General features: G+C 68.4%; 53 protein-coding genes and 1 riboswitch. Of the genes, 36 read left to right on the plus strand and 17 right to left on the minus strand.

Annotated features, from left to right (window positions below; all coding sequences use genetic code 11):
- Positions 1-356 precede the first annotated feature (356 nt).
- Positions 357-1616, plus strand: a complete 1260-nt coding sequence (wecC, locus tag Q9R02_RS00005; RefSeq protein ID WP_305994595.1) for a UDP-N-acetyl-D-mannosamine dehydrogenase — start codon at positions 357-359, stop codon at positions 1614-1616.
- Positions 1609-2553 carry a hypothetical protein gene (locus tag Q9R02_RS00010; RefSeq protein WP_305994596.1) on the plus strand — a complete coding sequence of 315 codons (945 nt, stop codon included), beginning with the start codon at positions 1609-1611 and terminating at the stop codon, positions 2551-2553. Before wecC ends, Q9R02_RS00010 begins: the two co-directional genes overlap by 8 nt.
- 141 nt (positions 2554-2694) lie before the next feature.
- Here Q9R02_RS00010 and wecB read toward each other — a convergent pair whose 3' ends face one another.
- The 3 genes from wecB to Q9R02_RS00025 all read right to left on the minus strand — a co-directional run bounded on the left by wecB (position 2695) and on the right by Q9R02_RS00025 (position 4776).
- Positions 2695-3834: a non-hydrolyzing UDP-N-acetylglucosamine 2-epimerase gene (gene wecB / locus Q9R02_RS00015; protein WP_305994597.1), complete on the minus strand. Its 1140-nt coding sequence runs from the start codon at positions 3832-3834 to the stop codon at positions 2695-2697.
- Positions 3835-3936: 102 nt separating this feature from the next.
- A complete protein-coding gene (locus tag Q9R02_RS00020; protein ID WP_305994598.1) occupies positions 3937-4173 on the minus strand; it encodes a hypothetical protein in 237 nt (78 codons plus the stop codon).
- Positions 4174-4239: 66 nt separating this feature from the next.
- Complete coding sequence (locus Q9R02_RS00025) at positions 4240-4776, minus strand: YdcF family protein (protein WP_305994599.1); 537 nt, start codon at positions 4774-4776, stop codon at positions 4240-4242.
- A 90-nt stretch (positions 4777-4866) separates the two neighbouring features.
- Between Q9R02_RS00025 and thiL the strand changes: the two genes are divergently transcribed.
- From thiL to rsmD, 4 genes are read left to right on the plus strand one after another with little or no spacing between them, the layout of a single operon-like run.
- Positions 4867-5946 (plus strand): thiamine-phosphate kinase, encoded by a 1080-nt coding sequence (gene thiL / locus Q9R02_RS00030; RefSeq protein WP_305994600.1) that lies wholly within the window; start codon positions 4867-4869, stop codon positions 5944-5946.
- A gap of 22 nt (positions 5947-5968) precedes the next feature.
- Positions 5969-6943, plus strand: a complete 975-nt coding sequence (locus tag Q9R02_RS00035; RefSeq protein ID WP_305994601.1) for a DAK2 domain-containing protein — start codon at positions 5969-5971, stop codon at positions 6941-6943.
- Between the two features lie 54 nt (positions 6944-6997).
- Positions 6998-9226 (plus strand): ATP-dependent DNA helicase RecG, encoded by a 2229-nt coding sequence (locus Q9R02_RS00040; protein WP_305994602.1) that lies wholly within the window; start codon positions 6998-7000, stop codon positions 9224-9226.
- 21 nt (positions 9227-9247) lie between these two features.
- Positions 9248-9811: a 16S rRNA (guanine(966)-N(2))-methyltransferase RsmD gene (gene rsmD / locus Q9R02_RS00045; RefSeq protein ID WP_305994603.1), complete on the plus strand. Its 564-nt coding sequence runs from the start codon at positions 9248-9250 to the stop codon at positions 9809-9811.
- A gap of 10 nt (positions 9812-9821) precedes the next feature.
- Here rsmD and mcrC read toward each other — a convergent pair whose 3' ends face one another.
- From mcrC to Q9R02_RS00065, 4 genes are all read right to left on the minus strand, one after another.
- Entirely contained in the window at positions 9822-10889 is a 1068-nt protein-coding gene (gene mcrC / locus Q9R02_RS00050) for a 5-methylcytosine-specific restriction endonuclease system specificity protein McrC (protein ID WP_305994604.1), read from the minus strand.
- A complete protein-coding gene (locus Q9R02_RS00055) occupies positions 10886-13117 on the minus strand; it encodes an AAA family ATPase (RefSeq protein ID WP_305994605.1) in 2232 nt (743 codons plus the stop codon). The genes mcrC and Q9R02_RS00055 overlap by 4 nt, the downstream gene beginning before the upstream one ends.
- 339 nt (positions 13118-13456) lie before the next feature.
- Positions 13457-14239, minus strand: coding sequence for a spermidine synthase (locus tag Q9R02_RS00060; RefSeq protein ID WP_305994606.1), 783 nt, complete (start codon positions 14237-14239; stop codon positions 13457-13459).
- Complete coding sequence (locus Q9R02_RS00065) at positions 14236-15474, minus strand: aminotransferase class I/II-fold pyridoxal phosphate-dependent enzyme (protein ID WP_305994607.1); 1239 nt, start codon at positions 15472-15474, stop codon at positions 14236-14238. Before Q9R02_RS00065 ends, Q9R02_RS00060 begins: the two co-directional genes overlap by 4 nt.
- Before the next feature lie 128 nt (positions 15475-15602).
- Here Q9R02_RS00065 and coaD point away from each other — a divergent pair, with 128 nt between their 5' ends.
- The 5 genes from coaD (at position 15603) to mutM (ending at position 18703) form a co-directional block, all read left to right on the plus strand.
- The gene (gene coaD / locus Q9R02_RS00070; protein ID WP_305994608.1) at positions 15603-16085 is read left to right on the plus strand and encodes a pantetheine-phosphate adenylyltransferase; all 483 of its coding nucleotides are present in this window, start codon (positions 15603-15605) and stop codon (positions 16083-16085) included.
- A gap of 144 nt (positions 16086-16229) precedes the next feature.
- On the plus strand, positions 16230-16757 hold the full coding sequence (locus Q9R02_RS00075) for a YceD family protein (protein WP_305994609.1): 528 nt from the start codon (positions 16230-16232) through the stop codon (positions 16755-16757).
- A 54-nt stretch (positions 16758-16811) separates the two neighbouring features.
- Positions 16812-17015, plus strand: a complete 204-nt coding sequence (gene rpmF, locus Q9R02_RS00080) for a 50S ribosomal protein L32 (RefSeq protein ID WP_305994610.1) — start codon at positions 16812-16814, stop codon at positions 17013-17015.
- 37 nt (positions 17016-17052) lie between these two features.
- Positions 17053-17742: a ribonuclease III gene (gene rnc, locus Q9R02_RS00085; protein WP_305994611.1), complete on the plus strand. Its 690-nt coding sequence runs from the start codon at positions 17053-17055 to the stop codon at positions 17740-17742.
- A 16-nt stretch (positions 17743-17758) separates the two neighbouring features.
- The gene (gene mutM, locus Q9R02_RS00090; protein ID WP_305994612.1) at positions 17759-18703 is read left to right on the plus strand and encodes a bifunctional DNA-formamidopyrimidine glycosylase/DNA-(apurinic or apyrimidinic site) lyase; all 945 of its coding nucleotides are present in this window, start codon (positions 17759-17761) and stop codon (positions 18701-18703) included.
- Between the two features lie 15 nt (positions 18704-18718).
- On the opposite strand, the gene Q9R02_RS00095 is transcribed toward mutM, so the two are convergent.
- The gene (locus Q9R02_RS00095) at positions 18719-19117 is read right to left on the minus strand and encodes a DUF6508 domain-containing protein (RefSeq protein WP_305994613.1); all 399 of its coding nucleotides are present in this window, start codon (positions 19115-19117) and stop codon (positions 18719-18721) included.
- A gap of 115 nt (positions 19118-19232) precedes the next feature.
- Here Q9R02_RS00095 and Q9R02_RS00100 point away from each other — a divergent pair, with 115 nt between their 5' ends.
- Genes Q9R02_RS00100 through ftsY form a run of 3 tightly spaced genes read left to right on the plus strand, consistent with a single transcriptional unit; the run spans position 19233 to position 25403 of the window.
- Positions 19233-20546, plus strand: a complete 1314-nt coding sequence (locus tag Q9R02_RS00100) for an MFS transporter (protein ID WP_305994614.1) — start codon at positions 19233-19235, stop codon at positions 20544-20546.
- Between the two features lie 56 nt (positions 20547-20602).
- Positions 20603-24181: a chromosome segregation protein SMC gene (smc, locus tag Q9R02_RS00105; RefSeq protein WP_305994615.1), complete on the plus strand. Its 3579-nt coding sequence runs from the start codon at positions 20603-20605 to the stop codon at positions 24179-24181.
- Between the two features lie 22 nt (positions 24182-24203).
- The gene (ftsY, locus tag Q9R02_RS00110) at positions 24204-25403 is read left to right on the plus strand and encodes a signal recognition particle-docking protein FtsY (RefSeq protein ID WP_305994616.1); all 1200 of its coding nucleotides are present in this window, start codon (positions 24204-24206) and stop codon (positions 25401-25403) included.
- Between the two features lie 86 nt (positions 25404-25489).
- On the opposite strand, the gene Q9R02_RS00115 is transcribed toward ftsY, so the two are convergent.
- Entirely contained in the window at positions 25490-27085 is a 1596-nt protein-coding gene (locus Q9R02_RS00115; protein ID WP_305994617.1) for a hypothetical protein, read from the minus strand.
- Between the two features lie 379 nt (positions 27086-27464).
- Between Q9R02_RS00115 and Q9R02_RS00120 the strand changes: the two genes are divergently transcribed.
- Both Q9R02_RS00120 and Q9R02_RS00125 read left to right on the plus strand, forming a co-directional pair.
- Positions 27465-28829: an ammonium transporter gene (locus tag Q9R02_RS00120; protein WP_305994618.1), complete on the plus strand. Its 1365-nt coding sequence runs from the start codon at positions 27465-27467 to the stop codon at positions 28827-28829.
- The gene (locus Q9R02_RS00125) at positions 28826-29164 is read left to right on the plus strand and encodes a P-II family nitrogen regulator (RefSeq protein ID WP_305994619.1); all 339 of its coding nucleotides are present in this window, start codon (positions 28826-28828) and stop codon (positions 29162-29164) included. The genes Q9R02_RS00120 and Q9R02_RS00125 overlap by 4 nt, the downstream gene beginning before the upstream one ends.
- Before the next feature lie 74 nt (positions 29165-29238).
- Here the strand turns inward: Q9R02_RS00125 and Q9R02_RS00130 are convergent, their stop codons facing one another.
- Positions 29239-30642, minus strand: a complete 1404-nt coding sequence (locus Q9R02_RS00130) for a glucose-6-phosphate dehydrogenase (RefSeq protein WP_305994620.1) — start codon at positions 30640-30642, stop codon at positions 29239-29241.
- A 142-nt stretch (positions 30643-30784) separates the two neighbouring features.
- Here Q9R02_RS00130 and ffh point away from each other — a divergent pair, with 142 nt between their 5' ends.
- The 3 genes from ffh to Q9R02_RS00145 all read left to right on the plus strand — a co-directional run bounded on the left by ffh (position 30785) and on the right by Q9R02_RS00145 (position 33437).
- Positions 30785-32350 (plus strand): signal recognition particle protein, encoded by a 1566-nt coding sequence (gene ffh / locus Q9R02_RS00135; protein ID WP_305994621.1) that lies wholly within the window; start codon positions 30785-30787, stop codon positions 32348-32350.
- A gap of 6 nt (positions 32351-32356) precedes the next feature.
- On the plus strand, positions 32357-32866 hold the full coding sequence (locus Q9R02_RS00140) for an alpha/beta fold hydrolase (protein ID WP_342006864.1): 510 nt from the start codon (positions 32357-32359) through the stop codon (positions 32864-32866).
- A gap of 112 nt (positions 32867-32978) precedes the next feature.
- Positions 32979-33437, plus strand: coding sequence for a GNAT family N-acetyltransferase (locus Q9R02_RS00145; protein ID WP_305994622.1), 459 nt, complete (start codon positions 32979-32981; stop codon positions 33435-33437).
- A gap of 81 nt (positions 33438-33518) precedes the next feature.
- Here the strand turns inward: Q9R02_RS00145 and thiC are convergent, their stop codons facing one another.
- A complete protein-coding gene (gene thiC / locus Q9R02_RS00150) occupies positions 33519-35264 on the minus strand; it encodes a phosphomethylpyrimidine synthase ThiC (protein WP_425279184.1) in 1746 nt (581 codons plus the stop codon).
- A riboswitch (TPP riboswitch) is annotated at positions 35255-35362 on the minus strand. (Overlaps the previous gene by 10 nt.)
- A gap of 33 nt (positions 35363-35395) precedes the next feature.
- On the opposite strand from thiC, the gene Q9R02_RS00155 reads away from it, so the two are divergent.
- From Q9R02_RS00155 to Q9R02_RS00235, 17 genes are all read left to right on the plus strand, one after another.
- Positions 35396-36511 carry an amidohydrolase family protein gene (locus Q9R02_RS00155; RefSeq protein ID WP_305994623.1) on the plus strand — a complete coding sequence of 372 codons (1116 nt, stop codon included), beginning with the start codon at positions 35396-35398 and terminating at the stop codon, positions 36509-36511.
- A 100-nt stretch (positions 36512-36611) separates the two neighbouring features.
- Positions 36612-37490 (plus strand): VOC family protein, encoded by an 879-nt coding sequence (locus tag Q9R02_RS00160; protein WP_305994624.1) that lies wholly within the window; start codon positions 36612-36614, stop codon positions 37488-37490.
- 110 nt (positions 37491-37600) lie between these two features.
- Entirely contained in the window at positions 37601-38047 is a 447-nt protein-coding gene (locus Q9R02_RS00165) for a hypothetical protein (RefSeq protein ID WP_305994625.1), read from the plus strand.
- A gap of 205 nt (positions 38048-38252) precedes the next feature.
- Positions 38253-38666: a 30S ribosomal protein S16 gene (rpsP, locus tag Q9R02_RS00170; protein WP_305994626.1), complete on the plus strand. Its 414-nt coding sequence runs from the start codon at positions 38253-38255 to the stop codon at positions 38664-38666.
- The gene (locus tag Q9R02_RS00175) at positions 38667-38909 is read left to right on the plus strand and encodes an RNA-binding protein (protein ID WP_305994627.1); all 243 of its coding nucleotides are present in this window, start codon (positions 38667-38669) and stop codon (positions 38907-38909) included.
- A 113-nt stretch (positions 38910-39022) separates the two neighbouring features.
- Entirely contained in the window at positions 39023-39577 is a 555-nt protein-coding gene (gene rimM / locus Q9R02_RS00180; RefSeq protein WP_305994628.1) for a ribosome maturation factor RimM, read from the plus strand.
- Between the two features lie 4 nt (positions 39578-39581).
- Positions 39582-40394 carry a tRNA (guanosine(37)-N1)-methyltransferase TrmD gene (gene trmD, locus Q9R02_RS00185; protein ID WP_305994629.1) on the plus strand — a complete coding sequence of 271 codons (813 nt, stop codon included), beginning with the start codon at positions 39582-39584 and terminating at the stop codon, positions 40392-40394.
- Between the two features lie 225 nt (positions 40395-40619).
- The gene (gene rplS / locus Q9R02_RS00190; protein WP_305994630.1) at positions 40620-40979 is read left to right on the plus strand and encodes a 50S ribosomal protein L19; all 360 of its coding nucleotides are present in this window, start codon (positions 40620-40622) and stop codon (positions 40977-40979) included.
- Between the two features lie 57 nt (positions 40980-41036).
- On the plus strand, positions 41037-41729 hold the full coding sequence (gene lepB, locus Q9R02_RS00195; protein WP_305994631.1) for a signal peptidase I: 693 nt from the start codon (positions 41037-41039) through the stop codon (positions 41727-41729).
- 19 nt (positions 41730-41748) lie between these two features.
- Positions 41749-42579 carry a signal peptidase I gene (gene lepB / locus Q9R02_RS00200; protein WP_305994632.1) on the plus strand — a complete coding sequence of 277 codons (831 nt, stop codon included), beginning with the start codon at positions 41749-41751 and terminating at the stop codon, positions 42577-42579.
- A gap of 2 nt (positions 42580-42581) precedes the next feature.
- Positions 42582-43262: a ribonuclease HII gene (gene rnhB / locus Q9R02_RS00205; RefSeq protein ID WP_305994633.1), complete on the plus strand. Its 681-nt coding sequence runs from the start codon at positions 42582-42584 to the stop codon at positions 43260-43262.
- A gap of 66 nt (positions 43263-43328) precedes the next feature.
- Entirely contained in the window at positions 43329-43655 is a 327-nt protein-coding gene (locus Q9R02_RS00210; protein ID WP_305994634.1) for a DUF2469 domain-containing protein, read from the plus strand.
- 127 nt (positions 43656-43782) lie between these two features.
- Entirely contained in the window at positions 43783-44139 is a 357-nt protein-coding gene (locus Q9R02_RS00215) for a YraN family protein (protein WP_305994635.1), read from the plus strand.
- 11 nt (positions 44140-44150) lie between these two features.
- The gene (locus Q9R02_RS00220) at positions 44151-45692 is read left to right on the plus strand and encodes a YifB family Mg chelatase-like AAA ATPase (protein WP_305995296.1); all 1542 of its coding nucleotides are present in this window, start codon (positions 44151-44153) and stop codon (positions 45690-45692) included.
- 14 nt (positions 45693-45706) lie between these two features.
- Entirely contained in the window at positions 45707-46939 is a 1233-nt protein-coding gene (dprA, locus tag Q9R02_RS00225) for a DNA-processing protein DprA (protein ID WP_305995297.1), read from the plus strand.
- 54 nt (positions 46940-46993) lie between these two features.
- The gene (locus Q9R02_RS00230) at positions 46994-47917 is read left to right on the plus strand and encodes a tyrosine recombinase XerC (RefSeq protein ID WP_305994636.1); all 924 of its coding nucleotides are present in this window, start codon (positions 46994-46996) and stop codon (positions 47915-47917) included.
- A gap of 281 nt (positions 47918-48198) precedes the next feature.
- Entirely contained in the window at positions 48199-48702 is a 504-nt protein-coding gene (locus Q9R02_RS00235) for a DUF3145 domain-containing protein (protein WP_305994637.1), read from the plus strand.
- A gap of 75 nt (positions 48703-48777) precedes the next feature.
- Here the strand turns inward: Q9R02_RS00235 and Q9R02_RS00240 are convergent, their stop codons facing one another.
- From Q9R02_RS00240 to aceE, 6 genes are all read right to left on the minus strand, one after another.
- Complete coding sequence (locus Q9R02_RS00240; RefSeq protein WP_305994638.1) at positions 48778-50013, minus strand: beta-ketoacyl-[acyl-carrier-protein] synthase family protein; 1236 nt, start codon at positions 50011-50013, stop codon at positions 48778-48780.
- Positions 50014-50210: 197 nt separating this feature from the next.
- The gene (locus Q9R02_RS00245; protein WP_305994639.1) at positions 50211-50456 is read right to left on the minus strand and encodes an acyl carrier protein; all 246 of its coding nucleotides are present in this window, start codon (positions 50454-50456) and stop codon (positions 50211-50213) included.
- Positions 50457-50558: 102 nt separating this feature from the next.
- A complete protein-coding gene (locus Q9R02_RS00250; protein ID WP_425279185.1) occupies positions 50559-51617 on the minus strand; it encodes a beta-ketoacyl-ACP synthase III in 1059 nt (352 codons plus the stop codon).
- Positions 51617-52606 carry an ACP S-malonyltransferase gene (locus tag Q9R02_RS00255; RefSeq protein WP_305994640.1) on the minus strand — a complete coding sequence of 330 codons (990 nt, stop codon included), beginning with the start codon at positions 52604-52606 and terminating at the stop codon, positions 51617-51619. Before Q9R02_RS00255 ends, Q9R02_RS00250 begins: the two co-directional genes overlap by 1 nt.
- Before the next feature lie 91 nt (positions 52607-52697).
- Positions 52698-53927 (minus strand): PucR family transcriptional regulator, encoded by a 1230-nt coding sequence (locus Q9R02_RS00260; protein ID WP_305994641.1) that lies wholly within the window; start codon positions 53925-53927, stop codon positions 52698-52700.
- A 186-nt stretch (positions 53928-54113) separates the two neighbouring features.
- Positions 54114-56852, minus strand: coding sequence for a pyruvate dehydrogenase (acetyl-transferring), homodimeric type (aceE, locus tag Q9R02_RS00265; protein WP_305994642.1), 2739 nt, complete (start codon positions 56850-56852; stop codon positions 54114-54116).
- Positions 56853-57037 lie beyond the last annotated feature (185 nt).

The following is a 57037-nucleotide window of genomic DNA, read 5'->3' on the forward strand; positions in this document are numbered from 1 at the left end:
GACAGATCACCACGAACTGGAAACAAGCCCTCGCCCAACTCGCCCTGGCCTACCCCGACCGAATCCAGCCCTACCTCTAGAAACCCGGCAACGCCCCGCTTACACAAACAACTTGACAGGCTCGAGGTATTCCGCGAGAACCCGTTCGGAGATCTGGGAAAAGGGGAGGACACCCGATTTCTCGAGGAAGTCAGGACGGGTGGCGGCACCATCTATTCCGCAGACCGGTTCAACTTCTGCCAGATCAGAACAGGTGGAGGCCACACCTGGCAGGTCGATGACGACGCCCTGATGGCTAGTGCCCCAGTCAAGATTTTCGGTAGTCCTTTCAACCATCTCGTTTCGTAGGGGGAACCATGAACACACTCGCACCCACCGTTGCCGTCATCGGGCTTGGCTACATCGGACTTCCAACTGCGGCAATCCTCGCCAGGAGCGGCTGCCAGGTAATCGGAGTCGATGTCAGCGATCGAACGGTCACCGCCGTCAACCAGGGCGAAGTGCCGTTCGTCGAGCCGGATCTGGGCACCCATGTTGCCGGCGCAGTGGCGCAGGGCACTCTCCGTGCCACGAAGGAAACTCCGCAGGCGGACGCTTTCATCGTGGCCGTGCCCACTCCTTTCACGGAGGACCGCACAGCCGATCTGAGCTACATCGAAGCGGCTGCCCGGGGGATTGCGCCTCAGCTGCGCGGGGACGAGCTGATCATCCTGGAGTCGACGTCGCCTCCCAAGGCCACCCGGCACATGGCCGAAGTCATTCTTGGCCTCCGGCCTGATCTGTCCCTGGATGACAGCGATGGCCGCCCGGTGATTCATGTGGCGCACTGCCCGGAGCGTGTACTGCCCGGTCGCGTGATGATCGAATTGGTCACCAATGACCGGATTATCGGCGGAGTGACCTGCCAAGCAGCTGAGCGCGCTCAGGAGCTGTACGCGCGCTTCTGCCAGGGCGAGATCCTGCTGACGGATGATGTCACCGCGGAGATGGCCAAGCTGGTGGAGAACTCTTTCCGGGATGTCAACATCGCCTTCGCCAATGAACTCTCCGTGATCTCGGATCGTCTGGGAATCGACGTATGGGAACTGATCCGTCTGGCTAACCACCACCCACGAGTGAACATTCTGCAGCCGGGCCCCGGCGTGGGCGGTCATTGCATCGCCGTGGACCCGTGGTTCATCGTGGACGCCGCGCCCGAGGAGGCAAAACTGATCCGCACGGCCCGTGAGGTCAATGACGCCAAGCCTGAATGGGTGCTCGAGAAGATCGAGAAGGCCCTGGCGGATGCCGAGGGTGGTGCTGAGATTGCTGTGCTCGGCCTGGCCTTCAAGGCCAACATCGATGACCTTCGTGAATCCCCTGCACTGGGCATCGCAAAGCGGCTGACTCAGCTCGGGGCGATTCAGCGAATCAACATCGTGGAGCCCCACATCGAGCAGCTTCCGGCAACTCTCGCCGGAGATGACCGCACCGCTCTGGTGGGGCTGGACGAAGCGGTGGAGCGATCGTCGGTGGTGGTGCTGCTGGTGGATCATGCTGAGTTCAGCAAGATCTCACCGGACGATTTGACAGACAAGGCTCTTATTGACACTCGCGGTGCTCTTGCGCATGCGTGACGGGAATCTGCTCTCGGAGGGTCCGGGTGCAGACTCTGCCTCGAAAGTGGAAGATTCCGGAGTCGCAGATGGGCCTCGTATTCTCAATCCTCAGGTTGCGGCCTACTTTCATCGGGACGTAGACGCGTTTGCGAATTGTCTGGAGGTCAAGAACGGCATCCATGTTGTGAACTACAACGGAGAAAAGATCGATGTTCTCGTCGCCGACCATGGCGCTCCTGTGACCGTTGTGTTCTTTCACGGCTCGATGCCGAGGGAGAGCAAGAAGCCGATCTTTGTGGGGACGAATTTTTCGGGAGATGGAATATTCAATCGTGTTTCAGTTTCTGACCCCACTCTTGTTGCAGTCCCTGGACTCAAGCTGTCCTGGTATGCCGGCTCGGACCGTCAACCCCGCTTGCAGGAAGTGCTCCGCAAGATTCTGGCGCGCGTGTTCGCCTCCCTCGGCACCCCACCGGAGCGATGCGTATTCTTCGGATCTTCCGGTGGTGGGTTCGCGGCGTTACAGATTGGCCGATATTTTGATGGCTCCTGTTCTCTCGCGATGAATCCGCAGACCTCTATCGGACGGTTCCACAAAGGTCCGGTCGAACAGTATTTGAAGTCGAGTTGGGATGTTGATGAACCCAAGGATCTTCCTGAGCATGTGGAACATGATGTTATTCCCGCGTATTCTCGAAAATTCCGCAACACCGTCCTGTACATTCAGAATGAGAATGACTGGATGCATGTCGCGTATCACCAGCGCCCATTTTTTGATTCGGCAGACTCGGCCTCGGCCATCTGGTCATTGATCAGGCCTTGGAACGATCCAAAGGAGATGATGGGGCACACCATACCTCCGAAGCCTGTGGTGAAGGAGATCCTCGACAAGACAGTTGCGTCCGTTGGGGACTGGGACGCTGCTGCCTCCTCGCTCGGCTTCGTCAGGCGCTGACCGATCGGTTGTTCCGTTCGTCACCTTAGTGAGCCGAGACCTGTACGGTCGTGAGAATCGTCTAATACTGCTGAAGGCCTTGCTCCCACTCGAATGTGGACGCAAGGCCTTCGGCATTCGCGCTATGAATTGCGGGCTGAGTCAGCCGAAGTCGGCGATCCGGCTGCCGGTCCCCAGCATCTGGCCAATCGCCGCCACCGTGCGGGCGGCAGCCTTGCCGTCCCCATAAGGGTTTACGGCGTGCGCCATGGCGTCGTAGGCGGCGGCGTCCGTCAGCAGGGTGTTCACCTCAGCCACGATCCGCTCTTCGTCGGTGCCGATCAGCTTGACAGTGCCGGCCACCACGGCCTCCGGGCGCTCCGTGTTCTCCCGCATCACGAGCACCGGCTTGCCCAGGCTCGGGGCCTCCTCCTGCACCCCGCCCGAGTCGGTCAGGACCACGGTGGCGCAGGACAGCAGCCGAGTGAACTCGCCGTAAGCCAGCGGCTCGGTGATGATCACGTTCTCCAGGTGTTCGATGGCGGGCAGTACGGCCTCCCGGACCACCGGGTTCCGGTGTGCGGGCAGAACCAGCGTCAGGTCCGGGTGCTCCCGGGCGATGCGGGCGAGAGCACGTCCCATGCCGCGCATGGCGTCGCCCTGGTTCTCGCGTCGGTGCGTTGTCACCAGCAGCACGCGGCGCCCGCCGGCCACCAGTTCCTCCAGGACCGGGTCGGTGAACGGGACCTTCTTCTCCACGGTGGTCAGCAGTGCGTCGATCACCGTGTTGCCTGTGACCACCACATCGGCCTCCTTGATGCCCTCGGCCAGGAGATTCTCCTTGCTGGTGGAGGTGGGCGCCAGGTGCAGCCTGGTGATCTGGGTGGTCAGCTTGCGGTTGGCCTCCTCGGGGAAGGGGGAGAGAAGGTTCCCACTGCGGAGGCCGGCCTCGGCGTGCACCACCGGGATGCCGTGGTAGAACGCGGCCAGCGCGCCGGCCGTGCTGGTGGTGGTATCGCCCTGGACGATCACGGCGTCCGGCTTCTCCTGGGCGAACAGCTTGTCCAAGCCGCTGACGGTGCGGGTCAGGATGTCGCACAGGGTCTGTCCTGGCTGGAGGATGTTCAGATCGTGGTCCGGCTGGATGCCGAACAGCTCATTGACCTGGTCCAGCATCTCGCGGTGCTGACCGGTGACGGTCACCACGCAGTCGAAGTCCGCTGACTCCTGCAGTGCCTTGACGATCGGCGCCATTTTGACGGCTTCCGGGCGCGTTCCGAAAATGGGCATGACCTTATGCACGATTCCCCCCAAGGAATGAGTTGATGATATTCAGCCTGCTACCCCGCACATCAATTTACTGGAAAAACCAATGAACCGCGAAAGCACCGAGGGCAGACCTGGCTAGCCCCAGAGCATCAGGCAGCTGCCCAGCCCTACCGGGATCACGGCGGAGATCCCGAACGCCACCAATGCCACCAGCCGCTGCTTCGTGCGGCTCCACTGACGGGCGGGAGAGCTTCCGGCGACGGCCACCGAAGAGGCCATGGCCGCCCGTCCGGGCAGGCCTCCGCCCCTCAAGTGGCGCGCCGGCGGTTCGCCCGCGGCAAGCCTGAGCTCACTGGTTTCAGATTCACCCACGACTGCCTCCCGGACCCGACTGTTTCACCAGCATCGTAACCACACCTCGTTCGGAAAGGGAGCCGCTCAGCGACATTCAGGGCGCAGCGCCACGTCCAGCAGCCCACCGCTTTCGATGACGAACCGCCGGAGCCACTGGAACGTGTTCAGCCGGGGCTCTGTGCCCACCATGCGCACCCTGGCGGGAAGGCACTGGCCGAGCAGCTCCCCGGCACGCGGCACGTGATAGGAGGACGTCACCACGATCACCGATCTCCAGCCGTGAAGCTCGGTGAGCCGGCGCAGGGCGTCCGCCTCGCCCCGTGTGTTGCGGGGATCCGGGTGAAAGCACACCAGCTTCAGGCCCGGCTCAGGCTCGCGGCACATCGCATCCGCTGCGGCGTTGGCGGCCGTGTCCGTGGTGGACAGCACCAGCGTGGGGTCCCCGGGCAACTCCCGGAACAGGGCGAGCGCCGTGGGCAGCCTCTCGGCCGAAGCCCCGCCGAGCAGGACCACGGCATCCGCGGACCCCGGCCGTGCCGGAGGAGGGAAGCAGAACAGGTTCACGGCCACGAACAGCCAGATGAGCAGTCCGGCGACGGCCGCAGCCGCCACCCGCGTCATGACGCGCCGCCCCTTGAACCTCACCGTCACAACCCTATCCTCGGGCCCCTCCGCACCGGAATGTCAGAGACACCGGATACCGTTTTCCCTATGCCGGAGAAGCAGCAGACGGAGAACCCCGCCACGGAGCAGCAGCTCACGGTCGCCTCGGCGGGGGAGTCGGGGCTGCTCGCCAGGATCTTCCCGCTGCTGCCGGAGGGTACGGCCACCCTCCTCGGCCCCGGGGACGACGCCGCCGTGGTCGCCGCCCCTGACGGGCGCGTCGTAGTCTCCATCGACACCCAGACCCAGGACCAGGACTTCCGCCTGCACTGGAACAACGGCTACGCGAGCACCGGGCACGACGTCGGCTGGAAGTCGGCGGCCCAGAACCTCAGCGACATGAACGCCATGGGCGCCGTGCCGCACTCCCTGCTCATCAGCCTGACCCTCCCGCCGTCCACCCCGGTCGCCTGGGTGGAGGGCTTCGCCAGGGGAGTGCACGACGCCGTCCGCACGCTGGGCGCCGACGTCGCCGTCGTCGGCGGTGACCTGGGCCGCGGCCGGGAGATCTCGGTGACGGCCACCGCCATGGGGAATTTGGCGGGCGCCGCGCCCGCCCTCCGCTCCGGTGCCAGGCCGGGGGACGTGGTGGCCGTCGCGGGCACACTGGGGCGCGCCGCCGCGGGGTTTGCGCTCCTGGAGAGCGACGTCCCGTTCGGATCTCTCGACGCCCCCCAGCGCGCCCTCATGGATGCCCAGTGCCGTCCCACTCCGCCTCTCGGCTCCGGCCCGCGCGCGCTCGCCGCCGGGGTCACGGCCATGATGGACGTCTCCGACGGGCTGCTGAAGGACGCCTCGCGTCTGGCCCGGGCGAGCGGCTGCACCCTGGTGCTCGACGCCGTCGTGCTGGCCTCCTTCGCCGCCGCGCTCCTGCCTGCCGCCACCCTCCTGGCGGGCGCCGGGCACGCCGCCGAGGCCCTCGCTCTCGGCTGGGCCGTGGGCGGCGGCGAGGACTTCGCGCTCCTCAGCACTTTCCCAGGGAGCGATCCCGTGCCGGACGGTTTCACTGTTATAGGCTCGGTGGTGCCCACCGCGCCGGGCAGGGATCACGACGCCGTCCTGGCCGGCGGGAGCGGGGACGACGCACCGGATACGACGCGAGGATGGGATCACTTTGGGGCAGCATAAGATTGCCGCCAACGCTCAGGCGATGAGGCGCTGGCTGTGCGCCGCCGAGAGGGTCGTGGGCAATCACAGCGACCGTCTGAACGCCATCAACATCTTCCCGGTCGCCGATGGTGACACCGGCACCAATCTGTACCTGACCCTGCGTGCGGCCGCGCGGGCCATCGACACGCCCGAGTACGAGGCGGGCACCGACGTCGGGACCATTCTGGCCGACGCGGCAGGCGCCGCGATGGAGAACGCCCGCGGCAACTCCGGAACCCTTCTGGCCGTCTTCCTGGCCGCACTCGGGGAGGCTCTGCAAGGGCAGAACCGTCTGAGCGCCCCGCTGTTCGCCACCGGTCTGCGCCGCGCCCGCATGCGGTGCTGGTCCGCCCTCAGCGAGCCCGTGGAAGGCACCATGCTCTCCGCGCTGGCTGCCGCCGCCGAGGCCGCTGACGACATCGACTCCGCACTCAACGGCGACGACAGCAACCAGGCCCTCGCCCAGTCCCTGAACCACGTCGTGGAGACCGTGCGCGCCGCCGTCGTGCACACGGAGGAGCAGCTGAGCCCGCTCACCCAGGCAAAAGTGGTCGACGCCGGCGCGGTGGGCCTGCTGCTGGTCCTGGACTGCCTCCGGGAGACCATCCTGGGGGACCCGGCGAGCGAATCGTCCTGGGACGAACTGCACGGCTACCGGAGCGAGTACCCGCACATCCACGGCGACATGCCGTCCGATGACGGCTACGAGGTCATGTGCACCATCGAACTGTCCCCGCTGGACGCGGCCACGCTGCGGCAGCGGCTGGATGAGATCGGCGAGTCCGTCATCATCTCGCCGGTCAAGGCCGTCACCGGCCCGCAGAGTGGGGACGACGTCCAGGAAGGCGAGCTGAGCTACCGCTGGCGCGTCCACGTGCACATCGCCGACCCCGCCCCTGCATTGGAGCTCCTCAACGCTCTCGGGGCCCCGGCCAACGTCACCCTCTCCGAGCTCGCCGCACCGCGAGAGACCTGAATGGGCAGCCGTTCCGGTGCCCCGGACCGGATCCAGGCCGGGCGGGGCTGAACCGTGGACCAGCACACCCGCCTGGACGTGATCCTGGGCAAGCGCATCGCCGGCAGCCTGGAGAAGAACCTCGGCCTTCTCACCATCGCGGACCTGCTGGAGAACTTCCCGCGCCGGTACCTGCAGCGGGGCGAGTTCAGCGAGATCAGCAGCCTGCCGTTCGACGAGGACGTCACCATCCTGGCCCGCGTGATCTCCAGCAGCACCCGCACCATGCGTGCGCGCCGCGGGACCATCACTGACGTGGTCATCAGCGACTCGGACGAGGGCGGCCCGGTGCTCTCCAGCGTCAAGATCAGCTTCTTCAACGGCTTCAACGCCCGGCAGAAGCTCCAGCCCGGTGTCCTGGCCCTCTTCTCCGGGCGCGTGGGCTCCTACGGCGGGCACCTCACCCTGACCAATCCGGACTTCATCCTCCTGGACGAGGCCGTGACCACGGCCGCCGATGCCGCAGCCATGGCCAAGCTGCCCATCCCGGTGTATTCGGCCACCGCCAAGCTGACCTCCTGGACCGTGCAGCGGGCCGTGGCCATGGTCCTGGACCAGGCGGACACCGACCACTGGTTCGATCCCATTCCCGAGTGGCTCCGGACCCGGGAACGCCTCCCCGGGCTTTCCCAGGCATACCGGATGATCCACCAGCCCACGAGTGTGGAGCAGTGCTACTGGGCGCGGAAGCGCTTCCGGTACCAGGAGGCGCTGGTGCTGCAGACGGCGCTGGCCCGCCGGCGGGCGGAGACCGCGCAGGAGGTCGCCACGTCCCGCCCGGGTGTGCTCGACGGCGCCCTGACCGCCTTCGACGCGCAGCTGCCCTTCACGCTGACCGCCGGTCAGCGCCGCGTGGGGGAGGAGCTCTCCCGGGAGCTGGCCACCTCGCACCCCATGAACCGGCTCCTGCAGGGCGATGTGGGCTCGGGCAAGACCCTCGTGGCCCTGCGCGCCATGCTCCAGGTCATCGACTCCGGCGGGCAGGCCGCGCTCCTGGCGCCCACCGAGGTCCTGGCCGCGCAGCACGCAGAGTCGATCCGCCGGACCCTCGGCACGCTGACACGGGACGGGCTGCTCGGCCCCGGGGACGGGCCCTCGGTGAGCGTCACGCTCCTCACCGGCTCCCTGCCGACGGCCGCCCGCCGGCAGGCGCTGCTGGACGCCGCCTCCGGGGACGCGGACATCGTGGTGGGCACGCACGCCCTGCTCTCGGACAACGTCACCTTCTTCGACCTGGGCCTGGTGGTGGTGGACGAACAGCACCGCTTCGGCGTGGAGCAGCGGGACGTCCTGCGGTCCAAGGCCGACGCCCCGCCGCACCTGCTGGTCATGACCGCCACCCCCATCCCGCGGACCGTGGCCATGACGGTGTTCGGGGACCTGGAGACCTCCGTCCTGGACGAGCTCCCGGACGGCCGCTCGCCCATCACCACGCACGTGGTGGGGCTGGTGGAGAACCCCCGCTGGGAGGCCCGGCTCTGGCAGCGCGCGCGGGAGGAGGCCGACGCCGGCCGTCAGGTCTACATCGTCTGCCCGAAGATCGGCGAAGGGGACAGCCTGGCGGACGACGACGGAGGCGAAGCCCTCGCGCTCTTCGGCGCCCCCGCGGGTGGTGACGGAGGCGCGCAGGAGTTGACCGGCGTCGTCGGCATGCTGGAGGCACTGCGCGCGGAGGCTGCACTGCAGGGCGTCCGGGTGGAGGCTCTGCACGGACGCATGCCCCCGGAGGACAAGAGCCGCACCATGGCGGCCTTCGCGGCCGGCGAGGTGGACGTCCTGGTCTCCACCACGGTGATCGAGGTGGGCGTGGACGTGCCGAACGCCACCCTCATGGTGATCCTGGACGCGGACCGCTTCGGAATCTCCCAGCTCCACCAGCTGCGCGGCCGCGTGGGCCGTGGCAGACTGCCGGGGACATGCCTGCTGGTCACGCGCCTTGAGCCCGATCATCCCAGCCGGGAGCGGCTCGCCGCGGTGGCCGCCACGACGGACGGCTTCGAGCTGTCGCAGGAGGATCTGAAGCTGCGCCGCGAAGGCGATATCCTGGGCGCCCGGCAATCCGGTGGCCGGTCAACCCTCAAGCTCCTGCGTGTCATCCAGGACGAGGACGTGATCGCCCTGGCCCGGGAGGACGCGCAGGAACTCGTGGCCGAGGACCCTGGCCTGGAGGGGCATCCCGCCCTGCGCATGGCGATCGAGAACTATCTGAATCCGGAGAAGGAGGCGTTCCTTGAACGTGGCTGAGAACAGCGGGGGAGCCGCCGCATGAGCCGGATCATCGCGGGCGTGGCCGGAGGCCTGCCGCTGAACTCCGTTCCCGGCAACGGGACCCGTCCCACCACGGACCGCGTCAAGGAGGCCCTGTTCTCCCGGCTGGAGTCCTACGGGGTCCTGGAGGGCGCCGAAGTCCTGGACCTGTTCGCGGGCTCCGGGGCTCTGGGGCTGGAGGCCGGAAGCCGCGGCGCGGCCGCCGTGACGCTCGTGGATCTGGAGACCAAGGCCGTGCTCGCCTGCCAGAAGAACGCTGCACTCCTCAAGGAATCGGCGCCTCGGGTGCGCGTCTCCGTGCAGCGCTCCAAGGTCAACGCGTTCCTGGAGCGATCCGCCGGCGCCGCCTGGGACCTGGTTTTCCTGGACCCGCCTTACCCGCTGACCGAGGACGAACTGGCCCATGTGCTGACGCTCCTGTCCGCGCAGTTGGCGGAGGGCGCCGTCGTCGTGGTGGAACGCAGTTCCCGCTCGCCCGAGCCCGCCTGGCCGGCCGCCCTGGAGCGTTTCGCCGAGAAGAAGTACGGCGAGACGGTCCTCTGGTTCGCCGAGCCGGCCTAGGTGTAGCCCTCTACGGTGCGGTGACGGGCGCTGGCCAGAACTCGGTGACGATGTTCTCGAGCTGAGCCCTGAGCTTTTCCCAGGGTAGGTTCAGGTCCAGGGTATTGGCCAGAATCCTGTTGCCGTGGATGGTGACGTCCAGATCCGGTTGGCTGGGTGCGCCAGTGCGTGCATTGAGGAGCCAGCCACCGACGGTGCTTCCGGAGCGGGTCTCCTCATTCCGCACGTAGCTGAGGATCTGGTACAGGTTCTCGCTGATGACGGTCTCTTTGCCGAAGCGGTTGACCTGCAAGTTGTTCCCGTAGTACTTGGCATCGACGATGAGGGTCCGCCCTGCAGCGCGAAGCACAAGGTCCGTGTTCATCGCGGGAAGGTGCTTGTCCTTGGGCGAGCGGGCCTCATCCTTGTCCCAGGGGATCTTGCTGGCAGCGGGTTTGAGCTCCGGGTGGTGCACCTTGAAGTAGTTAAGCAGGAACCTCTCGTACAGCTTGTGCATCTTCTCATCGGTGAGCCACGCAGAGAGCATCGCGTCCCCGCTGGCTTGGCCTTGCAGCAGACCACGGGCCACCAGCTCGCAGACGCCCAACAGCAGCCGGTATCCGGAGATGCCGCGGTGGTAGGTCAAGGTGTTCCACTGAATGGCGGCCGGGTCGATGAGGCGCACCTCGGTGAAGTAGGGCAGGAAGTTTCGCAGCTCCACCCGCCGGCTGCGGGAGACGGCCCCGTGTCGGATGAGCAGGGTCATGACCGCTTTGAGAGCCCGGTTGTGGACGGTGTCGGGCTCGTACTCATCGTGCTCGCAGACCAGGCGGCCGCGGGTGAGGGTGCGCTGGGTGGCGGTCCGGGTGACATCGATGCGGCCGCGGACGGTAGCCAGCTCCTCGTTGCGATTGACATAGCCGTGTTGGAGACCGCGTTTGACCTGCTGGGAGACGCCGTCGATGAGGATGGCGGCAAAGAGCTCGTGCAGGTGCTCGAACTTCTCGGCCTCGAAGTGGTCCTGTCCGGAGCTCTGGATGGTGGAGAAGGCGTATGCCAGCATGACGTACACGTTCCGAATGGGAATGGGCCCGCTCACGCGATGGCTGCCCTTAGCTGGTCCGCCCAGTCCTCGACCTTCCCCGCCTCATCGAACCAGTACTCCTGGAGCAAGGGGATCAGCTCGTCTTCGACGACGGAGGACAGCCAGGAGTCTTGGACGGCTCCCTCTGCAGTTCCGGCTAGGTAGCTGTGGCCGATGGCGAAGCCGGCGCCCAATCCCGGGTCCGCAGCGATCTCCGTGTTCAAGGCGAGGATGGTGTCGACCAGCTTGCCCAGCTTGGGGTTATCGATTTTGGCCATCCACCGGGTGAAGCCTTCGGACTCGAAGCCGGCCCGCATCTGGATGAAACCGAAACGGCGCCGCAGGGCGTAGTCCAAGACGGCCAGGCTGCGGTCGGCGGTGTTCATCATGCCGATGATGTGGACGTTGGTGGGGACGGAGAAGGCTTCGTTCTTGTACAACAAGCGCAGCTGGTGACCGCGTTTGTCCGCTTCGATGAGCATCAGCAGCTCGCCGAAGATCTTGGAGATGTTGCCGCGGTTGATCTCGTCGATGATGAAGAAGTACGGGCGGTCGCTGTCATCCCGGGCTTGCTCACAGAATTGGTAGAAGGGGCCCTCCGCGAGACTGAACCCGCCGGCCTCCGTGGGGCGGTAGCCCATCATGAAGTCTTCGTAGGAGTAGGACTGATGGAACTGGACCGTTTGGACTCGGTCCGGGTCTTTCACGCCCATGATCGAGTAGGCCAGGCGCTTAGCAGTGAAGGTCTTGCCGACGCCGGGAGGACCGGCCAGGATGAGATTCTTCTTCCGGGCCAGCACGGATTGGAGGCGGTCGTAATGAGCCTCATCGACGTAGACGTCGTTCAGGAAGGCTTCGCGGTCATAGGGCGGCAGTTCGACAGGGGCCTCGGTCACGGTGGGCTCATCGGTGTCCTCGTCGGTGAAGAGCGCTTCGAGCTTCGCCACGTAGTCCAGTTTCGCAGTGATGTCGGTCAAGGTTTTGACGGCGGCGGCACCCGGGTGCTGCCAGGATCCGTCGTGAGTCCAGCGCACGGCGCGGATGTTCCGGTACGAGGCCCGCTCGGGGTCGTAGATGGCCTCGGAGATGACTTCGCCCCGGCCTACCAGTTCCCGGCGGCCGCGCTTGGCGTACACGATGTCGCCCTCAGCGATCACGTTCTGGAATTCCCAGACTGCCAGGGAGTCGTTGCTGTTGCTGGTTCCACCGGCGCCGTCCGCGTCTAGGGCGGACCGGACGGATTCACGGTCGGGGTAGTCGGCGGCATCTCCGAGGCTGTCCCAGCCGATAGCCATGATGCCCTCGCCCAAGAACTCGTCCCACTTGGAGGCCTGAGCGCCGGGAGAGTAGATCCAGTAGTGCCGGCGCCGCGGCTCGTCCAGGTCATCGGTCCCGACAGAGGCGGATGGGTTCCAGAGCTCGTGCACACCGTCATCCCAGTAATGGAATGGTTCCGCGCGGGTTTGGGCGAGGGCCGTGCGAATCGAGAGCAGGTCTTGATCCAGGAATGCCGGGCCTGACCCGGATGAGCCACCGATGAGGGACCCAAGCCCTGCTCGGATCTTCTGCTTCATGGAGGTCGCGGAGATCGGTTCGAAGACGTCAGGCCGGGCGAGGAACTGGATGGTATTACGGATTTCTCCACGGTCTGTTCCTGAGGCAAGCATGACCCTCTGAAGTTCCCAGGGGTCACGACGGGCGGCGTCCTTCTGCGTGTCGTCGAGAGAGGCCCAGTGCTGGACGAAGTGGCAGAGCCAGGGCAAGTGCACCCAGAGGCGCTGGTTATACCAGGAGCCAGGATTGAAGCCAGCAGTGTTCGCCGGCCGGGCCAGCCAGGTCGCCATCGGCTCAGGGATGTTGAACGGTTCGGCCAGGTAGGACAGAACACGCTCCACGTTGGCGCTGCGGGTCTCGGGCAGTGCCGTCCTGAGCGCGTGCCCACGCAGGAACACCATCTCGGCTGCCAACAAGAGTGCTTCACGTGAAGCCCCGGCCAATTGCTGGTCGAGCTTTTCCCACTGGTTCTCCTCGCCGCCCTCGATGGGATTGTCCTCGACCCGTGCCCGGATCTCCTCGGCTGCCTCTGGTGTCCAGATCCGGGTGGCCGGGTCCAAGAGGGAGAAGCCGTCGCCGAGCATCTGATCGATCAGTGGTTTGATCTGCGTTGCGATATCCATGTCCGCGGCGGGGCGAGACCACAGGAGCGAGATGATGGTGTTCTGATCTGGGGCGGCGGAGTCCATGAGCGAATTCTGCCAGCCGCATACCGGGGCGTCCACGCAGGCTCACCAGTGCAAACCCCGACCCAGGAGGTGCGCGTACCACAGGCCGTGTGCGCCGTGAAGAAGGCGATCAGGGTTCGGTTCGCGGCGCTGTACATTGCCCTGGCCGATGGCCTGTGCACCACAGCCTTCCACGCGTTGAGCCCAGGCGGCGATACGACTGATCAGTGGACGGTTGCCAACGCCTTGGGGCCTTCTTGTTGGCGGTGGCCGGGATCGCCGGCTGGCCCTCACAGCAGATCCGCGGAGTGCAAGGAAGAAGGGCACGGCGGGCAAGGCGGAACTCAAGAGCGCTGTCGGTCAGCCGAGCCAGTCCTCCAGCTCCATGCCGCTCAGCACGGACGCCGGGTGCGGGCCGGCGGCCAGGAGCGCGTCCGTCCAGCCGGCGGGCCAACCCTCGGCGCGCGCCGCGAAGACGATGTTGCCCGGGTACCGGCCACTCAGCATGCCGCTCTCGCAGAGGGCCGCGACGCCGTCGAACACCTCCAGGAGCGCCTTGCCCTGGCTGCGGATCAGGGTCAATGGCGGGTCGTCGCCCACATTGACCAGGAACACCCCGCCAGGTTCCAGCCGCTCTGCGACCTCCCGGTAGAAGTCCGCCGAAGCGAGGTGCGCCGGCGCCTCCGGCCCGGAGAACACATCCAGGACCACGACGTCGAAGCGCCTCGGCTCACCGTCGGACTCCGGTTCCAGCGCGGCGAACTCCGCCCGGGCGTCTCCCAGCGCCATCTCGAGCCGGGCGCCCGCAGGCAGGGGCAGCTCCGCCAGGACGAAGTCCGGCAGCTCGCGTTCCAGCTCCACCGCCCACTGCCGGGACCCGGGACGGACGTGCTGGAGGTAGCGGGGGAGGGTGAGGGCTCCCGCGCCGAGGTGCGCGGCCGTTACGGGCTCACCGGCCGGCGCCACCAGGTCCGTTACATGCGCCATCCGGGCCAGGTACTCGTAGAAGATCTGCGACGGATCAGCCAGGTTCACATGGGACTGCTCGGCGCCCCCGAGGGCGAGGATGGCGGAGCCGGGGACCAGCGTGTCCGGCTCGATCGTGGCGTGGACGCCGCTGGCCCGGAGGTATCGCGAGCTCACGCCGTGCGCCCCAGGTTCTCACCCAGCTGTGCCAGGCGGGCCGCAGCCTCCTGCAGCACGCCCTCCTTCTTGCAGAACGCGAAGCGGAGCAGACTCGCCGTGCGGCGCGCGCCCTCCTCGTGGCAGAAGACGGACAGGGGGATCGCGGCCACCCCGAGCCGCTCGGGCATGAGGCGCGCCAAGGTGGCCGCGTCGCTGAAGCCGAGCGGCGCGGCGTCGACCGTGACGAAATAGGTGCCCTGTGGCTGGAAGACAGTGAAGCCCGCAGCGGCCAGGCCGGCGGAGAGGAGGTCGCGCTTGCCCTGCAGCTCCGAGGCGAAGCCGTGATACAGGGCGTCGTCCAGGCGGAGCGCCTGAGCCACGGCCCCCTGGAACGGCGTCCCGGAGGAGTACGTGAGGAACTGCTTCACCGTCCGGGCCGCGGCCACCAGCTGCGCCGGTCCGGACATCCAGCCGACCTTCCAACCGGTGAAGGAGAACGTCTTGCCGGAGGAGGAGATGGTCAGGGTGCGTTCGGACGCGCCGGGGCGCGTGGCGATGGGGATGTGCGGGACACCGAAGGTCAGGTGCTCGTACACTTCGTCGCTGACCACGACGGCGTCGTGCCGGGTGGCGAGCTCGACGATGCGGTCCAGGACGTCCACGCCGAAGACGCTGCCGCAGGGATTGTGCGGATTGTTCAGCAGGACCATGCGGGTCTTCGGGCCGAAGGCGGCTTCCAGCCGGTCCAGATCCGGCTGGAAGTCCGGCGCCTCGAGGGGCACGGTCCGGTGCACGCCGCCGGCCAGCGCGATCATGGCGCCGTAGGAGTCGTAGAACGGCTCGAAGGTCAGGACCTCGTCGCCAGGGCGCACGAACGCCAGGATGGCGGCCGCGATGGCCTCGGTGGCGCCGGTGGTCACCGTGACTTCGGTCTCCGGGTCCAGGGTGATGCCGTAGAAGCGTTCCTGGTGGTGCGCCACGGCCTCCCGCAGCGCAAGGATCCCCTTGCCCGGCGCGTACTGATTCTCGCCGTGCGCAATGGCCTCCCGGGCCAGTTCTCGGATGGCGGAGGGGCCGTCCTCGTCGGGGAAGCCCTGGCCCAAGTTGATGGCGCCGTGCCGGACGGCCAGGCCGGTCATCTCCTCGAAGATGGTGGTCCCCAGGGAACCGTCGGGCCCCACCAGATTGGCGCCCTGGGCGGCGGCGAGCCAGGGGGAGTCCTGAAGCCAGGGGAGAGGGGAGGGTGCGGTCACGGGTGATCCTGCCTTGGGTCCTGGACGGGGCCGGAGGGAACGGCCGCCCGGGCGGCCCCGACCCGTGGAGCGCGTCACACGCCCCTGCCGGTCATGCTATCCCGGCGGTGCTGGGGTAGCGTCATGGCATGCGCCGCGCCGTCTGCCCCGGATCCTTCGACCCCATCCACAACGGACACCTGGAGGTGATCGCCCGTGCCGCGAACATCTTCGATGAGGTGGTGGTGGCGGTGTCGACCAATCCGGCCAAGCGGTACCGGTTCTCACTGGAGGAGCGCCTCCAGATGGCGGGGGAGACGCTGGAGTACCTGAGCGGCATCGTGGTGGAGCCCATGGGCGAGGGCCTGCTGGCCGAGTACTGCCATCGCCGCGGGGCCAGCGCCATCGTCAAGGGCCTGCGTTCCTCGAGTGACTTCGACTACGAACTTCCCATGGCCACCATGAACCGGCAGCTCTCCGGCGTGGAGACCGTGTTCCTCGCGGCGGAAGGCCGTTTCACCCACATCTCCTCCTCCCTCATCAAGGAGGTGCACGCCCTGAACGGTGACATCTCCGACTTCGTGCCCCGTGCCGTGCTGAAGCGCCTGGCCGGCGGCGCGGCGGGGGCCTGATCCGCCGTCGTCGAGGGTAGAATCGACGGTGAACGGACCCGGGCGCGCCCCGCGGTTTGAGTCCTGCACGTGACTCACGCTAAGATGGTTCGTCGGTCCCTTGTTCTTTCAGGAGTTCTCATCAAACGCGATCACCGCACCCCTTTGACGATTGACGTCAAGGACCTCGGGCGCAGCCCGGGCAGCATGCGGACCCTGGAAGAAGAGGTGCCTGCACCGAGTGACCTTGGTGTGCCGCTCATTGGCGTCAAGGAAGGTTCCCTCGTGGAACTGGAATTGCGGCTGGAGTCCGTACACGAAGGAATCCTGGTATCCGGAACCGCTGACGTCCTCATCGAGGGCCAATGCGGTCGATGCCTGGATCCCCTTGCGTATGACCAGCGCGTCAGTGTGCAAGAGCTTTTCCTCTACCCGGGCCATGGGTCCGAGCCGGAGGAAGACGATGAAGAGCAACGTCGAGTCGAGCACGATGAGATCGATCTTGAGCCGGTGTTGCGGGATGCGGTGGTGACTTCACTGCCGTTCCAGCCGGTGTGCCGGGAGGACTGCCAGGGTCTGTGTTCCGAATGCGGAATTCGCCTGGAGGACGAGCCGGGGCACCACCACGAGGTCCTCGATCCTCGCTGGGCTGCCCTCGCTCAGATGCAAGGCCAAACCGGCAAAACCGATTGATTCAGTGTTGGACCCGCGTCCCCGTGAGGGACGCTAGAGAGAAATGAGTTAGCCGTGGCTGTTCCCAAGCGGAAGATGTCTCGCTCGAATACCCGCTCCCGCCGCTCCCAGTGGAAGGCTGCCGTCCCCAACCTGGTGAAGACCGTTGAGAACGGCCGCGTCACCTACAGCCTGCCGCACCAGGCCAAGGTCGTCACCGACTCCGCCGGCACCGAGCTCTTCCTGGAGTACAAGGGCCGCAAGGTCGCTGACGTCTGATCCAGACCCTGCGTCTGAATCGGCTCAGGGCTGCGCATTGGCATCATCTGAAGACCTGTTGAAGCGTCTCGGCGTCACCATTGACGCCGAGACGCTTCGTCTTGCACTCACACACCGTTCCTACGCCTATGAGAACGGTGGTATCCCCACGAACGAACGCCTGGAATTCCTGGGCGATTCGATCCTGGGGTACTCCGTCACGGAGGCCCTCTACCGTGACTACCCGGACCTGCCCGAAGGGGAGCTGGCCAAGCGCCGCTCCGCCGTCGTCAGCACCCGGGCTCTCGCCGGGATCGCCCGGCACCTCGAGGTGGGCGGGCACATCTACCTCGGCCAGGGGGAGAAGCGCACCAACGGGATGGACAAGTCCTCCATCCTGGCGGACACCATGGAGGCCCTCATCGGCGCCTGCTACCTGTGCAACGGCATCGAAGTGGCACGGGACATGGTCATGCGCCTGGTGAGCCCTCTGCTGACCGACGCCGAGGCTCTCGGCGCGGCCACCGACTGGAAGACCTACATCCAGGAGTACGCGGCCAGCCACCAGCTCGGCCCCGTGATCTACGATGTGACCGGCTCCGGCCCGGACCACGCACGGGTCTTCGAGGCGCGGCTGATCATGGGCGGCGAGTCCTACGGCACCGGCCACGGCAACTCCAAGAAGGAAGCCGAACAGGAAGCTGCCGGCGACGCCTGGCGGACGCTCCAGTCGGTTCCCAAGGCCTGAACGGTCCGGACAGTCCGTGCCTGAACTGCCTGAAGTCGAAGTGGTCCGCTCCGGCCTGGAGCGCTGGGCCGTCGGCCGGCGCATCACGGACGCCCGGGTGCTGGACACCCGGAGCGTCCGCCGGCACGACGGCGGTGCGGGCCACTTCGAACAGGCGCTCGACGGCGCGCTGATCAGCGGCGCGGTCCGGCGCGGCAAATACCTCTGGCTGCTGCTGGACACCCCCGGGAGCGACGCACCGGGACCCTTTCCGGGCACGGCGCTGCTCGCACACCTCGGCATGAGCGGGCAGCTCCTCATGGAGGACCCGTCCGCCACGGATGAGAAGCACCTCAAGGTACGGCTCTCCCTCAGCCCCAGCCCGGGCAAGCCGGACGAGCTTCGCTTCGTGGACCAGCGCATCTTCGGCGGACTGTCCGTCACCTCCATGGTGCCCACCCTGGACGGCCTGCCCGGAGGTCTCGGCTCGGAGGCACCACTTCTTCCCCAGGAAGTCAGCGGCATCGCCCGCGATCTCCTGGACCCCCACTTCGACCCGGATGCGGTGCACGATGTCCTGCACCGCCGCAAGAGCACCGTCAAGAGGTCGCTCCTGGACCAGAACCTGCTCTCCGGTGTGGGGAACATCTACGCCGATGAGGCCCTGTGGGCCGCCCGCTTGCACGGCGAACGCCCCACGAACACCCTCCGCAGGCCGGAGACGCTCCGTCTCCTGGAAGCAGCCCGGGACGTCATGGAACGGGCCCTGGCAGCCGGCGGCACCAGCTTCGACTCCCTCTACGTCAACGTCAATGGCGCGTCCGGCTACTTCTCCCGTTCCCTGAACGCCTACGGCCGCGAGGGGGAGCCCTGCCTGCGCTGTGCCGCTGAGGGCCGGCAGACCCTGATCCGCCGCGCGTCGTTCATGAACCGATCCTCGTACTTCTGCCCCAAGTGCCAGCCGGTGCCGCGGAAGCGGTGACCACCGGCTCTGCGTTCAGATCCCGTCCGGGACGAGTTCCAGCAGCCTTTCGAAGAGGAGCTGCAGCTCACCGCTCTTGACGTACGTGTCGATGTGGCCGTCGAAGAACCGTTCGCCGCGGATGATGTACGTGAACCTTGTCCCCAGTTCCTCGAGCGACGCACTGGACGGAGAGACGTCCTTGACCGCCGGGAAATTCGCCAGGTAATCGGGGTCGCCCCTGGTGAGTTCCACTGCGGCGTCCATGCCGGACATCAAAGCCGGATCGTACGAGTACCAGCGCATCTGACGTGCCCCGTCCGGTCTCAGCTCACCGCCGCGCGGGGCAGACACCTCCCGCTCGCTCCTCAGAAGGAGCAGGGCGGTGCGGACCAGCTGGACGCGTGCCGCGTGCAGTGAGGGTGAAGCGGTCATTTTCGGGACCTCCGAGTGCCGGTGGGGCGTTGGAATACCAAGAATAGACACGGTCCGCAGCCCGTGCCGTCAGCCTGTGGGAGGACCTGAAGCAATTCCTGCATATGATCGATGAATGCCCACCGCCACGGAACGTCCCGCCCGCAGCACGCCCCGGAGCCGGCTCTCCCGGACCTTCTCCGATCCGGTGCTTCGCGGCCTCACGACGGCCGTGGGCTTCTCCTCGCTCGGCCGGGGCGCCTTCTTCAGCCTCACTGTCATCTACTTCACCACCAAGGTGGGGCTCAGCGCGGCCGAGGTCGCCCTGGTCCTGACCGCTGCCAACGCCCTTGGCCTGGTGGCGTCAGTCGCCGCCGGTCACCTGGCCGACCATGTCAGCGCCCGGCGGATGCAGGTGGCCTTCACACTCTGCCAGGGCGCCGCGTTGGCGGCCTACGCCCTGGCCTCGGACTTCACCTCTGTCCTGATCATGGCCTCGCTGGTCAGTATCAGCGAACGCTCCGCCAACAGTGCCCGCAGCGCGATCATCGCCCGGGCCTTCACCGGCCAGGCCCGGGTCTCCTCACGGGCCATCCTGCGGACCATGACCAACGTCGGCATCGCCCTTGGCTCCAGCGCGGCAGCGGTCCCGCTGCTCCTGAACACCTCGGACGCCTTCCGGGTCGCCATCGTCACCGCCGGTGTCTTCGTCCTGCTCAGCGCCACGCAGGTGGCGCGGCTGCCGCGGCGCGTCGACGCCGTCCCGGCCCAGACGAACACAGCTCAGCCGGGCGCGACGCCGGCGGGAGACGAAGCGGAGGCGGCCGCGCCGTCGTCGTCCGCCCGCTCGCCGTACCGGGACGTGCGCTACTTGGCCGTCACCGCGCTGACCGGGATCTTCGCCATGCAGTTCGTGGTGGCCGAGGTGGGCATCCCGCAGTGGATCACCCAGCACACGCACCTGCCCACCGTCCTCGTGTCCGTCCTGCTGGTTACCAACACCCTCCTGGTCATCGGCCTGCAGATCCCGCTCTCCCGTGGCAGCGACGACGTCGGCAAGGCCGGCCGCCTGAGCCTGTTCTCCGGCGTCCTTATGGCGGCGGCGTGCGGGGCCTATGCTCTCGGCGCCACCGGGCCGCTGTGGTTCGGCGTGGTGGCCATGCTGATCGGACTGGTGGCCCACACCTTCGCCGAGATCCTCTCCTCCGCGGCGGGCTGGGGCCTCAGCTTCGAACTCGCCGACCAGCGCCGCGCCGGTGCCTATCAGGGTGTGTTCTCCACCGGTATCTCCCTGGCCACCATGCTGGCCCCGGCCGTGGTGACGTTCACCGCGCTCAGCCATGGCGCCGCCGGCTGGGGTGTTCTCGCGGCGATCTTCCTGGCCTGCGCCGCGGCCTTGTGGCTGATCGCCCGCCGCGCCGCCCGGGAGACGCCCGTCGTCGCGGGATAGGGTTAAGCGACCGTGTCCGCCCTGCGGCCATCCCAGGCCAGAGAGTCCCCACCACCGTGCACCTGAAGAACCTCACCATCCGCGGTTTCAAGTCCTTCGCCTCGGCCACGAGCTTCACCTTCGAACCGGGTGTCACCGCGATCGTGGGACCGAACGGCAGTGGCAAGTCCAATGTGGTGGACGCCCTGTCCTGGGTCATGGGGGAGCAGGGCGCCAAGACCCTGCGCGGCGGCAAGATGGAGGACGTCATCTTCGCGGGCACCGCCGGCCGCCCGCCCCTGGGCCGCGCGCACGTCTCCCTCACCATCGACAACGCCGACGGCGCCCTGCCGATCGACTACAGCGAAGTCACCATCTCCCGTACCCTGTTCCGCACCGGCGGCAGTGAGTACGCCATCAACGGCAGCAGCTGCCGCCTGCTGGACATCCAGGAACTCCTCTCCGACTCTGGCCTGGGCCGGGAGATGCACGTGATCGTGGGGCAGGGCCAGCTGGACCGGATCCTGCACGCCACCCCGGAGGACCGCCGCGGCTTCATCGAGGAGGCCGCCGGCATCCTCAAACACCGCCGCCGCAAGGAACGCACCCTCCGCAAGCTCGACGCTATGCAGGGCAATCTGCAACGCCTGAGCGATCTCTCGGCCGAACTCCGGCGCCAGCTCGGCCCGCTGGGGCGGCAGGCCGCCGTCGCGCGCCGCGCCCAGACCGTGCAGAGCGAGCTCCGGGACGCCAAGGCCCGTCTGCTCGCTGATGACCTGGTCCGCCTCACGGCCGAGCTCGAATCCGACGCGGCCCGGGAGAAGGCTCTCCTGGAGAGGATCGCCGTGGTGGAGCGGGACCTCGGTCACGGTCGCGAGCAGCAGGCCTTGGCCGAGCAGTCGGCCGCGGAGATGGCCCCGAAGATCATCCGGGCCCGCGGCACCTGGCATCAGCTCACCACCTCCCGCGAGCGCCTGCGGGGCCTCGGCCAGCTCGCCACCGAACGGCACCGGCTGCTCGGCTCCAGCGATCCGGTGACCCGGTCGAACGACGCCGACCAGATGGACCAGCAGGCTGAACGCGCCCGTGCCGAGGCGGCCCGCGCGGCGGACGAGGTGGGGCAGCTCAAGGAGACGCTCGACGTCGTCGTGCAGCAGCGTGGTGAAGCCGAGGCCGAGGCCCGGGCCGAGGACGCCCGGGTCACCGCCGCCCTGCGTGCGGCCGCCGACCGCCGGGAGTCCCTGGCCACGCTCAGCGGCAAGGCCGGCGCCACACGCTCCCGCGTCCAGGCCGTGGAAGAGGAACTCGGCAGGATCCACGAGTCGCTCTTGGACTGTGAGAAGCGCCACTCCGCGATCGAGAGCGAGTTCGCCGCCCGCGAGGCGGAGCTCGCGCACAGCGAATCGGGTGAGGAGAATCTCGACAGCGAATACGAGGAGGCCGCGGCCGCGCTCGAAGCGCTGGAATCCCAGGATGACGCCCTGTCGGCGAAGCAGCGCGACGCCGAACACCGGCTCGCCGCCCTTGGCGCCCGGCTGGAAGCCCTCACTCAGGCCAGCGCGCCCCGCGACGGCAGCGCCCGGCTGGCCGAACACCCGGGGATCCTCGGCAGCATCGCCGGTGCCGTCAAGGTCATGCCGGGTCATGAGACCGCCGTGGCGGCCGCGCTCGGGCCGTACGCGGAAGCCCTCGTCGCCGACGGTGTGGCCGGGGCGGCGGACGCTCTCGCCCGTCTCAAGGACGACGACGCCGGCCGCGCCCACGTGCTGATCGGCAGCACCGCTGAACCGGACGCCGCCCTCGGTGCGGCTGACGCCTCGCACTCGTCCGCCGTTCCGGCGCGGTCCGTGGTGACCCCGCTCGGGCCGGGCGCCGCGGCCGTGCTGCGCCTGCTGGACCAGGTCCTGCTGGTGGAGGACGTCCGCCAGGCTCAGGACGTTCTGACGGCGCACCCGTCCGCCGTGGTGGTCACCCGCGAAGGCGACATCCTTTCCGGGCACCTGGCCAGCGGAGGCTCGCCGGCCACCGGCTCGCTCCTGGAGACGCAGACCGCCATCGATGAGACCCGGGAACAGCTCGCCGCAGTCACCGCGGAAGCCGAACGGCTCCGCTTCGCCCGCAAGTCCCTGGGCGACCGGCTCGCCGAGGCTCAGGAACGCGCCGATGCCGCCCTGGACCGGCTGCACGAATCCGATGCCGCCCTGGCCGCCGCCGCGGAACGGCTCGGCGGACTGAAGACGCAGCTGAGGACCGTCGACGCCGAGGCGGGGCGTCTGCGCGCCGCACGCACCGTGGCAGAACAGAAGCTCGCCGGGCACAGCAGCGAGCTCGAAGCCCTCGCCGCACGCCTTGCGGCCGCCCAGCAGGAAGCGGCCGAGTCGCAGGACATCGGAGTCACGGGCGACCGCCGGGAGCAGCTGGAGACCCGGGCCCGTGAGGTCCGTGCCATGGAGGTCGACGCCCGGCTGGCCCTGCGCAGCGCGGAGGAGCAGCAAGCGAGCGCTGAACGCCGCGCCGCGGGTCTCGAGCGGGCCGCGGCGAGCGAACGCCGCGCCCAGGCCGAGGCCGCAGCCCGTGCCGAGCGCCGTCGTCGTCAAGCCGCCCGCGCCGAAGCCGTGGCACTCGCCGCGCAGGAGGCGGCCCGGCTCGCCGACCGCTCCGTGGAGCGTGCCGCGGCCGAGCTCGCCCGGGTGGAGGAGGACGGCGGCAAATATGACGCGCTGCTGAACGGCCTGCGTGCCGGCAACGACACCCTGGCCCGGGAGCTGTCCGAACTCACCGGCTCCGCACACCGGGACCAACTGGCCCTGACCCAGCAGCGGGCCCGCATCGAGGCCGTGGAGCAGCGCGCCATCGATGAGCTCGGCACGGCAGCGGAGCAGCTCGTGGCCGAGTTCGGCCCCCATCTGCCGGTGCCCGTGGCCGACGGCGCCGGGGACAAGTGGGCCGAGTTGCGGCAGGAAGTGGATGAGGACGGCAATCCGGTGCCGGCCGGGGTGCCCTTCGTCCGGGCCGAACAGGAGAAACGCCTCAAGAGGGCGGAGAAGGACCTCTCCTCTCTGGGGAAGATCAACCCGTTGGCCCTGGAGGAGTTCGCGGCGCTGGAGGAGCGGCACCAGTTCCTCAACACCCAGCTGGAGGACCTGAAGGCCAGCCGCAAGGACCTTCTGGACATCATCAAGGAGGTCGACGCCAGGGTGCAGGAGGTCTTCACCGAAGCCTTCGCGGACACGGCCGAGCAGTTCGTGCACGTCTTCGGCCGGCTGTTCCCGGGCGGTGAGGGAAGGCTGGTTCTGACCGATCCGTCGGACATGCTTACCACGGGCATCGAGGTGGAGGCACGGCCCGCCGGCAAGAAGATCAAGCGGCTCTCGCTGCTCTCCGGCGGAGAACGCTCCCTGACCGCGGTGGCGCTCCTGGTGGCGATCTTCAAGGCCCGCCCCTCGCCGTTCTACGTCATGGACGAGGTGGAGGCGGCACTGGACGACGTCAACCTGGGCCGCCTGATCACCATCTTCGAGGAACTGCGCGAGTCCAGCCAGCTGATCGTCATCACACACCAGAAGCGCACCATGGAGGTGGCGGACGCGCTGTACGGCGTCACGATGCGCGGCGACGGGGTCACCACCGTCATCTCGCAGCGCATGGGGGAGTAACGCGCTGTGAGAAGCTAGGAGGGTGAATGACGCCCTCCCTTTGATCCTGTCCATCGTCGGCGTCCTGGTGGTGCTCGGCCTGGCCGTGCCGCTCCTGCTCAAGAGCCGCAGCAAGAAGACCTACACCACCACGCGCGACGCCAATGACCCGGTCATCCCCTCCTCGGGTGGCACCGCCGTCCTTGACCGCGAAGCGGGAGCCTCCACGGACGACGCCGGCCCCGCGGCTCCCGCGGGCACCGTCACCGAGGAGCCGCTCGAGGACCTTCTCCCGGCCGCTCCCGCCGTCGAACAGCCGGCACCCGTCGCCGGCCGCATGCAGCGTCTGCGCGCCCGCCTGCTGAACTCCTCCAACGTCCTGGGCAAGGGCCTGCTGGCACTGCTCTCGAGTGACCAGATCGACGAGGACACCTGGGACGAGATCGAGGAGACCCTGCTCCTGGCGGACCTCGGCACCGAACCCACCACCGAACTCATGGAAGCGCTCCGCGCCCGCGTCAAGGTCATGGGCAGCCGCGACGCCGGTGAAGTCCGCGCTATGCTCCGCGAGGAACTTCTCAAGCTCGTGGACCCCACCGTGGACCGCAGCCTCGACGTCAGCCGCAAGGCCGACCGCCCCGCGGTCATGCTCGTGGTGGGAGTCAACGGCGTCGGCAAGACCACCACCGTGGGCAAGCTGGCCCGTGTGCTCGTGGCCGAGGACAAGGACGTCATCCTGGGCGCCGCTGACACCTTCCGCGCCGCCGCCGCCGAGCAGCTGACCACCTGGGGCGAGCGCGTGGGCGTGCCCACCGTGAAGTCCGACGTCGAGGGCGCCGACCCCGCGTCCGTCGCCTTCGAAGCCGTCAAGGCCGGCATCGAGCAGGAGGTGGACGTGGTCATGGTGGACACCGCCGGCCGCCTGCAGAACAAGGTCGGCCTGATGGACGAGCTGGGCAAGGTCAAGCGCGTCATCGAGAAGCTCGCCGACGTGGATGAGGTCCTCCTGGTCTTGGATGCCACCACGGGCCAGAACGGCCTGACCCAGGCGCGCGTGTTCTCCGAGGTGGTGGACATCAGCGGCATCGTCCTGACCAAGCTGGACGGCACCGCGAAGGGCGGCATCGTCGTCGCGATCCAGCGCACGCTGGGTGTGCCGGTCAAGCTCGTGGGCCTCGGCGAAGGCCCGGATGATCTGGCCCCGTTCGACCCTGAAGCGTTCGTGGACGCCATCCTCGGCTGATCCGCTCCGCACTGGCGGAAGACCCCCACTGGAATCCAGTGGGGGTCTTCGTCGTTCCGGGGCCGGATCGGCCTTTCGCGGACGGCTCAGCGGCGGAACGTCAGAACCGTCGCAGTGCCCGCGGTGAGCGGCAGTGTCACGGTGTCGCCGCCGCGGTACCCGGGGATTCCCGGACGCTCCGGCTCGGGCACGGCCACGGCTTTCCGGCCGTCGATCACCGTGGCGTCCGTCCCCTCATAGGAGGGTCCCTGCAGCTGGGCCATGGTGCCTCGGGCTGCGGAGAACGGCAGCTTCAGCGTCACCGGGGTCTGCGCCGCGGTACGGGGGTCGTTGGTGTTGATGACCACCACGCTGAGCTCATCCGCTGAGCTGCGGATCGCGTAGGCGTAGCTGAGCCGGTCGCCAGACGCATCCAGCTTGAGGTAGTCGCCGGCGGGGAGCTGGGCCGTGAAGGCTTCGCCCCAGAAATTGGCGCGCGTCTGGAACTCGCCGGACGGCGCCGCCATGGTGCCCGTGTTGCAGACGGAGGACATGGACGGGCCGCCGGTGCACGCGGCGAGGGAGGAATGGAAGCCGATACGCTCGACGCCGAGCTGCGCGGAGCTGAGTGCGTAATCGACACTCCACAAGGCGGAGGCATGGGACTTGTTCGTCTCGTTCTGGTAGCCGGGGCACGCGGACGTCCCGGCCTCCGGAATCCACACGGGGAGTCCGTTCTTCACGGCGGCGTCCATCATCCGCTGCCGGAAGCCGATGCCTCCGTCCCGGGCCTCGCGGTTCATCAGATTGGCGAACGTCGGCTTGCCGCCGGGATCCGATCCGTTGCAGCTGGAGAACGGGTAGTGGTGGAAGGCGTAGACCCTCGGCTCAGGGAAGTCCGCCGCGGCAAAGGTCTTGCCCCAGGCCATCGAATAGGTCCCGGGGCCGATCACGGGGACGCCGGGGGCTGCCTTCGCGACGGCCGCAGCGTAGGCCTGGGCGTCCTTGACGTAGCCCGCCTCGCCCCAGCCCGCCGGCCGCATCCCGTTGCTCTCATAGCCGTTCGGTTCATTGCCGGGGGTGTACCCCAGGAAACGGTCGCCGAGAATGTCCCGGGCGTGCTTCACGAAGTCCGCGGCACGCTCCGGCTCCAGATGCGCCAGGTCCACCACGATCGCGGCCGTTGATCCGGTCGCGTCCAGCAGCGTCTTGAGCCGCCGCAGATCATCCGGGACGATGCGCGCCACCGGGTGCGTGGCGTCGCCATGGACCCGGGACGGGAGGCTCTCATCGGATGAGGTCCAGAACGCCCGCCGTTCCACGGAGTTGCCGCCGAAGCGGAGCATGGGGCCGTTCAGGGACTTCAGGACACCCACCAGGCTCGTGTTGCCTGCCGAGAGTGACGGCAGTGCCAGGTCGGTCAGCTCCAGGGAGAGCCCCACCAGTCCCTTGTTCAGCCGGGTCCCGGCCGGATCCGCCGAGACCGTGACGGCCAGTGGTTCCACCGGGCGCAGCGGTGAACCGGCCGGCGGTCCGGGCTGCCGGTACTCAGCTGCCGGCAGGGCGATGGACGGGCCGGAGGCGGTGGGCGCCGGCCAGCTGCCGGGCGAAGCCGGTGCCACGGACGGGCTTCCCGAAGGGTTGAGCAGCACGGCCCCCGCGGCCCCGCCCACGGCGAGGGCGGCCACGACGGCGGCGCTCACCCACGCGGTCCTCTTCCGGGACCGGGCGGTCCCACCGGCTCTGCGGCGGCCGCCGGGGGCGCCGGGCCGGCGGCCCAACGGCGTGGGTGATGACGGAGGGGTCTCGCTCATGGTGCTCCCAGGGAATGGTTGCGCCTGCGGCGGCGCGTGCGGTGATGAGCCACCAGTCTATGAGCGCACGCGGAGCGGGCCGTGAAACCTTCCGGAAACATGAGCGACACCCGTCCTTCACACCCGGGCCGGAAGCGTAACAGGAGCGAAATCCGGCGTCGTGCCAGGCGAAACATCCGGGGCCGACAGTTGATACCAGGACGCAGCAGCGTCGAGGACTCAACCGGCCCGAAGGAATGACGGCCTGCAGCAAGAGAGGACGGAAGCCATGGAACTCACGGCGACCAATGTCTGGCTCATGGTGGCGGCGGCCCTGGTGCTGTTCATGACCCCTGGCCTGGCCTTCTTCTACGGAGGCATGACCCGGGCCAAGGCGGCCCTGAACATGATGATGATGAGCTTCATCTCCCTCGGGATCGTCGGGGTGGTGTGGGTGCTCTGGGGGAACTCGATGGCCACGGGTGACAGCATCCTGGGGCTGTTCGGCAACCCGGCCACCACCTTCGGCTTGCACAACCTGAGCACCCCGGACGGCATGATCAAGGCCGGCTACGCCGCCACCTTCGCCATCATCACGGTGGCTCTGATCTCCGGCGCCATCGCGGACCGGGCCAAGTTCGGCGCCTGGGCCGCCTTCGTCCCGGTCTGGGTGACGCTGGTGTACTGCCCCATCGCGTTCATGGTCTGGGGCGGCGGCCTCTTCAGCGCGGACGGCGCCATCGGCAAGGCCCTCGGGCCGGCCATCGACTTCGCGGGTGGCACTGTGGTTCACATCAACGCCGGTGTGGCCGGGCTCATCCTGGTCCTGATCATCGGCAACCGCCGCGGCTTCGGCAAGGACCCCAACCACCGCCCGCACAACATCCCGTTCGTCATGCTCGGTGCGGCGATCCTCTGGTTCGGCTGGTTCGGCTTCAACGCCGGTGCCGCCACCACGGCCCAGCAGGGTGGCCTGATCTGGATCAACACCATGGCGGCCCCCGCCGCGGCGATGCTCGGCTGGCTCGTCACGGAAAGGATCCGCGACGGTCACCCGACCTCCCTCGGAGCGGCCTCCGGCGTGGTGGCCGGTCTGGTGGCGATCACCCCGGCCTGTGCCAACGTCAGCCCGATCGGCGCCATCGGCCTGGGCGTGGTGGCCGGTGTGGCCTCGGCGCTCGCGGTCGGCCTGAAGTTCCGCTTCGGTTACGACGACTCCCTGGACGTGGTGGGCGTCCACCTGGTCTCCGGCCTCATCGGCACCCTCGCCATCGGCCTCATCGCGATCCCGGTGGACGGTTCCCGCGCCGGCCTCTTCTACGGCGGCGGCTGGGACCAGATGATCTCCCAGCTGGCGGCGGCGGGCTTCTCGGTCGGGTACACGGCCATCCTGACCGCGGTCATCGGCTTCGCGATCCACAAGACCATGGGCTTCCGGGTCTCCGAGGAGCAGGAGGAGATCGGGGTGGACCTCACCCTCCACGCCGAGTCCGCCTACGAGTTCGGCCTGGCCGGGCACGGCGGTACCTTCCAGCCCCAGCAGTCGCTGGAGGCCCTGGCCCAGACGCTGGACCGGAAGGCAGCGGAGTTCCAGCAGGATGCGGCCGGTGTGCCGTCCGGCAGCGGGGAACGGAAGGAGAGTGTGGACGCATGAAACTCATCACGGCGATCGTCCGGCCGGAGAAGCTGGAGAGCATCCGGGAAGGCCTGGAGGCGTACGGGGTCCAGGGGCTCACGGTCAGTGCGGCCAACGGCTATGGCCGGCAGCGCGGCTACACGGAGGTGTACCGGGGCGCGGAGTACAACGTGAACATGCTCCCCAAGCTCCGGGTGGAGGTCCTGGCCACCGACGACACGGCGGACGACATCCTGGACGTCATCATCGCCAGCTCCAACACCGGCCGCGCCGGGGACGGGAAGGTCTGGACGGTGGACGTGCACGAAGCGATCCGGGTCAGAACCGGAGAGCGGGGAGCCGCGGCCATTTGAGCACGACGACGTCGGCGCACCTTTCACGCGGAGGGTGCGCCGACGTCGTGCAGTCTGAGTGTGCGGGGCCGCCGTCAGGCGTCGGCCGCCGGGCCGCCAGAGCCGGCCGGGTAGTCCTCCAGCGGCACCCGGCCGTGGGACCAGGCGGACAGCACGGGGTCCACGATCCGCCAGCAGTCCTCCGCCACGTCGTCACGGACGGACAGGAGCGGGTCCCCGTGCAGCACGCCGTCCAGGACCTCGCCATAGGGCAGGAGCGCGGAGGAGTGGAGTTCGGTGGTCAGTTCCGCGCGGGAGAGTTCGAAGGCGTTGCCGGCGCTCGTGACGTCCAGCGTCATGCTCAGAGTGTCCGGGCCGAATCCGATACGGAGCTCGTCCGGCTCATCGGTCCCGGTGAAGCCGGCCGGCAGGTGGGCCAGGGGCCGGAAACGGACCACGGCCTCCTTCCGCGCGGTGCCCATGGCCTTGCCGCTGCGCAGGATGAACGGCACGCCGGACCAGCGGGAATTGTTGATCTCCAGGCGCACCTCGGCGAAGGTCTCGGTCAGGCGGTCCGGGTCCACGCCCTCTTCGGCCACGTAGTCGGGGACCTTCCGGCCGCTGATCCTCCCGGCCGTGTACCGGGCGCGGCGGGTGTTCTTCCGGAACGGCGTGGCCACCCTGGATGCCCGCAGGACCGTGGCGATCCCGTCCCGCAGATCGCGCTCGTGAAGGGTGGCGGGGGGTTCCATGGCCATGAGCGCCATGATCTGGAGGAGGTGGCTCTGGATCATGTCCCGCAGGGCGCCGGCCCTGTCGTAATAACCGGCCCGGCCCTCCAAGGCCAGGTCCTCATCGAAGATGATCTCCACCTCGGCCACGTGGTCGCGGTTCAGCAGCGGTTCCAGGAAGCGGTTGGCGAAGCGCATGCCCAGGATGTTCAGCACCATGCCTTTACCCAGGAAGTGGTCCACGCGGTGGATGTGGTCCTCCGGGACCAGCCGGCGGAGGGTCTCGTTGAGCTCCCGGGCAGAGGCGGCGTCGGACCCGAACGGCTTTTCCAGCACCAGGCGCGTGCCGAACGGCACGTCCTCGGGGGAGAGGCTCTCACACGCGGCCTGGCTGATGCGCGGTGGCAGCGCGAAGAAGACGGCCACAGGGCCGTCCAGCGTCTTCAGGAATGCGGCGAGTTCACCCTTCGCGGTGACGTCCAGGCTGTGGTAGACCGATGTCGCGGCCAATTCCTTCCAGCGTGCGGTGGCATCGGCGTCGGCGTCGAGGGGCAGCGACTTGGCCAGGCGGCGCTGCCACTTGCTGGGCGTCCAGGACTCGGCACCCGCGCCGACCAGGCGCAGGCCCGGTGCGCGGTCCGCCGTCACCAGGGAAGCGAGCCCGGGCAGCAGGAGCCGTCCCGTGAGGTCGCCGGAAGCCCCCAGGATGAGGAGTGTCTGGATGTCCTTGGCCCGGGACCGCCGGGCGCGTCGAGCGCTTGTCACCATGAAAGCATGCCACCACCGGGGCGAGACTTGGTACCCTGGATAGCTGAAAGACCGTGCCGCCCTGGCGCGGGGTCCGTGGTGCCGTCTTACCGGCGCGGGGCCATCACACCTGGAACCTCTTTGCGAAAGAAGTGCGCGGCGCGTGTTCAATTCACTCTCTGACCGGCTGACAGCGACGTTCAAGAACCTCCGCGGCAAGGGCCGCCTGAGCGAGGCCGACGTCGATGCAACCGTACGCGAGATCCGTCGCGCCCTCCTGGACGCCGACGTCGCGGTCCCGGTGGTGCGTGAATTCGCCTCCCGCATCAAGGAACGCGCCCTCGGCTCCGAGGTGTCCGGTGCTCTGAACCCGGGCCAGCAGGTCGTCAAGATCGTCAATGAGGAGCTCGTCACGATCCTGGGCGGCGAGACCCGCCGTCTGCGCCTGGCGAAGAACCCGCCCACCGTCATCATGCTCGCCGGCCTCCAGGGTGCCGGTAAGACCACCTTGGCCGGCAAGCTCTCCAAGTGGCTCAAGGGCCAGGGTCACAGCCCCCTGCTGGTGGCCTGTGACCTCCAGCGTCCCAACGCCGTGACTCAGCTCCAGGTGGTCGGCAAGCGTGCCGGCGTCCCCGTCTTCGCCCCGCACCCGGGCACCACGAGCGAGTTCGACGCCCCCACCGGCGATCCGGTCGCCGTCGCCGAGGCCGGTGTGGCCGAGGCCCGCCAGAAGTTGCACGACGTGGTCATCGTGGACACCGCCGGCCGCCTCGGCGTCGACGCCGAGATGATGGATCAGGCGCGCCGTATCCGCGACGCCATCACCCCGGACGAGGTCCTCTTCGTCATCGACGCCATGATCGGCCAGGACGCCGTCAACACGGCGAAGGCCTTCGAAGACGGCGTCGACTTCACCGGCGTGGTGCTCTCCAAGCTCGACGGCGACGCCCGCGGCGGTGCCGCGCTGTCCGTGGCATCCGTCACCGGCAAGCCCGTCATGTTCGCCTCCACGGGCGAAGGCGTGGACGACTTCGAGCTCTTCCACCCGGACCGCATGGCCTCCCGCATCCTGGACATGGGCGACATCCTGTCCCTCATCGAGCAGGCCGAGGCCAACTGGGACAAGGATGAAGCCGCCCGGATGGCGAAGAAGTTCGCCGACCAGGAGGACTTCACGTTCGAGGACTTCCTCGCCCAGATGCAGCAGATCCGCAAGATGGGCTCCATGAAGAAGATGCTCATGATGATGCCGGGCGCGCAGAACATGCGTCAGCAGCTGGAGCAGTTCGACGAGCGGGAGATCGATCGCGTGGAGGCCATGGTCCGTTCCATGACCCCGCACGAGCGCCTGGCCCCGAAGATCATCAACGGCTCACGCCGCGCCCGCATCGCCCGCGGTTCCGGCGTGCACGTCTCCGAGGTCAACGGCCTGCTGGAGCGTTTCGGCCAGGCCCAGAAGATGATGAAGAAGATGGCGCAGGGCGGGATGCCGGGCATGCCCGGCATGTCCATGGGCGCCGGCGGCGGGACGGCCCGCAAGGCCGCGAAGAACGCCAACAAGAAGAAGCCCCGCTCCGGGAACCCGGCCAAGGCCGCCCAGGAGTTGCGTGAAGCCCAGGAGCGCCGGGCGAGCAAGCCCAGCGGTGCGTCCTTCGGCCAGCAGGCCCAGGACTTCGACCCCTCCACCATGGAGCTCCCCAAGGGCTTCGAGAAGTTCCTGGGCAAATAAGGCGCCTTGAGCCTGAGCAGCCTCGCCGCCCGGCCCCGGGTGGTCCTGGTCCCCGGACGTGACGCGTCTGGGGCCGCGGCGTGGCCGCGCCAGCACGGCCTGGCCCTGGAGTTCGACGCCCTGTTCCTGCGGCAGGACGCCGGATCGTCCCTGGACTCGGAGGAGATCCTGACCACACTGGACGGCAAGCCGTCCGTGCTGATCGCCCACGGTGAGGGCTCGACGGCGGCCCTCACGTCCGCCGTCGAGCATCCGGACCTGGTGCGCGCGCTGGTGCTCTGCGAGCCGTGGCTGCCGTCGCTCACCTCGCCGGACCCGGGCGATGCACGAGCCGGGATCATCCCCGGGGTTCCCACGCTGGTCCTCTCCGGAGGCTGGGAGCCGGCCTATGAGCGCACGGCCCGGCTGCTGGCCGACTCCGGTGCCGAACATCATGTGGCGCCCGGCGGTCACCGCCCCCAGGACTCCCCGCAGGGCGCCACCGTGATCAAGGACTTTCTGCGCCGCAACGCCTGAGGCCCCAGTTCCAACCCCTCCGCTGAAACAGTGGGTTTCCGCTGAAACAGTGGTCTAAACCAACTGTTTCAGCGGAAACCCACTGTTTCAGCAAGATGGGATGATGGCGATCATGACTGTCAGAGCCGCACGTACCGGTGACGCCGACGTGCTCGTGGCCCTCCGGGCGGAGATGTTCGCCGCCATGAGCCACATCCCCGGTGGTGACGCTTGGAAGAAGCCGGCCCGGGAGTGGTTCCGGGACCGGATCGCCCACCCGGAGCACGGGATCTTCGTGGTGGAGGTGTCCGGCCTCGTGGTCGCCTGCGCCGTCGCGTCCATCCGGGACTCCGCCCCGTCACCCGCCGTACCGCAGGGCCGGGACGTGCTGATCACCAACGTCTGCACCCTGCCTGAGCACCGCGGCCGCGGACATGCCCGTGCCGCCTTCGAGGCGGCCATGGCCTGGGCCCGGGCCGCGGGCATCGCCCGCGCCGAACTCATGGCCACCCCGGCCGGCACGGGCATGTATGAGAAGGCCGGTTTCCGCCCCACGGCCTATCCCGCCATGCGGGCCATGCTGTCCCGTTGACGGAAATCCCCGCCCTTGCGGACATTCCCCTGCGCTGCAGCGGCAGGGAAAGACCACAAGGGCGGGGATTTCCGGATCCGGCTAGGCCCCGGGCGCCCCGACGGGGATGGACTCGATGTAGACCTTGGCACCCTGCTCCAGGAACTCCTGGCTCTTGGCGGCCATCCCGGCCAGCGCCTCTTGAGCCTCCCGGGAGCCGTAAGCGTCCCGGATGTCCTGGGAGATGCGCATGGAGCAGAACTTCGGCCCGCACATGGAGCAGAAGTGCGCCGTCTTGGCCGGCTCGGCCGGGAGCGTCTCATCATGGAACGCCTCCGCCGTCTCCGGGTCCAGCGACAGGGAGAACTGGTCCCGCCAACGGAACTCGAAGCGCGCCTTGGACAGGGCGTCGTCCCGTTCGTGAGCACCGGGGTGACCCTTCGCCAGATCAGCGGCGTGTGCGGCGATCTTGTAGGTGATCACGCCGGTCTTCACGTCGTCCCGGTTCGGCAGGCCGAGATGTTCCTTGGGTGTGACGTAGCAGAGCATGGCCGTGCCGTAGCGGGCGATCTCCGTGGCGCCGATCGCGGACGTGATGTGGTCGTACGCCGGGGCCACGTCCGTGACGAGCGGGCCCAGCGTGTAGAAGGGAGCGCCGTCGCACAGTTCCTGCTGGCGTTCCACGTTCTCCCGCACCAGGTGGAACGGGATGTGGCCGGGGCCCTCCACCATCACCTGGACGTCGTACGTCCAGGCCCGCTTGGTCAGTTCGGCCAGGGTGTCCAGCTCGGCGAACTGCGCGGCGTCGTTGGCGTCCGCCGTGGAGCCCGGGCGCAGACCGTCACCCAGGGAGAACGCGACGTCGTACTTCGCGAAGATCTCGCAGAGCTCGTCGAAGTGCGTGTACAGGAAGTTCTCCTGGTGGTGTGCCAGGCACCAGCCGGCCATGATGGAGCCGCCGCGGGAGACGATGCCGGTCACGCGGTCCGCGGTCAGAGGCACGTAGCGCAGCAGCACGCCGGCGTGGATGGTCATGTAGTCCACACCCTGCTCGCACTGCTCGATCACGGTGTCGCGGAAGATCTCCCAGGTCAGGGCCGAGGCCTCGCCATTGACCTTCTCCAGCGCCTGGTAGATCGGCACGGTGCCGATGGGCACGGGGGAGTTGCGCAGGATCCACTCGCGGGTGGTGTGGATGTCGTCTCCCGTGGAGAGGTCCATGACGGTGTCCGCGCCCCAGAGGGTGGCCCAGTGGAGTTTGTCCACCTCCTCCGCGATGGAACTGGTCACGGCAGAGTTGCCGATGTTGGCGTTGATCTTCACCAGGAACGCCTTGCCGATGATCATCGGCTCGGACTCAGGGTGGTTGATGTTGGCCGGGATGATCGCCCGGCCGGCGGCCACCTCGGACACCACGAGGTCCACGGGGCAGTTCTCACGGAGCGCCACATACCGCATCTCCGGGGTCACTGTCCCGGCGCGGGCGTAGTGCATCTGGGTCACCCGCCGTCCGTCGAGGGCCACGAGAGGCGCCCGGCGCTCGCCCAGCCACTCATCGGACGCGGCGCCGCGGCGCACGGCCGAGCGGCCGTCGTCGAGCAGATCACGCTCGCGGCCCTCATAGGCCGACACGTCCTCGCGGGCCTGGATCCACTCGGCGCGCAGCGGCGGGAGACCGCGCTCCGGCTCGCTTCCGGGACCCACCGTGCGGTACGCCTGGAAGGGCGGGTTGGGGGTCCCGTCCGGTGAGGCGTCCAGCTTGATGCTGGTGACGGGGACACGGATGCCGTCCTCGCCCTCGAGGTAGTCGAGGCTGTGGGCAGGGGATTGCTGTAAGGATTTCATCATTGCTCACTTCCTTCGCCGGCATTACCCGGTCAGGTTCTACGGTCCGGACGGCGTCAGTCCGATCTCAGCCCCTTGCCGGGACACCCGTGTGGTCGCGAACACAGTAGCACGCGGAGCTCTACCCTTGAGTCATGCCAGAAATGCGACACCGCCCCCTCATCGAGTTCACCGGACCCGTGCTCCTCGGCCCGGACGATGAGGCCCTGGGCCTGTGGTCCGTGGACGGGCGGCTCACTTTCCGGATGCCGCCCAGGGAACCGGACATCCGGCTGGACGGCTGGGTGCTGCCGGGTCTGGTGGACGCCCATTGCCACATCGGCCTGACATCCGGAGGGGCCGCGGATGAGGACCTGACCCTCCGGCAGGCGCGCACCGACCTGCGTGCGGGCACGCTGCTGGTGCGCGACGCCGGGTCCCCGGCCGACACGCGATGGCTCGCCGGACACGCGGAGTCGCCGAAGATCCTCCGCTCCGCGCGCCACGTGGCGGCCTCGCGGAGGTACCTGAGGGGCCTGGCCATCGAGGTCGAGGCCAGGGACCTCGTGGACACGGTCCGGCAGCAGGCCAAGTTGTCCATGGAGGCCGATACGCGGGGCTGGGTCAAGCTCGTGGGGGACTGGATCGACCGGTCCGAGGGGGACCTGAAGCCGTCCTTCCCGGCGGATGTGCTGGCCGAGGCGGTGGCCGCGGCGCATGAGGAGGGTGCCCGGGTCACGGCGCATTGCTTCGGTGAGGAAGTACTGGACGACGTGATCGCGGCCGGCATCGACTGCATCGAACACGCCACGGGCCTTCAGGAGGAGCACCTGCCGAAGCTTGTGGAGCGGGGGATCCCGATCGTCCCCACGCTGGTCAACATCGCCACCTTCCCGGACATCGCGGCGCAGGCGGAGCCGAAGTTCCCCGTCTACGCGGCCCACATGCAAGCGCTCTGGGAGCGGCGTTACGAGAACGTCGCCCGGGCGCACGCAGCCGGGGTGCGTATCTACGCGGGGACCGATGCGGGGACGGTGATCGCGCACGGGCGGCTGGCGGAGGAGATCCATGAACTCCACCGGGCGGGCTTGACCACCACCCAGTCGCTCGACGCCGCCTGCTGGGGTTCGCGGTCCTGGCTCGGGGCGGAAGGGCTGGAGGAGGGTGCCCCCGCGGACGCCGTCATCTACACTCAGGACCCGCGGAAGAACCTCGCCGTGCTCGCCACGCCACGCCACGTGATCCTGGACGGATCACCCGTGGGTGGTTGAGTGCTCACTTGTGGCGGGATGAATCGCGAATATCCCGCCACAAGTGAGCACTCAACGGCCGTTCCGGAATAAATTGAAGCTTCAAGTAATTGACGAGGACATGAACGCATCAGCTGCCCACTCCCAGGACCTCCTGCCCGCGGACCTCGCCATGGGGACCGTCATGCTCAAGGTCTCCGACATGAATCTCATGAGCGACTACTACCAGCGCGCCCTCGGCCTGGAGGTGCTCGCCGAGCAGGATGGTGGCCTGGCCCTCGGCCGCGGCGCGAACACGCTGGTCCACCTGGCCCCCGCTCAGGGACTCCACCTTCCCGGGCGAGGTGAGGCGGGTCTGTTCCACACGGCACTTCTGTTCCCGGAGCGCTCGCAGCTCGCGGCCACCGTGGCCACGGCGGCCTCCTACGACGCCCGGCTGTACCAGGGCAGCGCGGACCACCTGGTCAGCGAGGCCTTCTACTTCGGTGACCCGGAGGGCAACGGCATCGAGCTCTACTACGACCGCCCGCGCAGCGAGTGGAACTGGAATGCCGGGGACGTGGTCATGGACTCCCTCCCGCTGGACCCCAACGGCTACCTCAACACCCACCTGGATGAGGCGGCGCTGCAGGGGCAGCGGCAGTCCCCGGCCGACGTCGGGCACGTCCACCTGCAGGTCGGCGACGTCCCCACCGCGCAGGCCTTCTATGTGGAGACGCTCGGTTTCGAGCGCACTGCGATCATGGGCGATTCCGCCCTGTTCGTCTCGGCCGGCGGCTACCACCACCACATGGCCATGAACGTCTGGAACAGCCGCGGCGCCGGGCCGCGCAAGGACACGCTGGGCCTGGGTGAGGTGCTCATCCGGGTTCCTTCCGCGGACGACGTCGCGGCGCTGGCCGACCGCCTGCGGGTCGCCGGGATCGCGCATCACCACACGGGCGCGGAGCTGCGCTTCGAGGATCCGTGGCGCAACCGCCTGCGCGTGGCGGTGGGATAGCGTTAAGCCATGCGGCTCCCGCCGTCCTGGAGAACTGAATACCCTGCGAGTGCCAACGCCCCGTTTCCACGGCCCGTCACGGGACCGTGATCCGAACTTTCGAGGATGACATGAGTCAGTCGGACGCTTTCGTCGAAGTATTCGTCGCCACCCACCCGCAGGCGATCCAGAGGGCCGGGGAGCTCTCCGCCGGAGGCGCCCCCGGCGCCAAGGCCCTGCGCATCCCGGGCATCAGCGACTTCGAGGTGGAGCAGCTCTGCTCCCTGGCCGCCGTCGCCGTACACAGCGCCGGCGAGCAGGAGCTCGAGATGGCGGACATCGCCGTCGACGAGCTCTACACCTTCCCGGACTCCGCCGTCCGCGTGCTGGAAGAACTGCCCCGCTACCAGAGCGAGGGCGAGGACCCTGCGCTGGACGCCGTCGCCGGCCGCTGGGTGGAAGAGGAGGACGTCCCGTTCAGCCTCCAGGAGGCGCAGGGGCACCTGCTCGCGCTGGCCGCGCTGGCCGGCAGGCTCGATGCCGGTTCCAAGGAACGCCTGTACCTCTGGTCCGCCTGAGTCTCAGCCAAGGGCGCCTGCGCCGGATGCGCGTGTCCGGTATTAGGCGCCCTTGCGCGTCTCTGGCATAATGGACGGGTACCTGATCTGCGCAGCCCCTCTACCTGCGCAAGCATCAAGAACTCAGAACCCCCGAGTATGGCCCGCCCCACGGGAGCAGAAAGCCGGGTTCGACCCCGTTTCAGAAACAGGAGTGACCACAACCGTGGCCGTTAAGATTCGCCTCAAGCGCTTCGGCAAGATGCGCGCACCGTACTACCGTATTGTCGTTGCGGACTCCCGCACCCGCCGCGATGGTCGCGCCATCGAGGAGATCGGCAAGTACCACCCCACCGAGCAGCCCTCCTACATCGAGGTCGACTCGGAGCGTGCTCAGTACTGGCTGTCCGTCGGCGCCCAGCCGACCGAGCAGGTCCTGAACATCTTCAAGATCACCGGTGACTGGCAGAAGTTCAAGGGTCTCCCGGGCGCCGAGGGCACCCTGAAGACCAAGGAAGCCAAGCCGGCGTTCGTGGCTCCGTCCACCGACTCCGTCGTGCTGCCGGAAGCCATCACCCCGAAGGCCAAGAAGGCCGAGGAGGCTTCCGAGGAAGCCGCCGAGACCACCGAGGCCGAGTAATTGCTCCCCGAGGTTCTTGAGCACCTGGTCCGCGGCATCGTGGACAGCCCCGAGGACGTCACCGTCGCGGCCCGTCATGGCCGCCGCGGTGAAAGCCTCGAGGTTCGTGTGAACGACGACGACCTGGGCCGAGTGATCGGCCGTCAGGGACGCACCGCTCGCGCACTCCGCACGGTGGTGGGCGCCCTCTCCGAGGGTGGCCCGGTCCGCGTGGACGTGGTCGACGGCGACCGTCGCCGCTAGAACCGGCCTGGGACATTCAGGCTCAGCCTTGAACGGCCCCTCCACCCCGCGGGGTGGAGGGGCCGTTTCCTTTCCAGACACTTTTTCACTGCTGCATCACTGACAGGAGGACCATGGAGCTCCAGGTCGCACGCTTGGGTAAACCGCACGGCATCCGTGGCGAGTTCACGGTGGAGGTCTTCACCGATCACCCCGAGGGCCGTTTCATCCCGGGCGCCGAGTTCGCCACCAAGCCCGCCGCGAACGGCCCGCTGACCGTCACCAGCGCGCGCTGGAACAAGGGCATCCTCCTGCTCGGCTTCGCCTCCGTGGCGGACCGTAACCGGGCCGAGGAACTCCGCGGCACCTACCTCTTCGTCGACACCGACGAGCTGGAGGAAGCCGACGACGACGGCTGGTACGAGCACGAGCTGCTCGGCCTCGACGTCCGGGTGGGGGAGGAGACGGTCGGAACCGTCGCAGGCCTGACCACCATGCCCGTGCAGGACCTGCTGGTGGTCAAGACCACCGACGGCCGCGAGGTCCTGGTCCCGTTCGTGGAGGAGATCGTCCCGGAGATCGACCTGGAGGACGGGTACGTGCTGCTCACGCCGCCGCCCGGCCTCCTGGAGCTCAACCTGGACGAGAAGAACGACGGCGAGGCGCCGCGAGGCGAGGGCGAGGACTGAGCCCGTGCGCATCGACGTCGTCAGCATCTTCCCTGAGTACCTGCAGCCGCTCACCCTGTCCCTGATCGGGAAAGCCCGCCAGGACGGCCTGCTGTCCCTGGACGTCCACGATCTGCGGGACTTCACCACGGACCGTCACCGGACCGTGGACGACACCCCGTACGGCGGCGGTGCCGGCATGGTCATGAAGCCGGAGCCGTGGGCGCAGGCGCTCGAGTCCGTCCTGGACGCCGCTGAGCCCGCGGAGGGTGCACGGCGTCCCCTCCTGATCGTCCCCTCGCCAGCCGGCGCCCGCTTCACGCAGGCCATGGCGTACGAGCTGGCCGAGGAGGATCACCTGGTCTTCGCCTGCGGCCGCTACGAGGGCATCGATGAGCGTGTCCTGGACTGGTCCCGTGAGCACTTCGACGTCCGCCCCGTCAGCCTGGGCGACTACGTCCTGAACGGCGGCGAGGTGGCCGTCATGGCCATGGTGGAGGCCATCGGGCGTCTGGTGCCGGGCGTGGTGGGCAACGCGGAGTCCCTGGTGGAGGAGTCCCACTCGGACGGCCTCCTGGAGTACCCCGTGTACACCAAGCCGTCCGCCTGGCGCGGTCACGAGGTGCCGGAGGTGCTGCTCTCCGGCAACCACGGCAAGATCGCCCGCTGGCGCCGCCACCAGCAGTTCGAACGCACGGCCGCGCGCCGGCCAGACCTGCTGGAGGACTTCGACGCTGGCTCACTGCCCGGCGCGGACCGTGAGGCGTTCGCGCTGCTGGGGTACGACGTCGTCGGCGGCCGCCTGGTGCGCCGTGTGGACGGCGGCTCAGCCTCCTGAGCCGTCCGCCGGCCGATTGGCCGGTGCGCCACCGCTGTGGCAGAATTGATTCTTGGTGTCCCCTGGACCGCCACCTGCCACAGGGGGCGCGCAGTCGACAGGAGGACCACCGTGGGACCCATCCCGGGGACCGCGGCGAGCACACTTCGGTATCCCGCCCGGCTTGGCCGTCAGGATACCGGCTACCAAAGCGGATGACCTGTGGCGTCCGCCAGGAGTGGATTCATGAACATCCTCGATTCCATCGACGCAGCGTCCCTGCGCAACGACGTCCCCGACTTCCGCCCCGGCGACACCCTCAAGGTGCACGTCAACATCATCGAAGGCAAGAACTCCCGTGTTCAGGTCTTCCAGGGCTTCGTCGTCGGCCGTCAGGGCGCCGGTGTGCGCGAGACCTTCACGGTCCGCAAGGTCTCCTTCGGTGTCGGCGTGGAGCGTACCTTCCCGGTGCACTCCCCGATCATCGAGAAGATCGAGGTCGTCACCCGCGGTGACGTCCGTCGCGCCAAGCTGTACTACATGCGTGCTCTGCGCGGCAAGGCCGCGAAGATCAAGGAGAAGCGCGACTTCGGCAACGCCAAGTAGTCCTTCACGAGTCCGGCCGCGTCATCTGCGGCCGTCCTTGCGGAAGATCTCCTTCGCATGAAGATCACGGAACGCCAGTCCCCGGCCGGGGGCTGGCGTTTCGCTGCTCCCTGGCGTTTTCTGGGAATTGGGCGCTTCCTGGTGTTCGGGATGGTCCTGGCCGTGGTCCTCATCTCCTGCGTCCGGGCCTTCTGGGTTGACGTCTTCTACATCCCCTCCGCCTCCATGGAGCCGCTGCTTCAGGAGGGTGACCGCATCCTGGTCTCCCGGACCGCCTACCAGGGTCATCTTCCGGCCAGGGGAGACCTGGTGGTCTTCGACGGGCGGGGTTCCCTGTCCCCGGCGGACAGCGGCAAGGGGCCGGTGCTGGATTTCTTCACGTCCGTGGGCCAGTGGCTGGGCGTCATCGGCCAGGACACGGTGTACGTCAAGCGCGTGATCGGCGTGCCGGGCGACCGGGTGCACTGCTGCACGGCGTCGGGACGGCTTGAGGTCAACGGCGCCGCGGTCCACGAGCCGTATCTGTATCCGGGTGACGTGGCCGGGGACTTCGCCTTCACGGTTCAGGTGCCGCCCGGCACACTGTGGCTCATGGGCGACCACCGATCGGTGTCCCGGGACTCCCGCTCGCTCCTGGGGGCTCCAGGCGGAGGGATGATCCCGGTGGGCGAGGTGCTGGGACGGCCGGAGGAGATCGTCTGGCCACTTGATAGATTGAGACAGATCCCGTCACCGGCAGCTGGCCGTTGACCTGAGCGTGAGGACAGCATTGGGCGCAAACCATCCCGAACCGGAGCACGAGGCCGGGCAAGCGCCGGAACAGAGCCGCAGGGACCGGGGCAAGCGGCGGAAGAAGGAACACCCCCTGCTGTCGCTCCTGAAGGAGATCGGCGTCATCGTCGGAGTGGCGGTGCTGCTGTCCTTCCTGATCAAGACCTTCCTCTTCCGGGCGTTCTACGTGCCCAGCGCCTCCATGGAGAAGACGCTCGAGATCAACGACCGGATCTTCGTCAACCGTCTGGTGCCCAATCCCATCGGGCTGGAGCGTGGCGATGTGGTGGTGTTCCGGGATTCCAAGGAGTGGCTGCCCTCGGTGGAGCAGACGGACCGGGGGCCGTTCGGCTGGGTGACGGACACGCTGGCATTCCTGGGACTGGTGCCGGATGAGTCCAAGCAGTACCTTGTCAAGCGCGTCATCGGGCTGCCCGGTGATCATGTGGTCTGCTGCGACGCCCAGGACCGGATCCAGGTCAACGGCATCGGCCTGGACGAGCCGTACATCAACCCGGACAGCAAGCCGATCCCGCAGAAGTTCGATGTGACCGTCCCCGCGGGCAAGATCTGGGTGATGGGTGACAACCGCAACAACTCGGCGGACTCCCGGGCCCACATCGGCGGCCCCGGCAACGGATTCGTCGATATCAGCGACGTGGAGGGCCGCGCCGCAGTCATCGTGCTCCCGATCAACCGCATGGGCGTGCTGGGCAACTACCCGGACGTCTTCAAGAACGTCCCCGTGCCGTCCAAGGCCCTGGAACCGGACTCTGCGCAGCGCCCTGAACAGCTTCCGGCCGTCCTGACAGGCCACTCGGGGGAATAGCGGTGGCCGCCCCCACTCTGGAGTTCGAACGGTCTCTGGCCGGACCGGGCGTACGCTTCCTCGCCTGTCTGGACGAGGTCGGCCGGGGCGCTCTGGCCGGTCCGGTGAGCGTCGGACTGACCGTTCTGGACCTCGCCTCTTTGGAGGAACTGCCCCAGGTACGGGATTCCAAACTCCTCAGCCCGGCCCGGCGGGAGGCCCTCGCCCCTGTGGTGAAGGGCTGGGCGCCCTTCAGCGGGGTGGGGCACGCCTCAGCCGGCGAGATCGACTCGCTCGGGATCATCGAGGCGCTGGCTCTCGCGGCGCAGCGCGCGTGGGAGTCCGTGCTCGACGACGGCGGGACCGCCGACGCCGTTCTGCTGGACGGCAAGCACAACTGGCTCCGCCGTCCGGAGGCGTCGCTGTTCGACGCGCTGCGCGGCGGCGCGCTCACCGAGGCGCGTCCGGAGATCCGCGATCTGCCGGTCACCATGCGGATCAAGGCGGACATGGACTGCCAGGGGGTCGCTGCTGCCAGCATTCTGGCCAAGGTGGAACGGGACGCCATCATGGCGGAGCTCGCCACGGCCGAGCCGGTGTTCGGCTGGGATGTGAACAAGGGCTACGGCACGGCGGCCCACAAGGACGCCATCCGGCAGCTCGGACCGTCCGTACAGCACCGGAGGACCTGGAAGCTGCTCTGAGCCTTCTGCCGCCGCGCCGTGGCCGTCCGATATGCGTCCGTGGCGGGACTGGGGGAAGATGGACCCATGAGTGCCGAAGACCTTGAGAACTACGAAACCGAGATGGAGCTTCAGCTGTACCGGGAGTACCGGGACGTGGTGGGGCTGTTCAGCTACGTGGTGGAGACGGAACGGCGCTTCTACCTGGCCAATCACGTGGACCTTCAGGCCCGCAGCGCCGATGGCGAGGTCTACTTCGACGTCACGCTGAACGACGCTTGGGTGTGGGACGTGTACCGGACCGGCCGCTTCGTGAAGAACGTCCGTGTCATCACCTTCAAGGACGTGAACGTCGAGGAACTGCCCCGCAATGACGACCTGGGGCTGAGCCAGGCGGGCGACCTGGGCAACTGACGTTTCCGTCTGAGATGTACTGGCGAGGGCCGGCTGTGGAGCACAGCCGGCCCTCGCCGTCCACATAGGGGTTCTTGCCGCCCTGCTCGTTCCGTGCCGCCTCAAGACTGAGGACGGAGGTGGGATCGTGAGAGCAAAGGACATCCTCGGACGCCGGGGAGAGGAACTGGCCGCGGAATTCCTGGAGGACCAGGGGATCCGGGTGGTGGAGCAGAACTGGCGCTGTGCGGCCGGTGAGCTGGACATCGTGGCCGTGGACGGGGACACCCTGGTGGTGGCCGAGGTCAAGACCCGCAGCAGCCTGGATTACGGGCACCCGTTCGAGGCGCTGACGGACCGGAAGGTGGCGCGGCTCCACCATTTGGCCGGGCGGTGGGCGGGGGAGCACTCCCTGAGGCTTCCCCGACGGCGGCTGGACGCCATCGCCGTGCTCGCACCGCGCGGCTCGGAGCCGGTCATCGAGCATCTGAAGGGGATCGGCTGATGGCACGGCCGGTGGGCGTGGGCCGGTGCCTGTCCGTGGCCCTGAACGGTTTGCAGGGCCGGATGGTGGAGGTCGAAGCGGACATCGGCAACACCTTGCCGGGGTTCGTCATCCTGGGACTGCCGGATGCGGCCCTGTCGGAATCGCGGGAGCGGATCCGTGCATGCGCCTCGAACTCGGGGATCCCCTTGAGCCGGCGGAAGATCACGGTGAACCTGTTCCCGGCGTCGTTGCCCAAACGCGGCTCGGGGTTCGACCTTGCTATCGCCGTCGCCGCCCTTGCGGCGGAAGGGGACATCCGGGGCACGGACGGCACGGTGTTCCTGGCCGAGCTGGGGCTGGACGGCCGCCTCCGGCCGGTACGGGGCGTGCTGCCGGCCGTGGCGGCCGCGGTGCGGGCCGGGCACCGGAAGGTGGTGGTGGCCCACGGCAATGCCGCGGAGGCAGCCCTGGTGCCTGGGGCGGAGGTGAAGTCCTATACGACACTCGCACGGCTGGTCCTGGACTTCGGAGCGGACCCGAAAGACCTGAGACTCGACTTCGACCCGGAGGAAGCAGGGCGTGCCCCGGCCCCGGGAACGGAATCCCGGCCTGAACCGGACCTGTCCGAGGTGGCGGGCCAGGCCGGCGCACGCTTCGCTCTGGAAGTGGCCGCGGCCGGCGCCCATCACATGCTCATGGTCGGCCCTCCGGGTGCCGGCAAGACCATGCTGGCCGAGAGGCTTCCAGGGCTGCTGCCGCCCCTGAACGACGAGGCGGCGCTGGAGGTGACGAGCATCCTGTCGCTGTCTCATCAGGGCGAGGAACGGACTGAACTGATCCGACGGCCCCCGTTCGAGAATCCTCATCACACGGCGAGCTGCGCCGCCATCGTGGGAGGCGGTTCGGGCCTGCCGCGGCCGGGCGCGGCGTCAAGGGCACACCGGGGCGTACTCTTCCTGGACGAGGCTCCCGAATACGAACGCAGGGTGCTGGATGCCCTGCGGCAGCCGCTGGAACACGGGGAGCTCGTGATCCACCGAGCGACTGGGACGGCAGCCTACCCGGCGCGCTTCCAGCTGATCCTGGCCGCGAACCCGTGCCCGTGTGGAAAGGCATCCGGCAAGGGCACTGAATGCACCTGCACGCCCACCATGCGCCGTCGCTACTTCGGCCGGCTCTCCGGGCCGCTTCTGGACCGTGTGGACATCCAGTTGGGCGTCCAGAAGATCAGCCGGCTGGACCTGGCCTCCCTGGACGAGGCGGAGGATACGGCCACGGTGAGGTACCGGGTGGCGGAGGCCCGCCGGGCGCAGCATGAACGTCTCGCGCCGCTGACCCTGGAGACGAACTCCATGGTCCCCGGGCGCCTTCTGAGGGGGAGGCTCAGGCTGGACGGGAAGACCACTCGCATCCTGGACGGCGCCATGGACCGGGGCGCCCTGAGCGCCCGCGGCTATGACCGGGTCCTCCGTCTGGCCTGGACCCTGGCCGATCTCGCCGGAGCCGCCAGGCCCGATCATGACCATGTGGGCCAGGCCCTCATGCTGCGAAGCCCGGAGGTGATGGGATGAACCCGCTGAACGAAATGCCGGAACTTGGAACGGAGCGAATCCGGACGGAGCATGAAACAACGGAACCGGCGGAACGGCTCGCCCGGGCGGCACTCACCCGCATCATGGAGCCACAGGACGCCACCGGACTCGCCTTGGTGAGACTGCTCGGCGCCCAGGAAGCGATGGACCGCATCGCATCCGGCGGCGGCGATCCGGCCCTGGAACAGGAGCTCCACGCAGTGCTCCAGGACCACGACGCGGCAACGGGCTGGAAGGGGCTGGGAGCAGCGATGGCGCGGTGGAGGCCGCGCCTGGAAGCACTCGCACCGGCCCGTGACCTCCACGTCGCCCAGAAGCTCGGAGGCGGGCTCCTCATCCCCGGCGACCAGCAGTGGCCCGCGCAGCTGGACGATCTGGGCCTCCAGTCGCCCCTGGCACTCTGGTACCGCGGAGACGTGGGCGCCCTGCCGGACAAGGAGCGTGCGGTCGCCCTGGTCGGCTCCCGGGACTCCACCAGCTATGGTGCCACCATCACCGCGGACATGGCTCACGAACTCGCCTCCCGAGGCCGGACGGTGGTGTCCGGGGGAGCCTACGGCATCGACGCCCACGCTCACCGGGCTGCGCTCGCGGGCCAGGATCCTGAGGCCACCGTGCTCGGCACGGTGGCCTTCATGGCCGGTGGCATCGACCGCTTCTACCCCAGCGGGAATGAGGACCTCCTCCGGACCGTGGCACGGCGGGGCGCGGTCCTGGCCGAAGTCCCACCGGGCTGCGCGCCCACCCGGTACCGGTTCCTCCAGAGAAACAGGATGATCGCGGCGTTCGCGGGGGCCACGGTGGTGGTCGAGGCCCGCTGGCGGTCGGGAGCCCTCAATACGGCGCACCATGCGGAGGCGCTCGGCCGCCCAGTGGCGGCAGTCCCAGGTCCAGTCCATTCGGCGAACAGCGCGGGGTGCCATCGCCTGATCCGCGATGGCGGGGCCGTCCTGGTCACGGACGCGCGGGAGGTCATGGAACTTCTGGACGGGCCGCCCGCGGAGTCCGGCGACGGAGGCGACCATCGGATCCAGGACGGACTCACCCTTGAGGGTCTCCTCCTGCTGGATGCGCTACCGTTGCGGCGGACCACCACCCTGGAGAAGCTCGGGGTGGTGGCCGGAATGGATCCGCAGGGCGTCAGGGCAGGGCTCGGCCGGCTGCAGCTGCTGGGCCTCGCCGAGTCGGTCGGTGCGCAGTGGAGGAGAGCGGCGGCGGAGTCATGAAGGGCCCGGAGCGGCGGCTTGATCCAGCCACCAACGGACGGCAGAGTGGAGAGCATGCCAGACGAAGCCCCAGGGTTCCCCGACGATCTCCTGGACGCCTACGCCCGCTATCTGACTGGCGAACGTGGCCGCTCGGGGAACACGCTCCGGGCTTACCTGGCCGATGTGCGGCAGCTTGAACGGTTCGCCGCTCAGCGGGGCGCACGGGACTGGGGCGGGGTCGACCTGCCACTCTTGAGGGAATGGCTGGCGGAGCACGCCTCCACCGGCAAGACCCGCGCCACCATGGCCAGGCACGCGGCCAGCTCCCGGACCCTGTTCGCCTGGCTCCTCCGGGAGGGCCAGATCACGCAGGACCCCACACTCCGGCTCAAATCGCCCAAGAAGACTTCGGCACTTCCCACCGTGCTGCGCTCCGCCCAGATGGAGAAGCTGCTTGACGGGCTTCAGGCCCCGGCCCAGGACGGTGATCCGCTGGCGCTGAGGAATCTCGCCCTCGTGGAGACCCTGTACGCCACGGGGATCCGTGTGGGGGAGCTGGTGGGACTGGACGTGGATGATCTGGATCTGGAACGCCGCACGCTGCGTGTTCTGGGCAAGGGCGACAAGGAACGGACCGTGCCGTTCGGAGTCCCGGCCGCCCGGGCCCTTGAGACCTGGCTCCGGAGGGGAAGGCCCGCCCTTGTGACGGGCACCAGCGGCCCAGCCGTGTTCCTCGGCGCCCGTGGGGGACGCATCGACCAGCGCCAGGTGAGGTCCCTGGTCTCGGAGCGTTTCAAAGCGCTCGGAGATACGGCGGCCACTGGTCCCCATGCCCTCCGGCATACCGCTGCCACCCATCTGCTGGACGGCGGGGCCGAGCTGCGGGCCGTCCAGGAACTTCTGGGACACAGCACTCCCGCCACCACCCAGCTGTACACCCATGTCTCGGTGGAACGCCTCCGGAACAGCTACCGGCAGGCCCATCCCAGGGCATGAGTCACCACAGGCGGGTCGTCTCCTCCCCGACGATCGGGGTGGCCGTCTGGACGTTCCCGGGTCATTTCGGCTTCCGGAACGGCCCTGGAAGTCGACTGTGACGATCGCTGGCGCATTCCCCGGTGCTCGTGCAGAATAAGTACCAGTGCCGGGCCTCAAGCAGTGCTTGAACCCGGTCCGGGAGCCATCGGTTCCTCATAATTCAATCGTCATGCAGTGTCAGCCTGACTTCACAGGCCGAGGTCGTTGGGGAAGACGTACCTAGGGCTAAGGAGGATGGGATGTCTGTTGCAATGACCCGTGGAGTGCTGTTCATTCACTCTGCGCCAGCGGCGCTGTGCCCCCACATCGAGTGGGCGGTCGCCTCGCTGGTCGATGATGCGGCCACGCTCGAGTGGGCCGCGCAGCCTGCAGCGCCTGGGATGTTCCGGGCGGAGCTGGCCTGGGCCGGTCCTGCAGGGACGGCGATTCAGCTCGCCTCGACCCTGCGCGGCTGGACGCACCTGCGGTATGAAGTCACCGAGGAGCCGTCCGCCGGCACCGACGGTGGCCGGTGGTCCCACACTCCCGAGCTCGGGATCTTCCACGCCGTGACGGACGCGCACGGCAACATCATGGTCTCCGAGGACCGGATCCGCTTCGCCTATGAGGCCGGCGCCGGGGATCCGGCCGCCGTTTACCATGAGCTCTCCCTCGCCCTCGGCGAAGCCTGGGACGAGGAGCTCGAACCGTTCCGGCACGCCTCCGAAGGCTCGAACGTCCGCTGGCTGCACCAGGTCGGCTGACCTTCTTCCTCCTCAGCCCGCAAACGACGTCGGCGCCGCTCACCCGAAGGTGAGCGGCGCCGACGTCGTTCAGGCTCAGTAGCTGCGGACCGCGATCACGGCGTTGTGGCCGCCGAAACCGAAGGAGTTGCTGAGCGCCACGATGTCACCGGCAGGCAGGTCGCGGGCGGTGGTGACCACGTCCAGCGGGATCTCCGGATCCTGGTTCTCCAGGTTGATGGTGACCGGGGCCTTGCGGTCGAACACCGCCAGGGTGGTCAGCACGGCCTCGACGGCGCCGGAGGCGCCCAGCAGGTGTCCCATCTGGGACTTGGTGGCGGAGACCGCCACATTGTCCACGTGGGCGCCCAGGGCGGCGCGCAGGGCCGTGTACTCCGGCTTGTCGCCCACCGGGGTGGAGGTGGCGTGCGCGTTGACGTGCACCACGTCCTCGGCCTGGATGCGGCCGTCGAACATGGCGGCCTTCAGGGCACGGGTGGCGCCGAGGCCCTCGGGGTCCGGGGCGGTGATGTGGTACGCGTCGGCGGTCACGGAGGTGCCGGCCAGCTCGCCGTAGATGCGGGCGCCGCGGGCCAGGGCGTGTTCCTCGGCCTCGATGACCAGGGCGCCGGCGCCTTCGCCCATGACGAAGCCGTCACGGTTCACGTCGTACGGACGGGAGGCGTGCTCGGGGTCGTCATTGCGGCGGGAGAGCGCCTGCATGGAGGCGAACGCGGCGATCGGCATCGGGTGGATGGCGGCTTCCGCACCACCGCAGACGACCACGTCGGCCTTGCCGGAGCGGATCAGGTCCAGGCCCAGGTGCAGGGCCTCGGTACCGGAGGCGCAGGCGGAGACGGGGGTGTGGGCGCCGGCACGGGCGCCCAGGTCCAGGCTGACGGCAGCGGCGACGCCGTTGGGCATGAGCATGGGGACCGTCATGGGCAGGACGCGGCGGGGGCCGCGTTCCTTGAGGGTGTCCCAGGCGTCCAGGAGCGTCCAGACGCCGCCGATGCCGGTGGCGAACGCCACGCCCAGGCGGTCCTTGTCCATCTCCTCGATGCCCGCGTCGGCCCAGGCCTCACGGGCGGCGACGACGCCGAACTGGGTGGACGGGTCCATGCGCTTCATTTCGACGCGGCTGAGCTTCTCGGAAGCCGGCTGGGAGCAGCGGGCGGCGAAGGTGACGGGGAGCTCGTAGGTGCTGACCCACTCGTCCTCAAGGGTGCGAGCGCCGGAGACACCCTTCAGGGCGTTCTTCCACAGAGTGGGGACATCGCCGCCGATCGGGGTGGTGGCGCCGAGGCCGGTGATGACAACTTTGCGAGACATCGTCACTCTCCAAGTGATGTGGTGTCTGCCCGGTGGGGCAGGGAAGGTTCAGGGGTGTGCGGGTGTGACGCATTCCCGGGGAGAGGCGTCGGACACGGGCATTCCGTTCCGCCCGGGGCGCGTGTCCGCGGGAGGAACAGGCCAGGCGTGGACCCTGTCCCGGCGCCGGCGGCGCCGGGACAGGGTCCAGACGGGTATCAGGCCTGGGCGCCGGCGATGAAGCTGACGGCGTCGCTGACGGTCTTGAGGTTCTTGACCTCTTCGTCCGGGATGCGCACGCCGAACTTCTCCTCGGCGTTGACCACGATGGTCATCATGGAGATGGAGTCGATGTCCAGGTCCTCGGTGAAGGACTTGTCCAGCTCGACAGCCTCGGGAGCCAGGCCGGTCTCCTCGTTCACGATTTCAGCCAGGCCGGCCAGGATTTCTTCGTTGCTAGCCATGTCGGCTCCTTTTCTGTGTTGTTCCGGCAGCTGCCGGGGCTTGACGGCCAGCTGCTGCTGACCGGGGTTCTGTGAAGTTGTCTCGGGCGGTGTGCCGGCGCCTCAGGGGAGCCGGACCACCTGGGCCCCGAACACCAGCCCGGCGCCGAAACCGATCTGCAGGGCGAGGCCGCCGCTGAGGGACGGGTCCTCATCCAGCAGCCGGTGCATGGCCAGGGGGATGGACGCGGCGGACGTGTTGCCGGAATCGACAATATCCCGGGCCACGGCCACATGGGCGGGAAGCTTCAGCTGCTTCACCATCTCGTCGATGATGCGCATGTTCGCCTGGTGCGGGATGAACGCGCTCAGGTCTTCTGCCGTGACACCTGCGGCGTCGAGCGCACGCTGCGCCACCTTGGCCATCTCCCAGACGGCCCAGCGGAAGACGCTCGGACCGTCCTGGCGCATGGTGGGCCAGATGTCCAGGGCCGCGGAGATCAGGGCCTGGTCATCGCTCTGGTCTGCATGACGGGCCAGGGACTCCAGCTCACGGACCTTGCCCAGGGAGTGGGTCATGCCGATGGCGTCCCACTTGCTTCCGTCGGAGCCCCACACGGAGGCGCTGATGCCGGGTTCCTCGGCAGGGCCGACCACGACGGCGCCGGCACCGTCGCCGAGCAGGAAGGAGATGGTTCGTTCATGGTTGTCGATGAAGTCGGAGAGCTTCTCCGCGCCGACCACCAGCACGAACTCTGCGGCGCCGGATCGCACCAGCGCGTCCGCCTGGGCCACGCCGTAGCAGTAGCCCGCGCACGCGGCTGAGATGTCGTACGCCGGAGCCGGGGTGGCGCCGAGGCGCTCCGTCAGGGCTGCGGCAGCGGACGGCATCGCATACGGGTGCGACACGGTGGAGACGATGACGGCGCCCAGACGGGACGGCTCGATGCCGGCCCGGTCGAGGGCCTGCCGTGCGGCCCCTTCGGCCATGTCCAGCACGCTGATCCCGGCCGAGGCGCGGCGGCGTGTCTGAATGCCCGTGCGCTGGCGGATCCACTCGTCGGAGGAGTCGATCCACTGGCAGACGTCATCGTTGGTCACCACGACGTCGGGACGGTACGCCCCGACCGCATGGATGCGTGTGGCGGGACGGATGGCGTTCTGCCGGAGGACGGGGGTCATCAGCGGGCGCCCTCGGCCTGTTCCTGCTCGGTGACGGCGTGGTGGCCGTGGCCGGCGGGAGCGGCCTCCTGCTCGACCTCGGCGAAGAGTGCCAGGGCGGCCTCAAGGTCAGCCGGGGTCTTGACGGCGACGGTCTTGACACCCGGCATACCGCGCTTGGCGAGCCCGGCGAGGGTGCCGGCCGGGGCGAGCTCGATGACGCCCTTGACGCCCTGCGCGAGCAGGGTCTCCATGCAGAGGTCCCAGCGGACCGGGCGGGACACCTGGGCCACAAGGCTGGCGACGCCGGCCTTGCCGTTGGCGATGGCCTGGCCGTCGAAGTTGGACAGCAGCGGCACGCGGGGGTCAGAGATCTCCAATTCATGCTGCAGCGTCTCGAGGGCGCCGACGGCCGGGGCCATGTGGCTGGTGTGGAACGCTCCGGCGACCTTGAGCGGGATCACGCGTGCCTTGGCCGGCGGGTTGGCGGCCAGCGCCTCGAGCTGCTCGAAGGTGCCGGCGGCCACCGTCTGTCCGGTGCCGTTCACATTGGCCGGGGTGGCCCCGGCGGCCTCGATCGCGGCCAGGACCTCGGCCGGGTCGCCGCCCACCACGGCGCTCATGCCGGTGGGGGTCACGGCCGCGGCGGCCGCCATGCCATTGGCACGTTCGCGGACGAAGCGCATGGCGTCGGCCTCACTCAGCACGCCCGCCAGGGCGGTCGCGGTGATCTCGCCGACGGAGTGACCGGCGAGGGTCACGGGAAGCTGGGAGAGCTCGACGTCGAACAGCGCCTTGGCGGACACCAGGCCGGCCGCGACGATGAGCGGCTGGGCGACGGCGGTGTCCTTGATGGTGTCGGCGTCGGAGGTGGTGCCGTGGGCGGCCAGATCGATCCGGGCCACCTCGCTGAGGGAGTCCAGGTGTTCTGCGACGCCGGGGACCTCCAGCCAAGGCTCGAGGAATCCGGGAGTCTGGGAGCCCTGTCCAGGGCAGACGATTGCTAGCACTTAATCAGCTTTCCAAATCAAAGGGACGATTCCGCCTGTTCGCTTGAACGAAGCTCGCGGGGCCTGTTTGTAGGAAGTCTACAAGAACGGCTCAATGAGCCCGCGGCGAGTGACGGTCATGAGCGGGTCTCTGAGGCGGGGCCAGGCGCCCGACGGCCAGAGCGGTCTGCAGGACATAGGCCTCGCGCGGGATCAGCGGATCCCAGCCTGTGACGTCACAGACCCTCTTGAGCCGGTAACGGACCGTGTTGGCGTGGACGAACAGTTCCCGGGCCGTCGCCTCCAGGGAGTGCCCCAGCTCCAGGTAGGTGCTCAGGGTGTCGACCAGGCCGTTCGATGCGGCCAGCAGGGGACGGTAGATCCCGGTCACGAGCTGACGGCGCGCCGTCTCATCGCCGGAGATGACGCGCTCCGGGAGCAGGTCCCCGGCGGCGACGGGCCGTGGCGCGGCGGGCCAGGCGCGGGCCGCGGTGAGACCGGCGAACGCGGCCTGTGCGGAGAGGCTGGCGTCGGTCAGGGACGCCGCTTCGGGGCCGTGGACCACGGGGCCGGGGGCGAAGAGGTCTCCCAGGCGGGCCAGGGAGTTCTCCCGGTCGTGCAGGCCGCCGAGCACCAGGATCAGCCGGTCGCCTTGGATGCCCACCAGGGCGTCCTCGGCGTACCGGCCGGCGGTGCGCCGCAGTTCGCTCACATAGCTGGCGCTCGGTTCCAGCGGAGCTTTTCCGACCACCACGGTGAACCGTTCTTGAGCCTTCCAGCCGAGTGCGGCGATGCGGGAGCGGAGCGCGTCGGTGTTCTCACCGCGCAGGATGGCGTCCACGATGAGGGCTTCCAGCCGGGTGTCCCAGGAGCCGCGGGATTCGGCCGCACGGGCGTAGACGTCCGCCGCGGCGAAGGCGACTTCGCGGGAGTACCGCAGCACGGCCTCGCGGAGTTCGGGCTGAGCGGCCTCCGGGGCCAGGACGGGGACCTGTTCCTCCACCACTTCCACCACGATCCGGATGAGCTGGAGCGCCTTCTGCAGACTGATGGCGCGCGTCATCTCGCTCGGGGCTGTGCCGAAGACGTCGGACAGGATCCAGGCGGGGGAGCTGGGACGCTCATACCAGGTGACGAAGTTGGCGATGCCGTTCTGCGCCACGAGGCCCAGCGTGGACCGCTCGTCGGCGCTGAGCCGGGCGTACCAGGGGAGGGAGGCCTCCAGCTGCCGCGTCGTGCGGGTGGAGAGCTGGCCGACGTTGGCGCGGAGCTTCTTCAGAGTCTCAGCCTTCTCGGCCGAGGTGCTCGGGCCGCTGCTCGGCCGACCTTCGGGCGGGATCATGGACCCCAGCATAGCGAGCGAGGGCCGCCGATTTGTGTGAAGGCTACAACTGCATGCCAAACACCCAGGAAAGCGCGACGACGACGGCGGCCGCCCGCCGTCGTCGTGCGTCACCGCATGGCGCGGGAAAACGGAGAGGCCCCCGTCCCGCGTGGGGGACAGGGGCCTCTCGATGACGAGGGGACGTCAGGCGTCGCCGCCCGCGCCGCCGGTGGTGCCGGCGTTGACGTTCGTCAGTTCGTACTTGGCGATCGCTTCGCGCGGTGCGGAGGCGTCCACCTTGCCCTCGGCGGCCAGCTGCTGCAGGACGGCCACCACGATCGAGTGGGTGTCGTTCTTGAAGAAGCGGCGGGCTGCCTGGCGGGTGTCGGAGAAGCCGAAGCCGTCCGCGCCGAGGCTGGTGAAGCGGTTCGGCAGGTACTGGCGCACCTGGTCGGAGACCGCACGCATGTAGTCGGAGACGGCCACCACGGGGTGGGGGTTGTCCGCGAGCTTCTGCGTCAGGTACGGGGTGCGCAGCTCATCCGGGTTGAGCAGGTTGTGCTCGTCCGCGGCGATGCCATCACGGCGCAGCTCGTTGAAGGAGGTGACGGAGAAGACGTCGGCGGCCACGCCCCAGTCCTCGGCGAGAACCTTCTGGGCCTCCAGGCCCCACGGCACGGAGACACCGGCGGCCAGGATGTTGGCGCGCGGGCCGTCCACGGTGGGGGCGCTGATGTGGTGGATGCCGCGGACGATGCCGTCCACGTCCACGCCTTCCGGCTGGGCCGGCTGGTGGATCGGCTCGTTGTACACCGTGAGGTAGTACATGACGTTCGGGTCCTGGGAGTCCGGGCCGTACATCTGCTCCAAGCCGTGCCGCACGATGTGCGCGATCTCGTAGCCGTAGGCCGGGTCGTAGGCGCGGACCGCGGGGTTGGTGCCGGCCAGGATCAGAGAATGGCCGTCGGCGTGCTGCAGGCCTTCACCGGTCAGGGTGGTGCGGCCGGCGGTGGCGCCGATGACGAAGCCACGGGTCATCTGGTCCGCGGCGGCCCAGAAGGAGTCACCGGTGCGCTGGAAGCCGAACATCGAGTAGAACACGTAGATCGGGACCAGCGGGACGCCGTGGGTGGCGTAGGCGGTGCCGGCGGCGGTGAACGCGGCGACGGCGCCGGCCTCGTTGATGCCGGGGTGGATCAGCTGCCCGAGCGGGGACTCCTTGTACGCCAGGACGAGCTCGCGGTCCACGGACAGATAGTTCTGTCCCTTGGGGTTGTAGATCTTGGCGGTGGGGAAGAACGCGTCCATGCCGAAGGTGCGGGACTCGTCGGGGACGATCAGGGCGACGTGCTTGCCGAAGTCCTTGTCACGCAGGAGGTCCTTGAGCATGCGGACGAACGCCATGGTGGTGGCGGCCTTCTGCTTGCCGGAACCCTTGTGGGCCACCTCGTAGGCCTTCTCCGCCGGGAGGACGAGCTCCTGGTGCTTGTGACGGCGCTCGGGCAGGGAACCGCCCAGGGCCGCGCGGCGCTCCATCATGTACTGGATCTCGGGGGCTTCGGTGCCCGGGTGGTAGTACGGCGGGCGGTAGAGGTCCTTCTCCAGCTCGGCGTCGGAAACCGGGATGCGGAGGTGATCGCGGAAGGCCTTCAGGTCCTCCATGGTCAGCTTCTTCATCTGGTGCGTGGCGTTGCGGGCCTCGAAGTGGGTGCCGAGGCCGTAGCCCTTGACCGTCTTGGCCAGGATGACCGTCGGCTTGCCCTTGAACTCGGTGGCGGCCTTGTAGGCGGCGTAGACCTTGCGGTAGTCGTGACCACCGCGCTTGAGGTTCCAGATCTGCTCGTCATCGAGCTCGGCGACGAGTTCCTTGGTCTGCGGGGTCCGGCCGAAGAAGTGCTCACGCACGAAGGCACCGGATTCGGCCTTGTACGTCTGGTAGTCACCGTCGACGGTGGTGTTCATCAGATCCACTAGGGCGCCGTCACGGTCCTTGGACAGCAGATCGTCCCACTCGCGGCCCCAGACGACCTTGATGACGTTCCAGCCGGCGCCGCGGAAGAACGCCTCGAGTTCCTGCATGATCTTGCCGTTGCCGCGGACGGGGCCGTCCAGGCGCTGGAGGTTGCAGTTGATGACGAAGTTCAGGTTGTCCAGGCCCTCGTTGGCGGCCAGCTGCAGCAGGCCGCGGCTTTCCGGCTCGTCCATTTCACCGTCGCCCAGGAACGCCCAGACCTGCTGGTCACTGGTGTCTTTCAGGCCGCGGTTGTGCAGGTAACGGTTGGACTGGGCCTGGTAGATGGCGTTCATGGGGCCGATGCCCATGGACACGGTGGGGAACTCCCAGAAGTGGGGCATCAGGCGCGGATGCGGATAGGAGGAAAGGGCGTGGCCTTCCTTCGACTTCTCCTGGCGGAAGCCGTCCAGGTCCTCTTCGGACAGGCGGCCTTCCATGAAGGCGCGGGCGTACATGCCGGGGGAGGCGTGGCCCTGGAAGAAGACCTGGTCGCCGCCGCCGGCGTGGTCCTTGCCGCGGAAGAAGTGGTTGAAGCCGACTTCGTAGAGGGTCGCGGCACCGGCGTAGGTGGAGATGTGGCCGCCGACGCCGATGTCGGCGCGCTGGGCGCGGTGCACCATGATCGCGGCATTCCAGCGCATGTAGGCGCGGTAGCGGCGCTCAAACTCCTCGTTGCCGGGGAAGGCAGGCTCATCATCGACGGGGATGGTGTTCACGTAGTCGGTGGTGGTCACCATCGGCACGCCCACGGACTGGGCACCCGCGCGCTGCAGCAGGGAGCGCATCACGAAGCGGGCACGTTCGGAGCCGCGCTCCTTCACGAGTGCGTCGAAGGATTCGACCCACTCACTGGTCTCCTCCGGATCCGTATCCGGCACGCCGGCGGTCAGACCGCTCAGGATCGAAGGGGTGATTTCTTCAGCAGCCACGTCAAACCTCTCTTTGATGCAACTGCGGCGCCTCGCTGATCCAGGGGCCACCGCACGCGGCAATTCGCTTCCGGGCGCCGGGCAGGTGCCCCGGCGCTCTCAACTTGTCACTCGTCCTGCGCGCCCGGGGTCCCGGGCACGACTCACTCGTGTTCACGGATCACTCTAGCCCTCAGCCCAGACGG

It is taken from the genome of Arthrobacter horti, from assembly GCF_030731045.1.
Lineage (GTDB): Bacteria > Actinomycetota > Actinomycetes > Actinomycetales > Micrococcaceae > Arthrobacter_E > Arthrobacter_E nanjingensis.

Excerpts from the sequence above, each read along its gene's own strand:
- Q9R02_RS00130 (WP_305994620.1), bottom strand. The coding sequence starts at position 30,642 with ATGGTGACAAGCGCTCGACGCGCCCGGCGGTCCCGGGCCAAGGACATC.
- Q9R02_RS00035 (WP_305994601.1), top strand. The coding sequence starts at position 5,969 with ATGAGGCGCTGGCTGTGCGCCGCCGAGAGGGTCGTGGGCAATCACAGC.
- Q9R02_RS00120 (WP_305994618.1), top strand. The coding sequence starts at position 27,465 with ATGGAACTCACGGCGACCAATGTCTGGCTCATGGTGGCGGCGGCCCTG.
- Q9R02_RS00010 (WP_305994596.1), top strand. The coding sequence starts at position 1,609 with ATGCGTGACGGGAATCTGCTCTCGGAGGGTCCGGGTGCAGACTCTGCC.
- rsmD (WP_305994603.1), top strand. The coding sequence starts at position 9,248 with ATGAGCCGGATCATCGCGGGCGTGGCCGGAGGCCTGCCGCTGAACTCC.
- Q9R02_RS00160 (WP_305994624.1), top strand. The coding sequence starts at position 36,612 with ATGAACGCATCAGCTGCCCACTCCCAGGACCTCCTGCCCGCGGACCTC.
- Q9R02_RS00245 (WP_305994639.1), bottom strand. The coding sequence starts at position 50,456 with ATGGCTAGCAACGAAGAAATCCTGGCCGGCCTGGCTGAAATCGTGAAC.
- Q9R02_RS00100 (WP_305994614.1), top strand. The coding sequence starts at position 19,233 with ATGCCCACCGCCACGGAACGTCCCGCCCGCAGCACGCCCCGGAGCCGG.
- Q9R02_RS00145 (WP_305994622.1), top strand. The coding sequence starts at position 32,979 with ATGACTGTCAGAGCCGCACGTACCGGTGACGCCGACGTGCTCGTGGCC.
- thiL (WP_305994600.1), top strand. The coding sequence starts at position 4,867 with ATGCCGGAGAAGCAGCAGACGGAGAACCCCGCCACGGAGCAGCAGCTC.
- Q9R02_RS00025 (WP_305994599.1), bottom strand. The coding sequence starts at position 4,776 with ATGACGCGGGTGGCGGCTGCGGCCGTCGCCGGACTGCTCATCTGGCTG.
- Q9R02_RS00260 (WP_305994641.1), bottom strand. The coding sequence starts at position 53,927 with ATGATCCCGCCCGAAGGTCGGCCGAGCAGCGGCCCGAGCACCTCGGCC.
- wecC (WP_305994595.1), top strand. The coding sequence starts at position 357 with ATGAACACACTCGCACCCACCGTTGCCGTCATCGGGCTTGGCTACATC.
- Q9R02_RS00235 (WP_305994637.1), top strand. The coding sequence starts at position 48,199 with ATGTCTGTTGCAATGACCCGTGGAGTGCTGTTCATTCACTCTGCGCCA.
- Q9R02_RS00250 (WP_425279185.1), bottom strand. The coding sequence starts at position 51,617 with ATGACCCCCGTCCTCCGGCAGAACGCCATCCGTCCCGCCACACGCATC.
- dprA (WP_305995297.1), top strand. The coding sequence starts at position 45,707 with ATGCCGGAACTTGGAACGGAGCGAATCCGGACGGAGCATGAAACAACG.
- Q9R02_RS00095 (WP_305994613.1), bottom strand. The coding sequence starts at position 19,117 with ATGACCGCTTCACCCTCACTGCACGCGGCACGCGTCCAGCTGGTCCGC.
- rplS (WP_305994630.1), top strand. The coding sequence starts at position 40,620 with ATGAACATCCTCGATTCCATCGACGCAGCGTCCCTGCGCAACGACGTC.
- Q9R02_RS00240 (WP_305994638.1), bottom strand. The coding sequence starts at position 50,013 with ATGTCTCGCAAAGTTGTCATCACCGGCCTCGGCGCCACCACCCCGATC.
- thiC (WP_425279184.1), bottom strand. The coding sequence starts at position 35,264 with ATGATGAAATCCTTACAGCAATCCCCTGCCCACAGCCTCGACTACCTC.
- Q9R02_RS00155 (WP_305994623.1), top strand. The coding sequence starts at position 35,396 with ATGCCAGAAATGCGACACCGCCCCCTCATCGAGTTCACCGGACCCGTG.
- Q9R02_RS00230 (WP_305994636.1), top strand. The coding sequence starts at position 46,994 with ATGCCAGACGAAGCCCCAGGGTTCCCCGACGATCTCCTGGACGCCTAC.
- coaD (WP_305994608.1), top strand. The coding sequence starts at position 15,603 with ATGCGCCGCGCCGTCTGCCCCGGATCCTTCGACCCCATCCACAACGGA.
- rimM (WP_305994628.1), top strand. The coding sequence starts at position 39,023 with ATGGAGCTCCAGGTCGCACGCTTGGGTAAACCGCACGGCATCCGTGGC.
- lepB (WP_305994631.1), top strand. The coding sequence starts at position 41,037 with ATGAAGATCACGGAACGCCAGTCCCCGGCCGGGGGCTGGCGTTTCGCT.
- Q9R02_RS00165 (WP_305994625.1), top strand. The coding sequence starts at position 37,601 with ATGAGTCAGTCGGACGCTTTCGTCGAAGTATTCGTCGCCACCCACCCG.
- Q9R02_RS00055 (WP_305994605.1), bottom strand. The coding sequence starts at position 13,117 with ATGGACTCCGCCGCCCCAGATCAGAACACCATCATCTCGCTCCTGTGG.
- Q9R02_RS00210 (WP_305994634.1), top strand. The coding sequence starts at position 43,329 with ATGAGTGCCGAAGACCTTGAGAACTACGAAACCGAGATGGAGCTTCAG.
- Q9R02_RS00125 (WP_305994619.1), top strand. The coding sequence starts at position 28,826 with ATGAAACTCATCACGGCGATCGTCCGGCCGGAGAAGCTGGAGAGCATC.